Origin of the sequence: Pseudomonas sp. 5P_3.1_Bac2 (assembly GCF_025465995.1) — a bacterium.
Classification (GTDB): Bacteria; Pseudomonadota; Gammaproteobacteria; order Pseudomonadales; family Pseudomonadaceae; genus Aquipseudomonas.
On record NZ_JANLNY010000006.1, the window covers coordinates 1,198,242 to 1,255,912 of the forward strand.

The following is a 57,671-nucleotide window of genomic DNA, read 5'->3' on the forward strand; positions in this document are numbered from 1 at the left end:
GAACGAGCAGACCTATAGAAATTGAAAAAGCTTGTACTATAGCCGTCACATAGGCAACAGCTTGCTCAATATGACTACGCGCAAGCTGCGCAAACAGCTGTTCAATAACCGAGTTGAGATACAGCTTTAGCAACAGACTTAAACCGATCAGCACTAATGGCAACCTTCGATAGCCACGCACTCGTAAAGCCAGCGGGACGATCACATACATGACACCCAAAACGTATGCATCGGCGCGCACTTGCAGGTTCGATTCAGCGATCACTATGGCTTCAACAGGCTGTTTAAGCAGCGTTAAAATATCTACAAAGAACAAACTTGATATTTTTACTGGCACCCAGCTCACTATGATAGCCACTAGCGCCGATAGTAAAAGCGTAGGATATTCCTGAACAAACTTAGCAGCCCCTTCGGACTTGGAGATCTGTGCAGAATGAACATCAATGATCCCATAAGCCAAGGCGGATAGCATAACGAATACGGCATCGACCAAGCCAAGGGCAGCTACATAAACCATAGATCGTTCAGACACAACCCATATATCAGAAATACTCCATATAAGCTGCATTGAACTGCTTAAGCCTACCAGGACTGCATACCCGTAGAACTCTTTGGCTGATAGCTGTGTATGATGGTTAACCGCCAAACCAATCCCCCAACGACCACAAAAAACCACCTATAATTATTATTTAAAAACCATCAAAGCATCTGAAACCCATCTAATCATTTCGCAGCCCCTTCAAGACCCAGCAGATTTAAAGCATTGATCAGTCACCCCATATAAAAATCCGTAACTCTGCGCATCACAGCCAACCTTTAAAGCCATAAATAATCTCTCCCACTACAGCCAAGTTAAATACCTGCCCAGAGTTTGCAAAGGCACTCATATGCATCGCCATTAAGTGCCTCATGATTAACCTGCCATTAAGAATGGCGCGGCAATAAACCCCGGACAGGTCAATCCTCAGTACCCCTTACCAATCTGTTTTAAAAGTCGTAACGCCCAGTCACGCCCAAGGTCCGAGGATTACCCAGCAAGCCTTCGTAACCGCCGTTGGCCGCTGTCCACAGGGTGGTGTAGTAGGTTTTATCGAAGGCGTTTTTCAGCCACAGCGACACATCCCACTGCCCTTGCTCATAGTTACCGCGCAGGCCCGTGGAGAAGTTAACCACCGCGTAGCTGGGGATTTGCCCATAGTCGGAGTCTTCCACCGTGCCCACGGCTTTGGAGCGGAAGGCGTAGCTGCCGGTGACATAGGGCTCGAAGCCGTTACTCAGGTTCCACTTGTACTCGCCGTTGAGGTTGCCGATCCATTTCGACGCGCCCACCACCTGATGTCCGCTTAAGTCGCAAGACGCCGGGGCGCCAGCAACCAAGCTCACCTCAGGCGGGCATGGTGCGTCTTTATAGGATTGGTAACGCACGTCGTTGTAGGAGCCGTTGATGTTCAAGGTCAGGCCACGCAGCGGCACGATGGAGCTGTCGAACTCGATACCGCGCGAACGCACGGAGCCGGCGTTGGTCAGGTACTGCACACGGTTGGCATCGTCATAGGCGTTGGTTTGATAACCATTGACCTGGGTCCAGAACAGGTTGGCGTTAAACTGCAAACGCTGATTCCACCAGGTGCTTTTAAAGCCCAGCTCGGCATTGTTCGCGCGTTCGGTGCCGACCAGCAGCGAGTCTGCCCCAGCCACCGGTGCCGAACCCACGGCCAAGTTAACCCCACCGGACTTCTCGCCATGGGACAAGGTCGCGTAGCCGAGCAATTCATCCGTGAAGCGATAGCTCAGGTTGAGCAGCCCCGATGGCGTGGCGCTGTATTGGTTGAGGTCACCGGAGTCATAGGCTCCCGTGCGGCCACGCCGCTGCGTCGCGGCTGGGCCGCTGACTGCCACACCGCCCACAGGGGCATTACGCCTTACCCGGGCGCTCTTCTCCTCATAGGTGCCGCGCACCCCGGCGGTAAAGTCCAAGCGCTCCGTTAAATGCCAGGTACCTTGGGCAAATAAGGCAAAACTGTCGGTGCGGATTTTGCCGTCACCAATGCTGGTGACATTGCTCAGGGCGCCTGGCGCGGTGCCGTTCCACACATCCGCTTGGGGACCGTAGTAGGTAAAGGATTTGTTGGTCAGGTCCGAGCCGAAGTAATAAGCCCCCAGCACGTAATCAAACAGCCCGCCTTTGGGGGACGCCAGACGAAACTCCTGGGACCACTGCTTATCCTCCACTGACACCCCAGAGTTATAAGCAGCAGGCACGTTGAGGCCATCGTCGTTACGCGGGGTGAAATCCCACCAACGATAAGCACTGACTGAGGTCAGGGTGAAGTCGCTGGGCAGTGTCCAGTTGGCCTCCAGCGAAGTACCACCTTGGAACACAGTGACGCGCTGATCATCGTCGAGGTTGACCTTGCGATGGCGACCATTGACCAACGTCGCGCCAGCGGCAGCGGCGCGCGTTTCATATTGATTGCGGCCATTGATGATTGGTCCGGTGTCGTAGAGCACGCGGGTGCCGGCGCTGGAATCTTCCTCGTTGTAATCACCGATCCAACGCAGGTTAAAGCTCTCATTGGGCTTGTATAGCAGCTGGCCACGGAAGCCCTGGCGCGAGCCGCCATTTAAATCATGGCCGTCGTACTCGTTTTTGATATCGCCATCACTGCGCGTGCGATAGGCCGAAAAGCGTCCGGCCAGTTCATCGGTCAAGGGGCCGGAAATGGTGCCCTTGGTTTGAAAATAACCGTCCTCGCCCACCGAGGTTTCGATGCTGCGCTCCAGATCAAAACTCGGCGCGCGGGTGCTGATATTGATCACCCCGGCCGTGGTGTTTTTCCCAAACAGCGTTCCCTGCGGGCCGCGCAGCACTTCCATCTGCTCGATATCCATCAGGTCAAACACCGCCATGCCGGGGCGACCCAGATAGACGTTATCGATATACAGCCCCACGCTGCCTTCTAAACCATCGCTGGCCGGGTTGTTACCCAGACCACGGATCGACACGCTGGACTGGCGCGCATGCATATAAGCCACGTTAACGCTGGGCACCAGCTGCTGCAGGTCCTGAATGCGATAAACGCGCTGACTTTCGAGGGTTTGGCCGCTGAGTACGCTCATCGGCGTGGGCACATCTTGCGCGCTTTCTTCACGGCGCCGGGCAGTCACGGTGACGGTTTGCAGTTTGTCCCCGGTTTGGGCCTGGGTGGTTGGATTGGCCGCTGGCGGCGGGCTGCTCTCGGCGGCATAGCTACTGCCCCAACCCGCGCTGCCAGCCAAGAGTAAGGCCAGCGGCAGGCGCTTTAAGCGCCAGGTGGGACGCTGGGAGGTACGGTTGTATGAATACATGGCGGCTCCTTTGCCTGATGCATCGACCTCACTTATTCCATACTGTTATTTATCTAGATTGATACGTATGTTTACGGAATAAGAGATTGCTTTTATAAGGAGCCCACCCGCCCCCTGGCCAATGCATTCCCTGGATATTTCTTATGCGAACCCTGCATATCGACCTGCGCCAACTCCGCCACCTCATCGCATTGGTCGAACAGCGCAGCTTTGTTGCCGCAGCCAATGCAGTAAACCTCTCGCAATCAGCTTTTAGCCGCAGTATTCAGGCTCTGGAGCACAGCGTCGGCTGCCAGCTGGTCGATCGCGCCGACAAGCAACTGGCGCCGACTAAACAAGGCTTAGTGGTGCTGGAACACGCCCGCCGTCTGGTCAGTGGCGCCCAACAGCTGTCTAACGAGATCAATCAGTTCAATGACTTGGAGTCCGGCGAGCTGCAATTTGGCTGCGGCCCAGCTCCGGCTGGCGGCTTGGTGCCACGGGCAGTGGGGAGTTTTATCGGGCGCTATCCCAAGGCCCAGGTGCAATTTCGCGTCGATGATTGGCAGAGCCTGAACAAAGCCCTGCTCAATGATCAACTGGAGTTTTTTGTGGCCGACACGCGCCAGTTTGAGGCCAATCCGGATTATCAAATTGTCCGCTTACGCCCGCAGCGCTGGTACTTCTGCTGCCGTATCGGCCATCCGCTAAGTCAGTTCAGCAGCATCAGCGCTGCGCAACTGATGAATTATCCGCTGGCGGTGACCATGCGCCCGCCCAATCTGCGCAAAATCATCGTCGAGCTCAGCGGCCGTCCCGACTTCAGCCCCAATGTGCAATGTGAAAACAGCTTTAGCTTGATCAGCGTGGTGCTGCACTCAGACGCCATCGGCATCATCTCGGCCAACAGCGACATCGTGCGCTACACGCAAAACGAGCTGGTCAAACTCAGTATCGACGGCCTCAGCGAGGAACAAGAGGAGCTGTACACCCGCTATGGCATTGTCAGCCGCGCCGGCTATCGCCTGTCGCCCCTGGCCAACGCCATGATTGAGCAAATCCAAGCCTGCGACAGCCAAGCCCAAGAGCATTACCTGCTGGAACAACTGGCCGTGTAGCTGTCGGGTAAAATGCGCACCATGCATTAATCGCATGCATTAAATGCGCTTGATGCACAGCAGCGCTTGGGGCGAAAAAGCACCTGACTTTAGCTAGGTGACTGCCATGCCCCAAACTGCCAAGCCCGTGCGCAATGTGCTGTACATCATGTGTGACCAACTGCGCCGTGATTACCTGTCGTGCTACGGCCACCCCCATTTGCACACGCCCAATATTGATCGGCTAGCGGCCGCCGGCGTGCGTTTCACTCGGGCCTACAGCCAAGGCACCATTTGTGGCCCGTCGCGGATGTCGGCCTATACCGGACGCTATGTCAGCAGCCATCAGGTGAGCTGGAACGGCGTGCCGCTGCCAGTGGATGAACTGACCTTAGGTGATTACCTGAAGCCCCATGGCATCCGCACCGCACTGGTTGGCAAAACCCACGCCACCGCCAATGAAGCCGCCCTTGAACGCCTCGCCATCGAGCCGGATAGCAGCCAAGCACAAGCGCTTAATGAAGTGGGCTTTGAGCCCTACCTGCGCCATGACGGCATCTACCCAGATACCCCGCAGTACGCGCAGAAGACCGCCGCCGCGCCCTACACCCAGTACCTGCGCCAGCTCGGTTACAGCGGCGCCAATCCCTGGCATGAATGGGCCAACTCAGGCGCCGGCGAGCACGGAGAAATTCTCAGTGGCTGGCATATGCGCCATGCCCACTTACCCACCCGTCTGCCCGAGGCCCATAGCGAAACGGTGTATACCACCGAACGGGCCTTGGACTTTATCCGCGAGCAGGGCGACGAACCCTGGTGCTTACACCTGTCCTATATCAAGCCGCACTGGCCCTATATCGCTCCGGCGCCCTACCACGCCTTATATGGCGCAGAGCAAGTGCTGCCGGCTGTGCGCCCGAGCCCAGAACAGGCCAGCGACCACCCGGTGTATCAAGCGTTTCGCCAGCACGAAGAAAGCCGCAACTTCTCCCGCGATGAAGTGCGTCTGCGGGTAATCCCGACTTATATGGGGCTGATCAAGCAGATCGACGATCAACTCGGCCGCCTGTTCGAGGCGCTCGAACAAAACGGCCGCTGGGACGACACCCTGATTGTGTTTACCAGCGACCACGGCGACTACCTCGGTGACCACTGGCTGGGGGAAAAGGAATTTTTACTGGAGCCCGCCGTAGGTGTGCCGTTGATCGTGCGTGATCCCCGCGCCGAGGCCGACAGTAGCCGTGGCACGGTGGATGAGCGCTTAGTCGAAACCATCGATGCCCTGCCCACTTTTCTCGACGCCTTGGGTTTACCCAGCGCAGCGCACCGCCTTGAGGGTCGCTCGTTAATCCCGCTGCTGCACGGCCATACTCCGGCCTGGCGCGAATACGCCATCAGCGAATACGACTACGCCTTTCAATCACCCGCGCGCGAACGGTTGGGCCAGCCCATCGACCGCTGCCGCATGACCATGGTGCGCAGTGAACACTGGAAGTACCTGCACTACGACGGCTTGCGCCCGCAGCTATTCGACCTGATCAATGACCCACAAGAGTTACATGACCTAGGCGCCGATCCGGCCTACGCCAGCGTTCGCGAGCAACATCAAAACTACCTCTTCGATTGGCATCGTCGCCTGAAACGACGCACCACCATCAGCCAAGAAGAGATCATCCAGCGCGGCGAGAACTTCCGCTATGGCGAGGTTGAGGCGCATAAGATCGTCAAGATTGGTGTGTGGTAAGCCCGTCATAAACCTTAAATCACCCCCACAAAAAAGCGGGCAACCCATTACAGGTTGCCCGCTTATCCGTGCTAGCTAAGCCTTACTTAATCAACTACGGATCAAGTGGTCAAAAGCGCTCAGCGAGGCTTTGGCGCCTTCACCGATGGCGATGACGATTTGCTTGTACGGCACAGTGGTCACGTCACCGGCAGCAAATACGCCGGGGATGTTGGTCTGGCCCTTAGCATCGACGATGATCTCACCGAAACGGCTCAGCTCAACGCTACCCTTGAGCCAATCAGTGTTCGGCAGCAGACCGATCTGGACGAAGATGCCTTCCAGCTCAACCGTGTGCAGTTGCTCGCTGGTGCGATCTTTGTAGTTCAGGCCGGTCACTTTCTGGCCATCACCGAGCACCTCAGTGGTCTGCGCGTTCTTAATCACCGTCACGTTGCTCAAGCTGTTTAGCTTGTTCTGCAACACTTGGTCAGCCCGCAGGCTGTCCGCGAACTCCAGCAAAGTCACGTGGCCAACGATACCGGCCAGGTCGATGGCCGCTTCAACACCGGAGTTACCGCCGCCGATCACCGCGACACGCTTGCCTTTGAACAGTGGGCCATCGCAGTGCGGGCAGAAGCACACACCTTTGGCTTTGTACTGCTGCTCACCCGGCACGTTCATTTCACGCCAGCGGGCACCGGTGGAGAGGATCACGGTCTTGGCCTTCAAGCTGCCGCCGCTCTCGAACTTCACTTCGTGCAGACCGCCTTCGCTGCTGGCAGGCACCAGTGCCGAGGCGCGTTGCAGGTTCATGATGTCGACTTCGTACTGCTTAACGTGCTCTTCCAAGGCGCGAGCCAGTTTCGGCCCTTCGGTCTCTTGTACCGAGATGAAGTTCTCGATCGACATGGTGTCCAGCACCTGGCCGCCAAAACGCTCAGCTGCCACGCCGGTACGGATACCTTTACGCGCGGCGTAGATCGCCGCCGCCGCACCAGCAGGGCCACCACCGATAACCAACACGTCAAAGGCTTCTTTGCCGCTCATTTTTTCGGCGTCGCGGCTGGCTGCACCGGTGTCGATCTTGGCCAGAATCTCAACGGCTTCCATGCGGCCTTGGCCGAACACTTCACCGTTGAGGTACACGCTTGGCACCGCCATGATTTGGCGACGCTCAACCTCTTCCTGGAACAGTGCACCGTCAATCGCTACGTGGCGAATGTTCGGGTTGAGCACAGCCATCAGGTTCAGTGCTTGCACAACGTCCGGGCAGTTCTGGCAAGACAGCGAGTAGTAAGTCTCGAACTTGAACTCACCTTGGATGCCTTTGATTTGCTCGATCACTTCCGGCTCGAGCTTCGATGGGTGGCCGCCTACTTGCAGCAGGGCCAGCACCAGCGAGGTGAATTCGTGACCCATGGGGATACCGGCGAAAGTCAAACCGATGTCCGCACCAGGGCGATTCAGCGAGAAGGACGGGATGCGCGCATCAGTACCGTCTTCACGCAGAGAAATCTTGTCAGTCAGGCTGACGATGTCATGCAAAAGAGCGCTCAGCTCTTGGGATTTGTCGCTGTCATCGAGGGTCGCGACGATCTCAAATGGCAGAGTGACCTTTTCCAGGTAGGCCTTCAATTGGCTTTTAAGCGTTGCGTCCAACATGATTCAGGTATCCCTTTATACAAATTTCAGGAACAAAAACGCCCGGACGGTTGGCGCCCGGGCGTCGGGCACTAAAGGGGCTGGGTTACAGCCCTAGAAGCGCGAGTCAATCGAAGCTGCGTGGCTAGCGCATGGGCGCCAGCGCACTAAGCCCGATTTAGATTTTACCGACCAGGTCCAGCGAAGGAGCCAGGGTCTTCTCGCCTTCTTTCCACTTAGCCGGGCAAACTTCGCCTGGGTGAGCAGCGGTGTACTGAGCCGCTTTCAGCTTGCGCAGAGTCTCGCCAACGTCACGAGCGATTTCGTTGGAGTGGATTTCAACGGTTTTGATCACGCCTTCCGGGTTGATGACGAAGGTGCCGCGCAGAGCCAGACCTTCTTCCGGGATGTGCACGCCAAAAGCGTTGGTCAGTTGGTGAGTTGGGTCACCGATCAGTGGGAACTGAGCCTTGCCAACAGCTGGCGAAGTTTCGTGCCACACTTTGTGGGAGAAATGGGTATCGGTAGTGACGATGTAAACCTCAGTACCGGCCTTCTGGAACTCAGCGTAGTTGTTCGCTGCGTCTTCGATTTCAGTTGGGCAGTTGAAGGTGAAAGCAGCTGGCATGAAGATCAGAACCGACCACTTACCTTGCAGGGACTGCTCAGTAACTTCGATGAACTTACCGTTGTGGAAAGCGTTAACTTTGAACGGTTGAACTTGAGTGTTGATCAGGGACATCTCTGGTTCCTTCTGAGGGTTGGAAAATTTACAGGGCCCATCTTAGCGAGAAAAAACTAAAAAGCTTATTGATTGACCACATCACATTGATTGATTTGGCCAATCGCTGTTCTTTCTTAAAGAGTGGCATCAATCAGTACGGCGACCTTGCCATTGACCCGGTTGCTCGCCAAGGCAGAAAAAGCTGATTCGGCGTCCTTGAGCGGGTAAACGCACTCTAACATAGGCTTGAGTCGTCCCTCCTCAAACAAGGGCCAAACATACTGGCGCAGTTCACTGATCAACTCCGCCTTGAACTCATCGCTGCGACTGCGCAAGGTCGAGCCTAATAACTGCACGCGCTTGCCTAAGATCTGCGCGAAATCAAGCTCAGCGGTGCGCCCGCCCATTAAGCCGATATTGAGCCAACGCCCATCCACCGCAAGCAGGGATAAGTTGAGCGCGGCATAGCCCCCGCCAACCGGGTCCAGAATCACATCAAAGGGCCCGAAATCACGTAGCGCTTGCAGCTGCTCATCATGGCGCACTGCCCCGCCCTGGGCCCCCAGACCTTCGCAGTAGGCCAGACGCTCGGGCGAACCGACACTCACCCAACAAGGACTGGCGAAAGCCTTACACAGCTGAATCGCGGCGGAGCCCACCCCACTGGCACCAGCATGCAGCAACACCTTTTCGCCCGGGCGCAAATTGCCCAGTTTGAATAGGTTGAGCCACGCCGTGGCATACACCTCAGGCAGCGCGGCGGCTTCGCTCAAACTCAAGCCCGCCGGCACCGGCAAAACGTGACGCGAGTCCACTACCGCCTCTTCGGCTATTGCGCCTCCGGCGAGCAAGGCACAGACCCGGTCACCGACCTGCCAAGAGCTGCCCGCGCCCACCTCGGTGATCACTCCCGCGCACTCCAAACCCAGAGCCTTACTGGCCCCAGGCGGAGGTGGATAGTGCCCGGAAGCCTGCAGCAAATCTGCACGGTTAATCCCAGCTGCTGCTACTTTGATCCGGACTTGGCCCACATCGCAGTGCAGGTCCGCATAATCTGACCACTCAACGTGGCCTCCAACGCCTTGCAATGCCTTCACGCTGCCTCCATAGTGCATTAGAACTGGGCCCGGCACAGACCGCCGGGCTTTTGCATTGCGCCGACGGAACCTGGCGCCCTTACTGACGGCCTAATATGCGTTATCAACTCCCCGAACGTCGAATCAGCATGAAGCGATCCTTAGTCAGCGCCACCCTCGCCCTTTCGTTTGCCCTTAGTGCCCTGCCGCTTGCAGCGAAAGTCACCCGCGACACTTCGTGGGACTACTTGCAGCCAGATCGTGAACAGGTGATCGCTAGCCTAAACATCGTGGAGTTGCTTAAACGCCATCATTACAACAAGCCACCACTCAATGATGAACGCTCGGAGAAAATCTATCAGGGTTACCTGAAGATGCTCGACCCGGCGCGTACTTACTTTACCGCCGCCGACATTGCGCGGTTTGATGCCTGGCAGGATAAGTTCGATGATTTCCTGAAGAATGGCAATCTGGAGCCGGGCTTCGATATTTACCGGGTCTACCTCGAGCGCATGCAAAACCGCGTGCAGTTCGCCTTGGACATGCTCAACAAGGGCGTCGACAAAATCGACTTCAGCGTTGATGAAGATTTAGTCATCGACCGCGAGAAAGCCCCGTGGGCCAAAGACATGGCCGAGCTGGATGACCTGTGGCGCAAACGGGTTAAAGATGAAGTGCTGCGCCTGAAAATTGCCGGCAAAGAGCCTAAGGCGATCCAGGAGCTGCTGACCAAACGTTACAAAAATCAGCTGACGCGCCTCAACCAGACCAGCAGCGAAGATGTGTTCCAGACCTACATCAACGCCTTTGCCATGTCTTACGACCCACACACCTCGTACCTGTCGCCAGATAACGCGGAGAACTTCGATATCAATATGAGCTTGTCGCTCGAAGGTATCGGTGCCGTCCTGCAAAACGACAGTGAGCACGTCAAAGTGGTGCGTTTGGTACCGGCGGGCCCGGCGGAAAAAACCAAGCAGATCTCCCCTTCCGACAAGATCATCGGCGTCGCCCAGGGCGATAAAGAAATGGTCGACGTGATCGGCTGGCGTCTGGATGAAGTGGTCAAACTGATCCGTGGTCCGAAAGGCTCGCAAGTGCGCCTGGAAGTCATTCCAGCGACCAACGCGCCGAATGATCAAACCAGCAAAATCGTCACCATCACCCGCGAAGCGGTGAAGCTTGAAGAGCAGGCGGCGAAGAAGTCGATCCTTAACCTCAAGCGTGAAGGCCGCGACTACAAGCTGGGTGTGATTGAGATTCCGGCCTTCTACCTGGACTTCAAGGCCTACCGTGCCGGCGATCCAGACTACAAGAGCACCACCCGCGACGTAAAACGCCTGCTGGCGGAGCTGGATAAAGAGAAAGTCGACGGCGTGGTCATCGACCTGCGCAACAACGGCGGTGGCTCGCTGCAAGAAGCCACCGAACTGACTGGCCTGTTTATCGGCCAAGGTCCAACCGTGCTGGTGCGTAACAGCGACGGCCGCGTTGATGTGTTGGCGGATGAAGAAACCACCGGCTTCTACAAAGCGCCGCTGGCTATTCTGGTCAATCGCCTGTCGGCCTCGGCTTCGGAGATTTTTGCCGGCGCCATGCAGGACTACCACCGCGCGTTGATCTTAGGTGGCCAGACCTTCGGTAAAGGCACCGTGCAGACCATCCAGCCACTGAACCACGGCGAGCTGAAGCTGACCCTGGCCAAGTTCTACCGGGTTTCCGGGCAGAGCACCCAGCACCAAGGAGTGATTCCGGACATCCAGTACCCGGATGTGATGAACAACAAAGACATCGGCGAAAGCGCCCTGCCCGAGGCTCTGCCATGGGACAGCATCAAACCGGCGATCCAACCGAAAAGCGATCCGTTCCAGCCTTACCTGGCCCAGCTCAGCAAGCAGTTTGAGCAGCGCACCGCTAACGATCCGGACTTCACCTTTGCCCGTGAGCGTCTGCAACTGGCCAATAAGCTGATGGCGCAAACCACCGTCAGCCTTAACGAAACCAAACGCCGCGCCGAGCAAGCCGATATCGAAGCGCAGCAACTGGCGATTGAAAACAGCAAGCGCAAAGCCAAAGGTGAAAGCCTGCTGAACAAGATCAAGGAAGAAGACGAGGACGCCGTACCGGCTGAACCGGAAAAAACCAAGCCAGAAGATGATGCCTACCTGGCTGAAAGCGGTCGTATTCTGCTCGACTACTTAGGCCTGACCACACAGTTGGCCAAGCACTAAATAGCGCTGAGGCAACACCCAAGGGGCTGGTTAATACCAGCCCCTTTTTTTATCTCAGTACGGTGGTTTTAGAGCAATGGGCAAAAACGCTGCAAGCGCAAAGAAAAGCCGTAGTAGAGCGCCTGGACAATTCTCAAGCCGGTTCTCACCCACTTATCTGAATTAACTGTCCGACATTCGCAACTAAGGAACTCCAGCACTAGGCTCGATTCTACCCCTAACTACAAATCACCCCGACGAGGGTGGCTGACGAGGAGAGAAGCATGAGCGACAAGCCTAAGTTGACGACAGTAGCCGGCGCCCCAGTCCCAGATAATCAGGACTCGCTGACCGCTGGCAAACGCGGCCCGATGTTGCTACAGGATGTGTGGTTTCTGGAGAAGCTGGCCCACTTCGACCGCGAAGTGATCCCGGAGCGACGCATGCACGCCAAGGGCTCAGGCGCCTTCGGTGAATTCACCGTGACCCATGACATCAGCCGCTACACCAAGGCCAAGCTGTTCGATAAGGTCGGCAAGAAAACCCCGATGTTCGTACGCTTCTCCACCGTTGCCGGCGAGCGTGGCGCCGCGGATGCCGAGCGCGATATCCGCGGCTTCTCCATGCGTTTCTACACCGAGCAAGGCAACTGGGACTTGGTGGGTAACAACACCCCGGTGTTCTTCTTCCGCGACCCGCTGAAATTCCCTGATCTTAACCACGCGGTTAAACGCGATCCGAAAACCAACCTGCGCAGCCCCAACAATAACTGGGACTTCTGGACCAGCCTGCCCGAGGCGCTGCACCAAGTCACCATCGTCATGAGCGACCGTGGCATCCCTGATGGTTATCGCCACATGCACGGCTTTGGCTCGCACACCTTCAGTTTTATCAGTGCCGACAATAAGCGCTCGTGGGTCAAGTTCCACTTCAAGACTCAGCAAGGCATCAAGAACCTGAGCAACGAAGAAGCCGCCAAGATCATCGCCCATGACCGCGAAAGCTCCCAGCGCGATCTGTTTGAAGCGATTGAACGTGGCGATCATCCGAAATGGACCCTGTACATCCAGGTTATGCCGGAAGAAGACGCCGAGAAGGTGCCCTACCACCCCTTCGACCTCACCAAGGTCTGGCCAAAAGGCGACTACCCGCTGATCGAAGTCGGTGAGTTCGTGCTTAACCGCAACCCGGAAAACTACTTCCAAGACGTTGAGCAAGTGGCCTTCACCCCGGCCAACGTAGTGCCGGGCATCAGCTTCTCACCGGACCGCATGCTCCAAGGCCGACTGTTCAGCTACGGCGATGCGGCGCGCTATCGCTTGGGCGTCAACCACCATCAAATCCCGGTCAACCAGCCGCGCTGTCCGGTGCACAGCTACCACCGCGATGGCGCCATGCGTGTCGATGGCAACCATGGCGGGCTCCTGCACTACGAGCCCAACAGCTATGGCGAGTGGCAAGAGCAGCCGGACTTCAAAGAGCCGCCACTGAAGATCGACCCGCTGGCCGATCGCTTTAACTTCCGCGAAGACGACGCTGACTACTACAGCCAGCCCGGTGCCCTGTTCCGCTTGATGACGCCAGCGCAGCAACAAGTGCTGTTCGATAACACCGCCGGCGAAGTGGGCGGTGCTGAAGAAGCGATTCAGCTGCGGCATATCGTCAACTGCTACAAGGCCGATCCGGCCTACGGCAAAGGCGTGGCCAAAGCCCTGGGCATTGATTGGGCCAAGGTGAAGGTGCAGTAAGTCCCACGCATTCACCAGGCTGCGTGCACATCGTGCGCAGCCTGTTTGAATCGCAGCCAATCCCTCCAATTAGCCGCGCAGCTCACGCTTGCTGTCGCGTTGCCCGCATACGACTGCTATGTCCGAATTGACGCGCCTTACCCGCCTGCAAGAGCTCTACAAATACCCCGAGCACTTGCGCCTGCAAGTCGATCAGGCGCCAGCCGTACCGGGGGTGTATCTGTTGTATGGGGCGCAGAGCAAGATGCCGCTGTATATCGGCAAAAGCGTGAATATCCGCAGCCGTTTACTCTCCCACTTGCGTACCGTCGAGGAGGCCCGCCTACTGCGCCAAACCGAACATATCGAATACATCCCCACGGCCGGTGAAATCGGCGCACTGCTGTTGGAATCCAAGCTGATCAAGCAGCGCCAACCGCTATTCAATAAACGCCTGCGCAAAAGCCGTAGGCTGTGCTCGCTACGTCTGCAGGACGGCCGTGTGCAGATCGTCAGCACCACCCATCTAACGGGCGATGAAACCCTCTATGGTTTGTTCAGAAACCAAGTCAGCGCCCACTCAGCCGTGCTGCAACTGGCCGATGAGCATGGCCTGTGCATGGCCGTCATGGGCCTGGAGAAATACACCGGCCAAGGCTGCTTTCGCGCCCAGATCAAAAAGTGTCGTGGCGCCTGTCGCGGCACTGAGAGCCATGCTGAGCATCAGGCGCGCTTACTGGCCGCGCTGCAAGACTGGCAGCTGTATCACTGGCCCTACCCCGGCGCCATTGCCCTGCATGAAGCGCGAGACGGACTGGAGCAGTTCCATGTGCTCAACCAGTGGCATTACCTCGGCTCCTACCCTGACCTAGCGCAGGCCCAGGCGGCGGCCAAACAACCGGCACAGGCTTTTGACGGCGACAGTTACAAGATCCTTCTGCGGCCCATTCTCAGCCCACAAACCCCGGTAATCGCCCTCAGTTAGTCGCCACTGGGTCAGTGTCAGCCAATGCTCTGGCTGGCGCCTTGAGCACTTAGGTCAAGCAAAACTGATCATTCGTGCAATTGCCGCCTGCCTTATAGGTTCTTAGGCTCCAAGCACCTCTGCGCGCACCACTTACCAGCAGCGGCGCGCTTTATAACAACAAGAACAAGGAATAGGCGGATGTCGACAAAAGTGCTGTTCGTGACGGGCGCCGGCAGTGGCATGGGCTTGCTCAGCGCCAAGCGGGCGTTGGCCGAGGGTTGGGCCGTAGCGGCCATGGATATCAATGCCAGCGGCTTGGATCAATTAGGCAACGACAGCCCGCGCCTGCTTAAGCTGGTGGTCGATATCACCAATGCCGAGGCCGTAGCCGCCGCAGTGGCCCATTGCGAGCAAGAGTTGGGGCCAATCAGCCGCCTGAGCAATGCCGCGGCGATCATGCCCTTAGGCCGCCTCATCGAACAGCCGCAGGCATTGATCAACAAGATCATGGCGATCAACTACGGCGGGTTCGTCAATGTCACTAAGGCGGTGCTGCCTTTGATGATTGCCCGCGGCCAAGGCGAAGTGATCAGCTTCGCCTCCCTCGCAGGGCACTGGCCGGTGCTGTATATGGGCGCTTATAACGCCTCCAAATTTGCCGTAAGCGCCTTTACCGAAGTGCTCTATCAGGAAACCCGCAACACCGGCGTGCGGGTGGTCTGCGTCTGTCCGCCGATGGTGGCGACGCCGCTGCTGGAGCAAGCCAAGGCCACGGTATGGCCGAAAATTTTCAACGTATTGCCGGCGATCAGCGCGGAATCCGTGCTGGATAAAATTGAGCAGGTGCTGCGCGGTAAAGCCCTGTGGGTGTTCCCAGGGCCAGTCACCGCCCTGGCCTGGCGCCTGCGCCGTTGGCTGCCGCGAACCATCTGGTGGGCGGTACGCAAAATCGAGGGCCAATAGCACTCGCTCGTGGGCTTAAGCGCTTTGCAATAACTGGCTCAGCACCGCCCGCAGCTTGCCCGGCTTGACCGGTTTATTCAGCAGCGGCATGCCCAGTTGCGCCAGTTGCCGGCGACATTCATCGCTGCGATCCGCGCTGATAATCACCGTCGCAATGGGCTGGGCAAAGTGCTGCCGCAGTTGCTCTACCAAAGTGCAGCCGATGAGCCCTTGGTCCAGGTGGTAGTCGGCCAGAATCAGCTCGGGAGCCTGCCCGTCCAGCGCCTGTAACGCCGCCGTGTAATCACTGGCGGTCAACACCGTGCAGCCCCACTGTTCAAGCAACGCCGACATGCTGTGCAGGATGCTCAGCTCGTTATCAATCACCAGCAAGCGCCGCCCCGGCAACGGGTCACCGAGACTCAGCGGAGCGGCCTTGGGTTGCGCGGTTAAGGGCGCGCGTACCGTCTTGGCCAAAGGGACGCGGATGCTAAACGTCGAGCCCCGGCCCGGCTGTGAGCGGACCTTGATCGTGTAGCCCAGAATGCCGGCGATACGCTCGACAATGGCCAGGCCCAAACCGACGCCTTTACGCTCAGCGGCGCGCTCAACATTGAGCTGGTTAAACTCAAGAAAGATCGCCTGCAACTGATCCTGGGCAATGCCGCAGCCGCTGTCGCACACCTGCAAGTCAATAAAATTGCCACGCCTGCGCGCGCCCAAGAGGATGCCGCCCTGCTGGGTGTAACGACAGGCATTGCTTAAAAAGTTACGCAAAATCCGCGTCAGCAGGCGCAGGTCGGTGCTGATAGCAACATCCGGGCCGCGCACTCTTAAGCGCAGCCCGGCAGCCGCCGCTAAAGGCTCGAACTCCGAGGCCAGTGGCTCAAACAGCTCGGCCAAACTGTAGGTGTCGATATCGGCCTTAATCGCCGCTTGATCCAAGCGCGAGATGTCGAGCAGATCGGCGAGTAAGTCCTCGGCGCCCTCCAAGGCCTGATGACTGCGCTCCACCAGATTTTGCTCACTGGCCGGCAGACTGCGTTCACGCAAGGTGGAGATCAGCAAACGCGCGGCATTGAGCGGCTGCAATAAGTCGTGGCTGGCTGCCGCGAGGTACTTATCCTTGCTCAGATTGGCCGCTTGGGCGGTGTCGCGGGCTTCACGCAGAGCCTGTTCGATGCGCTCGCGCTCGGCGATCTGTAAACGCAGGTTGTGGTTGGCCTGCTCCAGTTCGGCGGTGCGGGCGCTAACACGCTGTTCCAGCTCATCATTGAGCTGCTGCATGCGCAGCTCGGCCTGCTTGCGCGCCGTGATGTCGGCGACAAAACCTTCAAACAAGCCGGCCTCATCGGGCTTGAGCAGCAAGTTCATCAGCACCTCGATCACGCTGCCGTCCCGGCGGCGCAATTGGGTTTCGTATGCCAGCAAAGCGCCAGTGCTGTTGAGCTCGGCCTCGATATGCAGCAGCTCGGCGGCACCACCGATAAACAAATACTTAGCCAGCCCGCTGAGCGACCACAGCACCTGCTGCGGATCGTCATAGCCGAGCATGCGCGCCAAGGCGGGGTTGGCGGACAATAAACCGTGCTGCATGTTGGCCTGGAAGATGCCATGCACGGCGTGCTCAAACAGCCATTTATAGCGGTTGCGCTCGGTCTCCAGCTCCTGCAAACGCTCCTGTAACTGCGGGTAGTGGCTCTTACGGGCGGATTGACTGCCGAGGCCCAACAGCCCGGCCAACGCCTCGTTGTGCTTAGGCGAGGGATCAGAGTGCCTCGGCATACACCACCTCAACGTCACGCTGACTGGACTGCCTGGGGTTAGTCAAAATGCATGGATCTTCCATGGCGTGGCGCGACAAAAACGGAATGTCGCTGGCGCCCACGCCATGCAGTTTGAGGGTCTCGGTAAAGCCCACGGCGCGCTTGAACTGCACCAGATACTCGACCAGGCGCTGGCGCACCTGCTGGTGGTTCAGACCGCGGGTATCCAGCCCCAGGGTTTGCGCCACCAGACGAAAGCGCTCCGGCGCAGCGCTGTAGTTAAACGCCACCACGTGCTCAACCAACGCCGCGTTACACATGCCATGGGGCAGATCGAGAAAGCCGCCAAGGCTATGGGACATGGCATGCACTGCGCCGAGAATGGCGTTAGAGAACGCCAGGCCAGCCTGCATGCTGCCCAGCATGATCTTCTCGCGCAGGGCGATATCGCTGGGGTTGGCGATCATCTGCACCAGGTTGCCATTGATCAGGCGCATGGCCTCCAGGGCGTGGGTATCGGTCAACGGCCCGCTGCCGGTGGAAACGAACGCCTCAATGGCATGCACTAAGGCATCGATGCCGGTACAGGCGGACAGAAATGGGTCCATGCTCAGGGTGGTTTCCGGGTCGATCAGCGATACATCCGGCACCACGGCCTTGCTGACGATGGAGAACTTCATCCGCTCTTGCTGGTTGGAGATGATCACAAACTGCGAGACGTCGGCCGAAGTACCCGCCGTAGTGGGGATTAGAATCAGCGGCGGGCTCGGCACGCGGATGGTATCGACCCCTTCAAATTCCAAAATGCTCCGCCCATGGGCGACTGCGATACCGATGCCCTTGGCACAATCCATAGGGCTGCCGCCACCGATGGCGACGATGCCATGGCAGTTATGGCTGCGGTAGAGTTCGGCGCCCAGCATCACCTCTTCCACCCGTGGGTTGGGGGAAACTTGGGTGTACAGGCAATAGTCGATGTGCTGCGCTTGCAGACTGGCTTCGATGTCGGCCACCCAGCCGGCCGCCACCACTCCCGGGTCGGAAACCAACAACACTTTGCGCGCGGCAAAGTTGCTGACGTAGTTGGCGACGTTATGTCGGCAGCCGGCGCCAAAGATAATTTCAGGCGATACGAATTTACGTAGCTGGCTGATCGCGTGGCTCATACTTCGGCCTATTTCTTGTTGTTATCTGTAATGGCTCGCCAGCCTACTCAATTTGTAACTTTATGCAATTGGCTGTTGGTCCTGCCCCTCGCAGTTGCCGCTTAAAGGTAGCGTTGATAAAAGGCCAGCTCACGGTCTAGGGCATCGGCCAGATTCTCCGCCTGGCGAAAACCATGGCGCTCCTCGGCATAGGTGATTGACTCCACCTCCACCCCCTGCTGCTGCAACGCACTGACCATTTGCGCGGTTTGCTCAGGCAGGACCACGGCGTCCAAGCCGCCTTGAAAGAAGATTACCGGCGCGCGAATCGCCGCAGCGTGCCGCAGAGGCGTACGCGCGGCATAGCGCTGCGGATGCTGCAGCGGATCACCGATTAACCAGTCCAGGTAATCGGCTTCAAATTTATGGGTGGTGGCGCGCAAGCGCAGCGGATCACTCACCCCATAGAGACTGGCACCGGCACGAAACACCCGGCTAAAGGCCAAGGCGCACAGGGCGGTATACCCCCCAGCACTGGCGCCGCGAATAAACGCCCGCTGCGGATCAATCAAATCACGCGCGGCCAGATGGTCAACCAGCGCCTCGGCATCCGCCACCTCCGCCTCGCCCCAGGTGCCGTGCAAACTTAAGCGATAGGCGCGGCCAAACCCGCTGCTGCCACGATAATTGAGATCCGCCACGGCAAAGCCGCGCTGGGTCCAGAACTGGATGCGCGGGTCGAAGGCTGGGTAACAGGCTGAGGTCGGGCCGCCATGCAAAAACACCAACAGTGGCGGGCGCTGCAAGGGCTGCGCAGAGCAGCGGCTGTTGTGCGGTGGATAGAAAAAACCATGGCACAACTGGCCGTCAGCAGTGGGATAGTTCAAAGGCTCGGGCGGCGAAACCTCAGTCGCTGGCAAAGCACAAGGCGTGCTGGCCAAGACCCGCAGCGCGCCGCTGCTGCGCTCTATCGCCAAGATGTTGCTGGGGCGCAGCGGGCTGGCGGCAATGACATAGAAATACTGCTCATCCATGGCCAGTTGGCGAAAGCGGCTGTATTCACTGGCTAAGCGACGTTGTCCGCCGGCCAATTCATGGCTGTCCAGCAGCCAGCCGTAACCACTGTTGAAGCCACTGAGCAGCATGCCTTGGGCAAACACCTGATAACTGCGCGCGCCCATTTGCCAGGGTGCCCCGGCATGGTCGCAAGGTTTGGCTGGCAGTGGCTGGAGCAAGCCACTGCCAGCCTGGGTTTCACGCCAGGGCTGCCAAAAGCCATGGACATCGCTCATGACCAACAAACGCTGCTGGGGGTCGAATAGCGGCTGTTGCAACGCCTGATCCATGGCCTGCCCCGCCACTGTCTGTGGCGCCGACCAAGTTCCATCGGACAAGCGCTGGGCCACACACAGACGCGTCGCGAGCCAAGGCTGATATGGCCGATCCCACTCGATCCAGGCCAGCCGCTGGCCATCGCCACTGAGGGTCGGCGCGCTGTAAAAGTCGGCGCCCTGCGCCACCACCTGGCGTGGCTCACCAGCGCAACTTAAGGACACCAAACGATGCACGACGGCTTGATCGCCGTGCTCTTCTTCGACAGCCAGCACGGCATGCAGCAGGCGGTCGTAATTGAGGTCGCCGTAACGGCAGTGCAACAGCCGGCTGATGGGCTGCGGCTCGCCCCCCAAGACTTGCCAGTAGACTTGCTGATCGGCTTCGTTGACCCAAGCCAAACCGAGATCGGACAGGCAGAAAGCGCCGCCGCCGTACTCGTAAACCCGACTGCGCACTGAGACTAAATCGGGGCTCAGACACTGGCGCTGCTGCGGCGTCCAGCGCCATAGCCTGGTGCGGCCATCGGCGGGATCAAACTCCGACCAGACCAAGCCGCCCAGCCCGGCGCGCAGTTCGGCAAAGTCACGCCCTGCTGCGGCAGCCGCCAAGCTGCTCCAATCACTCGGCCAGTGGCCATAAGGCTGTGCAGGCATCGTGCGACTCCCTCAAGGGCGACAAGGTTAGGCTTTACAAATCAGCTTAGAGGCCTGTTCGTTGCGCATGCGCAGGCTCGCCAGACTGCCAGGGGCCTCTTCGGCCTGCTGCCTGGCAGCCAATATAAGTCCATGATGGGGCGATTTACTACAGACCGGGTCCGCATTGCTGGCGTCGCCGGTCAACATATAGGCTTGACAGCGACAGCCGCCGAAATCGCGCTCCTTCTCGTCGCAGGAGCGACATGGCTCGGGCATCCAGTCGTAGCCACGAAAGCGGTTAAAACCAAACGACTCACGCCAGATGTGAGCAATGCTGTGTTCGCGCACATTAGGGAACTGCACCGGCAACTGCCGCGCGCTGTGGCACGGCAAAGCAGTGCCATCGGGGGTGATGTCGAGGAATAGATTGCCCCAGCCGTTCATACAGGCCTTGGGCCGTTCCTCGTAATAGTCCGGGGTGACGAAAATCAGCTTGCACGGATGCTTCTGCGCCGCCAGCTTGTCGCGCCACTGGTTAGTGATGCGCTCGGCCCGCGCAAGTTGCGCTTTGGTCGGCAACAGACCGGCGCGATTGAGCTCAGCCCAGCCGTAGAACTGGCAGGTGGCCAGCTCAACAAAATCCGCCTCCAACTCCAGACACAGCTCGATGATGCGCTCGATATGGTCGATGTTGTGCCGATGGGTGACGAAGTTCAGCACCATCGGATAGCCATGCTTCTTCACCGCCCGGGCCATGGCCAGCTTGTGGGCGAAGGCCTTCTTGGAACCGGCGAGGAGATTATTCACCTCCTCGTCCGCGGCCTGAAAACTGATCTGGATATGGTCCAGCCCGGCCTCGCTAAAGCTGGCGATACGCTGCTCGGTCAAGCCAATGCCGGAGGTGATCAGGTTGGTGTAATAGCCCATGTCCCGCGCCGCTTTGATCAGCTCGGCCAGGTCCTGTCGCACCAGCGGCTCGCCACCGGAAAAGCCCAGCTGCGCGGCGCCCAACTCGCGGGCCTGGCGGAACACCTCGATCCACTCAGCGGTGCTCAGCTCTTGACCGTGCTGGGAAAAATCCAGCGGGTTGGAGCAATACGGGCACTGCAACGGGCAGCGATAGGTCAGCTCGGCCAGCAACCACATCGGCGGCCCTGGCGGAGTTGCGGCTTTATTGCAGCTCGATCCAGAACTGAGCACTGGCGACCTCCATAAAGGCGAGGATGTCTTCATCGATGCCCGGCACGCCGGGGAAACGCGCGCTCAAGCTGGCGATGATCTGCGCCACATTGCTCTGCCCGTCGACCTGTTTGAGGATCTCCCCGGCGCTGTCGTTGAGCTTGATCATGCCCTCGGGATAGAGCAGCACGTGACAGTTCTGCACCGGCTCCCACTGCATACGAAAGCCCCGGCGCAGCTTGGGCACTTGCTGCAACATGGCCCCAGTCATGGGGCGATCCCCCGGTGCCAGACGCGCTCGCTGGTGACGCTGTGGTACGGCGCACGATTCAGCTCATAGGCCATGCTCATGGCATCTAACATGCTCCACAGCACGTCGAGCTTAAATTGCAGAATCTCCAGCATGCGCTGCTGCGCCGCGTAAGTGTTGTAGTGCGCCAAGGTGATCCGCAGGCCGTGCTCGACATCACGCCGCGCCTGGGTCAGGCGCGAGCGGAAGTAGGCGTAGCCATCCGCCTCAATCCAGGGGTAATGGGCCGGCCAACTGTCCAGCCGCGACTGGTGAATCTGCGGGGCGAACAGTTCCGTCAGCGAGCTGCTGGCCGCCTCCTGCCAACTGGCGCGACGGGCGAAATTGACATAAGCGTCCACAGCAAATCGCACGCCGGGCAGCACCAGCTCTTGGGAGAGGATCTGCTCGCGCTGAAGCCCCACCGCCTCGCCTAAACGCAGCCAGGCCTCAATACCGCCCTCATCGCCCTGCTTGCCGTCGTGATCGAGGATGCGTTGCAGCCACTCGCGGCGGGTGTCGCGATCCGGGCAGTTGGCCATGATCGCCGCGTCTTTAAGCGGGATATTCAGCTGATAGTAAAAGCGGTTGGCCACCCAGCCCTGGATCTGTTCGCGGCTGCAGGTGCCGGCATACATGGCTTGATGGAACGGGTGATGGATGTGGTAGTAAGCCCCTTTCGCCCGTAGGGCTTGCTCAAACTCAGCGGGGCTCATGGCCGTCTGACCCATGGCGACTCCTGATTTTTATAATTCGATAGCCATGCCGTCCCACGCCACCTCAATGCCTTGCGCATTCAGCTGCGCGCGCTCAGGCGAGTCGATGTCGAGGATCGGGTTGGTGTTGTTGATATGGATAAGGATCTTCTGCGCCGCGGGCACCTGGGCTAATACCTCAAGCATGCCGCCGGGGCCGCTTTGCGGCAGGTGACCCATGCTGCTGCCGAGCTTGTCGCCGACTTCGCTGACGATCATTTCGTCATCGCGCCACAGGGTGCCGTCCACCAGCAAACAGTCGGCGCGGCGCATCCAAGCCAGAAGTTGCTCATCCACTTGGCCGAGGCCTGGGGCGTAAAACAGCTTGCCGCCCGTGCGCCGGTCTTCAATAAACAAACCGATGTTGTCGCCCGGATGGGGGTTACCCCGGTGCGGCGAGTACGGCGGCGCGCTGCTGAGCAGCGGGATCGCCGTGATGCTTAGGTGTGGGCAAGCCGGGATGCTAAAGGGCTCGGCATTCAGGCCGATCAGGTGGTGCTCGAGGCCACCGTGCCAGTGGCTCAGCATATTGAACAGCGGAAAACCGCTGCTCAGGTCCTGGTGGACCATTTCCGTGCACCACACCTGATGCGGACAGCCTTCGCGCAGGGTCAGCAGGCCTGTGGTGTGGTCGATCTGGCTGTCGAGCAGGACGATTGCGGCAATGGCCGTATCGCGCAGCCGCCGTGCCGGATTGAGCGCGGGGAAGGATTCGATCTGGCTGCGGATATCCGGCGAGGCGTTGCACAGAATCCAGTCCACACCGTTATCGCTGATGGCAATCGACGACTGCGTGCGCGATTGCGCCCGCACACTGCCATCGCGCACTCCGGCGCAGTTACGGCAGTTGCAATTCCACTGGGGGAAACCACCACCGGCGGCCGAACCGAGAATGTGGATGTACATGGCAGAAATCCAAATGAGGATGCCCCGGCGAGCCGGGGCAAAGATCGATCAACGATTGGCGAAATACATCGTCACTTCGAAGCCAATACGCAGGTCGGTAAACGCGGGTTTAGTCCACATGGCGCGGTCCTCTTTTTATCGACGCCGGCGAATTCCGGCTGCCTCATTAAGCGCCCTGCGCCTGCATGGCCAAATGGTACTTTGGAAGTAGATTTGCCTTTCATTGGTAGCAAGCAGTTGAAGGCAAAGGAGTTTTTTAGACGATAAAAAGGCAGTATCAGACCGCTTATTGGTGCGTTACGCCGCTACGCGGCTTACACACCCTACCTAGCGTCGGCCTCCCTCGCGTAGGGTGCAATCGCCGCACAGGCGCTTGCACCGAGGGCACTTTTGCGCAGGCAATAAAAAACGCGGCCGAAGCCGCGCTGCTTTGCTGAAGGGTCACCAGCACAACCGCCCAAGGGCAATTTGCAGAAAGGAGGCTGGCGTATTGGAGCGAATACGCCAGCTGGCACAATGCTGTACTTAGAAGAAACCCAGCGGGTTGATGTCGTAGCTGATCAGCAGGTTTTTGGTTTGCTGATAGTGGTCGAGCATCATCTTGTGAGTTTCGCGGCCCACGCCGGACTTCTTGTAACCACCGAATGCGGCGTGCGCCGGGTACAGGTGGTAGCAGTTGGTCCATACGCGACCGGCTTTGATGCCACGGCCCACGCGGTAGGCGCGGTTGATGTCGCGGGTCCACACGCCAGCGCCCAGACCGAACTCGGTGTCGTTGGCAATCGCCAGGGCTTCGGCTTCGTCTTTAAAGGTGGCCACGCTGACCACCGGACCGAAGATTTCCTCCTGGAAGATACGCATTTTGTTGTGGCCCTTGAGCAGGGTCGGCTGGATGTAATAACCAGTCGCCAAGCCACCTTCGAGCTTCTCGACGCCACCACCGGTAAGCAGTTCGGCGCCTTCTTGCTGAGCGATCTCGAAGTACGAGAGGATCTTGTCGAACTGCTGCTGGCTGGCCTGAGCGCCGACCATGGTGTCGGTGTCCAGCGGGTCGCCGCGCTTGATCTGTTTGATCTTCTTCATGACTTCATTCATGAAGGGCTCATAGATCGACTCCTGCACCAGCGCACGGGATGGACAGGTGCAAATCTCGCCCTGGTTAAAGAAGGCCAGCACCAGACCTTCAGCGGCCTTCTCGATAAACTCAGGCTCGGCGCGCATGATGTCTTCGAAGAAGATGTTCGGCGACTTGCCGCCCAGCTCCACGGTCGACGGAATGATGTTTTCAGCCGCGCACTTCATGATGTGCGAGCCCACCGGCGTCGAGCCGGTGAAAGCGATTTTGGCGATGCGCTTGCTGGTGGCCAGGGCTTCACCGGCTTCGCGGCCAAAACCTTGCACCACGTTGAGTACGCCCTTAGGCAGCAGGTCGCCGATCAGCTCCATCAGCACACTGATGCCCAGCGGGGTTTGCTCGGCAGGCTTGAGCACGATGGCGTTACCGGCGGCCAGCGCCGGCGCCAGCTTCCAGGCGCCCATCAGCAGCGGGAAGTTCCACGGGATGATCTGCCCCACTACGCCCAATGGCTCATGGAAGTGATAGGCCGCGGTAGTGTCGTTGATTTCAGCGGCGCTGCCTTCTTGGGCGCGCAGGCAACCGGCGAAGTAGCGGAAGTGATCGGCGGCCAGGGGGATGTCGGCATTCAGGGTTTCACGCACGGGCTTGCCGTTGTCCCAGGTTTCCGTCACAGCCAGCAGCTCAAGGTTTTGCTCGATACGGTCAGCGATTTTCAGCAGGATCAGCGAACGCTCTTGGACCGAGGTACGCCCCCAGGCATCGGCAGCGGCGTGAGCAGCGTCCAGCGCCAGGTCGATGTCTTCACGACTGGAACGGGGAAACTCACCAATTACCGAGCCGTCCACCGGGCTGGTGTTGGTGAAATAGCTGCCGTTTACCGGCGCGACAAACTCACCGTTGATGTAGTTGCCGTAGCGTGGCTTGAGGGTCAGCAGTGCACCTGCGGTACCGGGTTTGGCGTAAAGCATGGGAAAAAACCTCTCTGGTGGCGGAGCCTGCTCCAGTGACGGGAGCAGGTCATGACTGGATCTTAGAAAGGCACCAAAGGCGCAGGTATGCGCCCATGGCACAAAACCTCTCGTCATTTGGTAGTAGAGCCGCAAGCCTTGATTGCCCGGCTATCTACGCAGCATCAGGGCAGTTCAAGGCGGTATTCGCGGCCATCACCGTCAACCCAGTGTAGACGCAGTGGACGCTGCGCGAGGGGCAGTAACAGCCGCCAATACGGGTTGACTGACAGTCCATCAAAAGGTTCGACCTGCATCAATACGGCTTTAGCCGTAGACAGCGTGAAGCTTTGCGGCAGATGACGGGGGATCAATCCACCGTCTTGATCAGGACGCAACCCCGTCTGCATCGGGTGCTGCAGCAAGGTGCGCAGCTCCAGTTCCGCCTCACCGGCAAGCCAGCCTTGAATCTGCCCGGTGTTGCGTGGTTCAGCTCGCGGCTGCGGGTCCAGACAGCTGCTGCCGAGCACCTCCACCGCTTGTGCGGCCAACCACAATTTGCCGTTGGCATCGCGGGCCAACAGCAGCAGTTTTTGCGTGCGGGATAAGCGCACTCGGGTGCTTAAGCGCAGCGGCTCGGCCCAACTGTTGAGCTGGATATCGGCAATCCGTGGCTCATCCTCAGCGCTGCGCAAAAGCCTCAGCGACACTGGTGCAGTGGCGCCCTGCAGGCTGATGTCGATGGGCACAAAGGCGCCGTCTTCGACCCAGGCTGGCGCCGCCATTGTTAAGCCCGCAGGTTGCGGCGCGCGGCCCGCTAACCACGGCTCGAGCCATGGCGCCGCCTGGCCCCAGTCGCTGCCTGCACTAAGCATGGGCACGCCAGATAAGGCCAGGGCCAATAGCCAGATGCCGATGCAGCGCCGCCGCACTCGGCAGTTGCTTAGCTGGCCGTGCATCATCCCCAGGCATCCGCCGTGATGCTGTGGTACCAAGCCTCAGCCATGACGGCTTCTTTGGCCCGTAACTGCGCGTTGCCATCCAACGGGCTCAGGCTCAGGCTGCCCGCCACCTCGGCCAAACGCTGGTGTTGCAGCTCATAGTTGGCCGCAATCGATACCGCGCGCCCTGGTGCCAAGGCGCTGTAACAGGTATTACGCAACGGCGCGGCGGCGGGCGCGCTGCCAGCCAGATCCGCCAACAGCGCCGCCACCGCCACCTTGGCCTGGGCATTGGCGCTATAGGCGGATTTGGGCATCGGCGCGGCGATGCAGCAATCGCCAATGGCATAAACCTTGGGATGGACTTGGCTCTGAAAACTCGCGGCGTGAATCGGCACCCAGCCACTGCGATCCACCAACCCAGCCTGCCGTGCGATGTCCGCCGCTTGCTGGGGCGGGATCAGGTTGACCACGTTGCCCTGATGACGCTGACCAAACTCACAGATCAACGTACGCCTTCGCGCATCCACCTCCACCACGCGCCCGCCCTCGGCGCGGCTGAGCCATTCGATACGTTGCGCATGCAACTGCTGCCAGCTCTGCTGAAACAGCGCCTGCTTGGAGAAGCTGTCTTTGCTGTCGAGGATCAGCAGCTTGCTGCGCGGTTTATGCAGGCTCAGATAGTGGGCAATCAAACTGGCCCGCTCATAGGGCCCCGGCGGGCAGCGATAGGGGTTATCGGGCACGCTGATCAGCACCACGCCGCCGTCATCCATGGCCTGCAATTGCCGGTGCAACAACGCGGTTTGCGCACCGGCCTGCCAAGCGTGGGGCAGCAACTGCGCGGCGGCTTGATCGTAGCCAGGCAGAGCCTGCCAGTTCATGCTGATGCCGCAGGCCAACAGCAAGCGGTCGTAAGGCAACACCTCGCCGTTACTCAGCAGCAGGCGGTTTTTAGCTAAATCGATATGCGCGGCGCTTTGGCGGATATGCCGAATACCGGCGTGCTGCAAGCGCTGGTAACTTTGGCGAAGGCTGTTAAGCGGCTGCAACCCCGCGAGCACATGGTTGCTAAACGGACAGGTATAAAACTGCGTTTTCGGCTCGACCAGCAGCACCTCAAGCTCGGGGGCTTGGCGCTTGAGATAACGGGCAGCAGTCGCACCGGCAAAACCGCCACCGACCACCACCACTCGCGCCCGGCCAATATTGGCTTGCACTGTGCTCGGCAACAGCCATGGCAGCAGACTGAGGCCGGTTAATAGATGACGACGCGTGAGGTTTGGCATGCTGGATTCCCCCAACTGGTGTGGGCAGCACGCTGAAGCAAGAACAGACCTAGCAGTATTGGTCTTTAGACCTAATGACTTAGCACCAAAGACGGACCTGCAGGCTGCAAGCGCCTGCGCGGCGCTTACACCCTGCCTAACGCAGGCGCGGTTAACCCCCAGGGGGTGTTGGCTGCGCAGCGCTGGAACTCATCACGGCCGAAGTACAACCCATCAAGCCGCGAAACCACCATCCACGGTCAATGCCGCACCGGTGACCATGTTGGCTTCGGCGCTGGCCAGCCAGGCAACCATGGCCGCGACTTCTTCGTCTTTCACATGGCGTTTGATCGCCATAAAACTGTGCATGAAGTCTTTGCGCGGGCCATTGGCTGGGTTCATATCGGTGTCAGTCGGGCCAGGCTGAACCACGTTGACGGTGATGCCACGCTCGCCAAAGTCACGCGCCAAGCCTTTAACCATGCCTTGCAGCGCCGACTTACTGGCCGCGTAGGCAGAGGCATTGCCCATGGGGATGCGATCGGCGTTGGTCGAGCCAATCAGCACGATGCGGCCATTGTCCGGCATGTTTTTCGCGGCGCTGACCGCAGCGTGATAAGACGCATTGATGTTGACCTGGAACAGGTAGTCGATCTCCACCGGGCTGATTTCCAACGGGTTGCCCGTGCGCAGCACGCCGGCGTTGGCCACCAAAACGTCGATGGCGCCAAGCGACTCAATGGTGGAGATCAATGCGGTGCGGTCGGCGCTGTCCAAATGCAGCGCTTTGCTGCCGGTTTGTGCAGCCAGTTTTTCCGCCGATTCGCGGGAGTTGACATAGGTAAAGGTGACGTGGGCGCCCTGTGCCGCGAAGCGCCTAACAATAGCCGCACCAATGCCACGGCTGCCACCAAGAACTAAGACTTTGCTGGGTTTGTTAGTGGATGAACTCATGGTTGTATCTCCAAGGGATAAGAGCTTGATCTCAAGCGTTTTAGCGACGTTAAAGCACTGACTTGGCAGCACGGGTAAGCACGTGCTGCGTCATAAATCTGTAAAGGTTGACCTGAATTGTCGGACCTTACGACCATTTATGTACTGATCGATACATATGAAGCCAGAGCCGGCAAAATCGGTCAAACGCTTTGGGGATGAACGGTCAGTAAATCGCGGATAACCCCCTGAAAACCCTCAAGCTAGAGCGCCCGTACGGGTTTGTCTCGCGCTGTTTGATCAGGCTAAATCGCCTCCAGAGTGCTCACCGAGACTGCCGCGCTTGAGCAGCAAGAAGAGCGGCCCTCACCCGCCTTGCGCTTAGCTCAGTCCATACAAAGCAGGCGCCAGAAACGCCAATGGCCGGCAAATGCCGGCCATTGGGTTAACGCTGACGCCTCAGCTCATTACTTTTGCCCGACCAGCTCTTTGGGCAGTTTGAAGGTCCAGAGCATGCCGCCTTGGTTGTAGTCCTTGACCCGCTTGGCCACTTCGCCGCCCCACAGCGGCACGGCGCCACCCCAACCGGACAGCACGGAAACGTATTGTTCGCCGTCCATTTCCCAGGTTACAGGCGAGCCCAGTACGCCGGAGCCAGTCTGGAATTCCCAGACTTTCTCGCCGGTTTTGGCGTTAAAGGCCTGCAAAAAGCCTTCTGGCGTGCCGGTAAACACCAGGTTGCCCTTGGTGGTCAGCACCCCGCCCCACAGCGGCGCGTAGTTGGTGTGGCGCCACACTTCTTTGCCGGTTTTCGGGTCGATGGCGCGCAGCACGCCGATGTACTCCTCGTTCAGCGGTTTGATGGTGAAGCCGGCACCGAGGTAAGCCGCGCCTTTTTTGTAGGCGATGTCTTCGTTCCAGATGTCCATGCCCCACTCGTTGGACGGTACATAGAACAGACCGGTGTCCTGACTGTAAGCCATTGGCATCCAGTTTTTCGCACCGAGGAATGCCGGCGCCGAGAACACGCTCTTGCCCTTCTCTTGAGCGCTTGGTGAGCCAGGACGGTTGCTGTCGTCGTAGATCGGCCGGCCATTCTTATCCAAGCCTTTAGCCCAGGTGATCTTATCCACGAAGGGGAAGCCGCGAATGAACTTGCCGTTGGTGCGATCCAAAACGTAGAAGAAACCGTTACGGTCAGCCGAGGCCGCGGCCTTGATGGTTTTGCCGCCCTCTTGGTAGTTGAACGAGATCAGCTCGTTGACGCCGTCGAAGTCCCAGCCGTCATGTGGCGTGGTCTGGAAGTGCCACTTGATGCTGCCGTCTTCCGGGTTCAGCGCCAGGCGCGAGGACGAGAACAGGTTGTCGCCAGGACGCAGGTGCGAGTTCCACGGCGCCGGGTTACCCGTGCCGAAGAACAGCAGGTTGGTTTCTGCGTCATAGTAGCCGCCGAGCCAAGGCGCCGCGCCACCGGTCTTCCACAGGTCGCCCGGCCAGGTTTTACCGGCTTCGCCACCGCTGATGCCATTTTCCACGGCCTTGCCATCTTTGTAGACGTAGCCCATGTGGCCTTCCACAGTCGGGCGGCTCCACAGCAGATCGCCGTTTTTCGGATCATAGGCTTCGATTTTACCGACCACGCCGAACTCACCACCGGATACCCCAGTGATCAGGCGACCATTGACCACCAACGGTGCCGCGGTGATCGAGTAACCGGCTTTGTGATCGGCGACGTTTTTGCGCCACACCACTTTGCCGGTGTCTTTGTTCAGTGCCACCAGTTTGGCATCGAGGGTGCCGAAGATCACCAGATCGCCATACAGGGCCACACCACGGTTAATCACGTCGCAGCAAGGACGGATATCGTCCGGCAGACGCGCATCGTATTGCCACAGCTCACGGCCGGTGCGCGCATCCACCGCGAATACCCGAGAGTAAGAGGCGGTCACGTACATCACGCCATCTTTGACCAGCGGCTGGGCTTGTTGACCGCGTTGCTTTTCCCCACCGAAAGACAGGGCCCAAACCGGGCGCAGCTGCTTGATGTTGTCGGTATTGAGTGTGGCCAGCGGGCTGTAACGCTGCCCCTCAAGGCCCAGACCGTTGGTGACGATCTGGTCAGTGGTCTTGCCATCGTTGAGGATTTCTTGGTCAGTCACAGCCAGGCTCGGCGCGGTGTGCGCAAGCATGGCCAGACATAAGGCACTGAGCATCAAGGGCTGACGAAAAGCGGAGTGTTTCATGCGGCTACCTCTGCGGGTTCATTGTTAGCGCCGGGAAATTTTCCCGATCTGGCACAGATTCTTCGGTGCCGGGGGCTGCGCAACAATTGATCGCAGTGCCGATTTAGCTACTTCCTTGGTAGCAATACTGCCCTGCAGGCCACGGCTGCCGTGCGCGTTGAGACGCTTGGCGGAGCCTCACCGCGAATCTTGCCGAGAGTCATAGCCCTGTTATTTTTGCCCGTTAGGTTGGCCCTAGCGTTATTTCCCACGACAGGAGTCCCAGCCCATGACCGATCTAACCCGGCGCAAAATCCTGCAAGCAGCCGCCATTGGCTCAGCCTTTAGCCTGCTCCCGCCGTCCATTCGCAAAGCCCTCGCAATCCCTGCCGCGTACCGTACCGGCACGATCCAAGACGTTGAACATGTGGTGATCCTGATGCAGGAGAACCGCGCCTTCGATCATTACTTCGGCACCCTGCCCGGCGTGCGCGGCTTCAGTGATCGCTTCACGATTCCCCTGCCCGGCGCCCGTTCAGTGTGGCAACAGCAAGGGAGCAATCGCACAGTGCTGCCCTATCACCTCGACAGCACGCGCGGTAACGCCCAGCGTGTCAATGGCACGCCGCACACCTGGCTGGACGAGCACCGGGCGTGGGACGACGGCCGTATGAGTCAGTGGCCGACCCACAAAACCACCACCTCGATGGGCTATTACCGCGAGCAGGAACTGCCCTTCCAATTTGCCCTGGCCAACACCTTCACCCTGTGCGACGCCTACCATTGCTCGATCCACGCCGGCACCTCCGCCAACCGCCTGTTCCATTGGACCGGCAGTAACGGCGCCTCGGCGGCTAACGTCGCTCTGGTGGTCAATGAATGGGATGCACCCGGCCCGGCCTCGGTCGGTTTCCAATGGAAGACTTACCCCGAACGCCTGCAAGAGCACGGCGTCAGCTGGAAGGTTTATCAGTATCTGCCGGATAACTTTGGCGATAATCCCTTAGCCGGTTTTCGCCAGTATCGCGAGGCCAGTATCAAGGTCGGTAACCCGGCGCAGCCAGCGGCGAACTTCACCAAATTTGTGCCCTATCGGCCTGAACATGAGGCCATCGCGCCGCTCTACAAAGGCAACGGCAACACCCTGCCGGCGGCCAATAGCAACGACCTGCAAGGCATGGTCGATGGCCTGCGCGCCGACATTAGCGCCGGCCAGTTGCCGCAGGTGAGCTGGATCGTCGCGCCGGCCGCCTACTCTGAACACCCTGGGCCTTCCAGCCCGGTCCAAGGCGGCTGGTTCACCCAGGCAATTCTCGAAGCGCTGACGGAAAACCCGCAGGTGTGGAGCAAAACCGTATTTATCGTCAATTATGACGAGAACGATGGTTTCTTCGACCATATCCCCTCGCCTTCACCGCCTTCGCCACGCACCGATGGCAGCTTTGCCGGGCAGTCCACCGTGGCCTTTGCCGATGAGTTATTTAACCACCCTGCACCGCCAGGGAGCCGCTTACAGCCAGCGCCGGATAACCGCGTGTATGGCCCCGGCCCACGGGTGCCCATGCTGATTCTGTCGCCGTGGAGCCGTGGCGGCTGGGTCAACTCGCAAGTGTTTGATCACACCTCGGTGCTGCAATTTCTGGAGCGCCGTTTCGGCGTGCAAGAGCCTAATATCAGCGCCTGGCGCCGCGCCGTGTGTGGCGATCTGACTTCCGCCTTTAACTTCGCCAATCCCAACGATGAACCGTTGCCCAAACTGCACAGCATCAGCAAACAAAGCGCCGACAGCCTGCGCCAGCAACAACAGGCCCTGCCCCAAGTGCCGCTGCCCTCGGCCAGTAGCCAGCAACTGCCCTGGCAACCGCGCATGGCCCGGCCGTCGCGGGCACTGCCGTATCAGACGCATGTCGAACACAGCCTGCATCCGGCGCAGCAACAAGTCAGCTTGACCCTGCTCAACACCGGCGAACAAGGCGTGGTGTTGCACGTCTACAACATGCTCAAGCTGGATGACGTGCCCCGCCGCTACACCATCGAAGCCGGCAAGGCGCTCAGCGACAGCTGGAGCAGCAATGCCGACTACCACCTGTGGCTGCTCGGCCCCAATGGCTTCCATCGCGAACTGCGCGGCAACCTTATGCAGCCGCAAGCGCTGGTGCGTATCACCCCAGCCGATGAGCATCTCCAGATCGAGCTGTTCAACCCCAGCGGCCAGGCCCTGGCCCTGACCATCGAACGCTGCCCCTACACCGAGCAAGGCCCCTGGCTAATCAACCTGCCAGCCCACGGCAAGCATGTGCAGACCTTTGACAGACGCAGCAGTGGCGGCTGGTATGACTTCACCCTGCGTGATCAACAACAGTGGCTGTATCGCCTGGCCGGGCGACTGGAAAGCGGCCGGCACAGCATCAGCGATCCGTTGATGGGCAAGGCTTAGCGCGCTGCTCGGGCAAGGTCTGGCTTATCGCGCAGACCTTGCCGCAGCGAGCCCAGACTATTCCTCACCGATACCTACTCCAGTGCGGCGACTTAAGTGCTAGGTCGCCGCCCTTAAAAGAGCATTCGCAGCACCGCTGACCAAGGTTACAACCCAGGCTCTGCCAATCAGGAGCCACACCATGGGTCGAATCATAATAGTCAGCTGCCTCTTGCTCGCCTGCCTGCTGAACAGCAGTTATGCCGCCACGATCAAGATCGGCCTCAACTACCCCCGCGTCGGCAACTACAAAGACGAAGGTCTGGAACTGCGCCGTGGCGCGTTATTAGCCGTGGATGAGATCAACCAAAGTGGTGGCGTACTGGGTCAACCGCTGGAGCTGTTAAGCCGCAACAGCAGCGCCAAAGCCAGCAAGGCCGCCAACAATGTTAAGCAGTTTGCCGAGCAAGGCGCACGCATGGTGTTTGGCGGCGCCACCAGCGAGGAAGCCATCGCCGCTGGCCGACAAGCCCGTGAACAAGGCCTGCTGTATTTCGCCACCTTGGGCTACGCCAACGAAGTGACCGCCCAGGAAGGCCATCGCTATCTGTTTCGTGAATCCAACAGTGCTTACATGAGCGCCAAGGTGCTCGGCGAATACCTTGCCTGGCACCTGCCGCGCCAGCGCTTTCACTACATCATCGTCGACGATGCCTGGGGCCGCAGCATGGAAACCGCCCTGCGGCAAACCACCAGCACCAGCGACCGCGCCCGCCATGGCCGCAGCGCCTTGCCGGCCGGTGTGGTCAGCAGCGCCCAATACCGAGCGGCACTTGATAAGGCAGCACGTAGCAAAGCTGACGTGCTGGTGCTGATTTTGCTCGGGGAAAACCTGCAACGCAGCATGCAGCTGGTGCATCAGATCGGTTTGAAAAAACACATGCAGGTAATCGTGCCCAACCTCACCAAAAGCGTCATCCAACAAGCCGGACCGTTGGTCATGGAGGGCGTAATCGGCACCGAGGCCTGGACCTGGAACCTGCCCGCCGAACTGCAAAGCGCCAGCGGCCAAGCCTTTGTCGAGCGCTATATCCAAGCCCATCAGGAATACCCCGGCAGCACCAGCGCCTCCGCCTACGCCATCGTCAAGCAGTGGGCCGACGCCGTGCAGCGCAGCCAAAGCCTCGACAGCGAACGCCTGATCACTGCGCTTGAAGAGCACAGCTACAGCCTGCTCAAGGACACACAACAGTGGCGCGCCTTCGACCACCAAAACGTGCAAAGCATTTACGCCGTGCGTGTGCGCAAACGCAACGAGATCATGCAAGACCGCTTTAAGCAGCACTACTTCGAAATCATCCACCGCATGGACGGTGAACAGGCCGCCCCTAGCGAGGATGACTGGCAGCAAGAGCGCGGCGAGCAGTTGCAGTTGTTGTAAAGCAGCGGCGGCCCAAGCAGCCAAAGATAAACGCTGCTTGAGCCGCCCATTACATGCCTGCAACCGATCAAACGAGTGGCCGCGACACGGACCTTATTGGCCCTAAAGCTTGCGCAAGCAGTCGGTATGACAGTAACTCCGCGCCCGCACTCGCAGCACGGATAACCCGGACAGCCTTAAGAGCGGGCCTTATTACTGATCAACCCGCTCCAGCCGCGCCGCTTCGTAACGGGGATACAGATGACTGACGCTGCGAATCAGCTCATAGCGAGTCAAGTTAATCGCGGCAAAACGCTCGGGGATCGGTGCGCGGATCAGCTCATTCATCTCCGCGCCCTGCTCTGCGCCATTTAGCAGCAATTGGTCGAGCCAACTCAGGTAATCGCGCATTTGCGCAAAGGGCTTAGCGTCCTTAGCCACCGGGCCGTGGCCGGGGACCAGTTGCTGCCATGGCAGGCTTTGCAGTTGATCAAGGTCCGCCAGCCAGATATCCAAGCCCGGCGTGTTGGGGGTGGTCAGGGCGCGCTGATAAAACAGGATGTCGCCGGCAAACAGCACGCCGCTGGTTTTATCCAGAATGGCCAGGTCCGCGCCGGTATGGCCGCGCAGGGCCAGCAGTTGCAAGGGCCGGCCGGCGATGCTGAGTTCACCGGCCTGGATTGCCTCAGTAGGCAACAGCACCTCAGTGCCGCGCATCCAGTCGCCGACCAAGCGGTACATGTTTTCCGCCATGCCATCGCCCTGCTCGGCCAACAGCTCGGTGGTGCTTTTAAGGGCGGCGATGGGCACGTCACTAAAGGCCTGATTGCCCAGTACATGGTCGGGATGATGATGGGTCAGCAGCACCTTAACGATGGGCTGGGGGGTGACGCGGCCAATGGCTTGGCGCAGGGCTTCACCATAGTGTTTGGACGGCCCGCTATCGATCACCACCACACCCTGGCCGGTGACGATAAAACCGACATTGACGATGGCGCCGCCGTTGTCCTGCGAGAAGTTATCGGTGCTGCCCTCGACCAGCCACACATCTGGCGCAATTTGCCGGGGCTGCAACTGATACTGCAACTCGGCATTGGCCCCGGCACATAAGCACAGCAGCAGTAAGCCCATCCAGCGCATGCTGATTTCCTCGTCGCAGGTTCTACGGCTGGCCAGGACGCAGGCCGCGTACTGGCCATTCAGGCGGTGATGCTTAAGGCGTCAGGACGATATCGCTGATCTGGATGGTCGGCTGGCTGTCGGTGAAGTTCGGCAAGTCCGCCATGATTCGCTCCGCGTGGGGGGCGAAAGCCTGTTGGAACGCCTCAACACTGGCGAAGTACAGATGGCCCATGGTCACGTACGCAGGCGTGCTGCCAGGAGTCGCTCCCGTTAAACCGGACTCCACGGCAATGCCTTGCAGGGCCTCACCCAAGCATTCACGGACAATGGCCATATGCCGCTCGCAGTAATACTGCAGATCAAGGCGCACGCCGGGTTGATAGGGGTACAGCACACTGACCTTGATCATCGCAAACCTCACATTGTCAATTGAGCGCGAGCCGTACAGCCTCGCGATAAATAGTTAAGTGCCTGAATACACCGGCTTCAGCACAGCATAAGCAGCGCCGATGGCCGCGCACAGTGCGCAGGCACTGGCTCTTGGACTACAGCTGGGCTTTAAATTCATTGCCATTGTTATCCCGCAGCCACAGCTCGGCAGGCGTGGCATCGCGCATATCCAGGCTGATGGTGGGGTTCTCGCTGACTGCCGGGAATAGCTCCATAACGGCCAACCGCTGGCCTTGTAAATCGCGCAGCTCAGCTTGGTTGAGAAAGAACTCCGGGATGCCGCCGACCAAACCGTTATCCATGGGATGGGCCACCTGCAAGCGCAGGCGATTGCCATCGGCCAGGGTAAAGCGCTTACCCAGCACTTCGCCTAAGTGCTCCTCCCAACCGGCTTGGGCCCTGACCACGCTGGGCGCGGTACAACCGCCACCAGCCGCTTCAATGTATGTCGAGCCGATATGCCACAGGCCGTCGCGGGTTTGCACGGCAGCGCGGATCGGTGTGGCTTGCTCGATGCGGATACGAATGGCCAAGCGCGGCAGCACCTGCTCACCGGGGCGAAAATCAACGATCTGCGGGATGGGGTTAAGCTCGGCCCAGGCCAGGATACGCACCACCTCATCGCTGAGCGCTGTGGCGTCGATCTGAATTGGCACCTGCCGGGCATCCTCCGCAAAAGGCGGCGCGCTGAGCTTAACCTGCTCATCAAACACAAACGCCTCGCCGCCGAGCAGGCGCTGGTGATAGTAATCCCACATCACCGAAGTCACCGGGTCGGTTGAGGTGGCCTTGCTGTCGCAGGCAAAGGCCAACAACGCCAGTAGCAGAAATGAACGCCAATCCAGCTCCATCGCAACACTCCTCGCGTGATGTCCGCCTTGCCCAGGTTATTGGCTCTCTTGGTAGAGCTCTGGCAACTCGTAGTTCAAACCATAGCGGGCGAAGATCTTCTTCAGCTCACCGCTCAAGATCAGTTGCTCGAGCTGCTCCTCGAGGGCATAGGCCAGTTGCCGGTTGCTTTCATGCACCGCCATGCCGATATCCCACACCTGGCGCCCCATGTTCGGGTACGCGTTTTCCGCCAGTGCCAAGTGTTGGTCGTGAGCTTGGCCGTACAGCCACTGCACTTCACCGCGCAAGGCCATTACGGCATCTACTTGCGCGGCCTGCATCGCCGCAAAGGCCAGTTCAGGGGTGCTGTAATGGTGGGTTTGCTGGCTGAGGGAGCCTTCAAATACAGAAGACAGATAAAAAGACGGTACGCTTTCCACCTCAACCCCAATCGGATGGCTACGGAACACCGCCACGCTGGGCACCGCCTTGAGTCGGCGCTTGTCATAGGCCACCTGCCAACGCTCGCGCTGATAAGGGCCAAACATCACCACCCGCTCGTTAATCAGCTCGCCCAGCTCATTGCGCTTGTAGGAAAACTCACGGTCATACGGCACGCGCAGCATCACGTCGGCCAACTGTTTGGGGCGCAGGTAATGGCCCTTCCAAATGTAGTCGCGCAGGTCGTCATCGAGCTTCTCGCCCGGTGGCGCCCAAATCACTTCAAGCTTTACCGCCAAGGCCTTAGCCAAGGCCTGGGCGATATCGTAATCAGTGCCGCGAGGCTGGCCATCTTGCGTAAAGCTATACGGCGGGAAGTCTTTATACAGGGCGACCTTGAGCACACCCGATTGGATAATCGTGTCGTAATCACGCACCTGAGCTTGCGCGGGTAAACCCAGCAGGCTCAGGGCATGTAACAGCACAACCAGCACCAGCAAATGGCGGCGCATGGCGACTTACTCCTCGATGGCGACGCTCTCAAGGTAGGAACGCACAGCCCAAAGCGCCTCTTGGCTCAGGTAGTCAGCCATTTTCGGCATGTACACCCGGCCATCACGCACGGCGCCATTGATCACTCGCTCTTTGAACCACTCATCACCCATCGCGCCTTTTTCCAGTAGGCGCAGATCAGGCGCGATACCACCGGATTTCGCTTCCAGACCATGGCACGCGGCGCAGTTTTGGTTATAGGCCGAGGAGCCGATCTCGATGGCGCGCGGGTTACCACGATAGGGGTTCTCTTCGCGCCACTCCTCTCCCAGCGGCTCTAGGCCCTCTGTTTTCACCGCCTGCGGAACTACGTCGCCATGCGCCCAGACGCTGGCGCTAAAGGCCATAGCCAGTAGGGCAAAAACATTCTTCTTATGTACTTTCATGTTTAGGGCCTCATCACCTTAATGCACGCAAAAACAGCTCACGCAGAGCTTGTCTGCGAGCATCTTAGGAACTGGCCCTGCCTCACCGAATTCTGCTTTGGTCGTTCGTTTCTACTCCCTTGGTAGTAGGGCTTAGGACCGCTGCAGCAACAGCTTTAGCAGCAAGGCTAATTCATAGGTGCTTTGGGAATTGTTCCCGGCAAGTGCGGGAGTTTTTCCGTATCAGCCGCCAGCCGCTGGTTTCACTATCCATCCGCCAGGTCGCCGTCGCGGCTGCACCGGCACACTCTTCACCACGATGGGAAACCACAACCATGACAACAAGATCGTTACCCAGCACGCCGCGCCCCGTGGCACGTGCCATTCACAGCCTGCTATTGCTTGGCAGCCTAAGCCTGAGCGGCCATGCGCTAGCCGCCAATGTCACTTGGGATGACATCGCCAACGACCACCTGAGCACCAACAACGTGCTGCAATACGGCCTGGGCACCAACGCTCAACGCTTCAGCCCGCTGGCCCAGGTTAATGCTGACAACGTGTTTAAGCTGACCCCGGCCTGGTCTTACTCATTCGGTGATGAGAAGCAACGTGGCCAGGAATCCCAGGCCATGGTCCACGAGGGTGTGGTCTATGTGACGGGCTCCTATTCGCGGGTGTTCGCCATCGACGCGAAGACCGGTAAACGGCTGTGGACTTACAGCCATCGCCTGCCCGATAACATTCGTCCGTGCTGCGACGTGGTCAACCGTGGCGTGGCCATCTATGGCGACAAGATCTACTTCGGCACCCTCGACGCCCGTGTGGTTGCGCTGAACAAAGACACCGGCAAAGTGGTATGGAACAAGAAGTTTGGTGATCACGCCGTGGGTTACACCATGACCGGCGCACCGACCATTGTGAAAGATCAAAAGAGTGGCAAGATTTTGCTGATCCACGGCAGCTCCGGTGACGAGTTTGGCGTAGTCGGCCGTCTGTTTGCCCGCGACACCGAAACCGGTGAAGAAGTGTGGATGCGGCCATTCGTGGAAGGCCATATGGGCCGCCTCAACGGCAAAGACAGTACCCCCACCGGCGATGTCAAAGCGCCGAGCTGGCCGGATGATCCCAATAGCCCTACCGGCAAGAAACAGGCCTGGAGCCAAGGCGGCGGTGCCCCGTGGCAGAGCGCCAGCTTTGATGCCGAAACCAACACCATCATCGTCGGCGCCGGCAACCCTGCACCGTGGAACGGCTGGGCGCGTACCGCCGATGGCGGTGATCCGAAGGACTACGACAGCCTCTACACCTCTGGCCAAGTCGGCGTAGACGCCACCACTGGCGAAGTGAAGTGGTTCTATCAGCACACGCCGAACGATGCCTGGGACTTCTCCGGCAACAACGAGCTGGTGCTGTTTGACTACAAAAACAAGGATGGCAAAACCGTTAAGGCCACCGCCCACGCCGACCGCAACGGCTTCTTCTATGTGGTTGACCGCAACAACGGCAAACTGCAAAACGCCTTCCCCTTCGTCGACAAAATCACCTGGGCCAGCCATATCGACCTGAAAACCGGGCGCCCGGTGGAGAACGAAGGCCAACGTCCGCCTAAGCCAGAGCCGGGCCAAAGCCGTGGCAAAACCGTTGAGGTGTCGCCACCATTCTTAGGCGGCAAGAACTGGAACCCGATGGCGTACAGCCAAGACACCGGTCTGTTCTACGTGCCAGCCAACCACTGGAAGGAAGACTACTGGGCCGAGGAAGCCAACTACAAAGCCGGCTCCGCTTACCTGGGCATGGGTTTCCGTATCAAGCGTCTGTATGACGACCATGTGGGCATCCTGCGTGCCATGAACCCCACCACCGGCAAAGTGGTATGGGAGCACAAGGAACGACTGCCACTCTGGGCTGGCGTCTTGGCCACCAAGGGTAACTTGGTGTTTACCGGCACCGGCGATGGTTACTTCAAAGCCTTCGACGCGAAAACCGGCAAGGAGCTGTGGAAGTTCCAGACCGGTACTGGCGTGATCTCCCCACCCATCACATGGGAGCAAGATGGCGAGCAGTACATCGGCGTCACCGCCGGCTACGGCGGCGCGGTGCCGCTGTGGGGTGGCGACATGGCCGAGCTGACCAAGCCGGTCGCCCAAGGCGGCTCGTTCTGGGCATTCAAGCTGCCAAGCTGGGACAAAAACTAAGCCGTCCCGCACACCCAAGCCCTGGCTACGTGCCAGGGCTTGGCCCCCGACGCTCCCTTATGAGGCCTTGCCATGCTGATTCGAGCCCTACTTCTACCACTCACCGTGCTGCTCTGCGTTCAACCTGCTTGGGCGCAAGACGAAGACAGCGATGTGCTGATCATCAACGGCTGCCGCTTAGAACCCGGCAGCCAATGCCCTAAAGCCAACCTGCGCGAACAAGACCTCAGTGGTTTAGATCTGCGCCGGATCAACCTCAGTGGCGCCGATTTAACCGGCGCGAACCTGCGCCATAGCAATCTCGACCTGGCCAATTTGGAACAAGCTCAACTGCACGCCGCCAACCTCACCCGCGCCAGCTTGCAGCAAGCGAACCTGCGCGCCGCTGACCTGAGCCAGAGCAACCTGCAAGCGATCAACGCCTGGGGCATGTTTGCCCAAACCGCCAATTTCAACGGTGCCAACCTGCACGGCGCTAACCTCGATTTCGCCCGGATCAGCGCCGCCAAAATGCAAGGCGTCAACCTGCAAGCGGCCAACCTGGAAATGACCTACCTGAACAAAGCCGATCTCGCCAACGCCAACCTCAGCGACGCCTATATGCTGGAAGTCAAACTCGGTGGCGCCAACCTGGCCAACAGCAACCTAACGGGCACCCTCACCCGCTTCGGCAGCTTCCAAGACGCCAATATGCAAGGCTGCATCGCCTGTCCCAAAGGCTGGGACTGAACCTCAACACGAAGAGCTATGGGGCACGCGCTGCTGACCAGCAACGCAGGCAAGAGTTTGCCGCCCCGCCGTAGCCCAGAGGGTGGTCAACACAAAGCCTGGCCACCCTTTACTGCGCACCACGGTGAAGCGGATATGTGGATGGATAAAGCGCCAGCTACGCACCCCGATCCACCCTATGCCTGAATGGCAGAGGCCTCTCAAGCCACAGCCCACGTGTCTTTAGCAGGTCGTGATTAAGCGTCACTAATGGGTCAATGCAGGTTCATAACCAGTCGCTAAGTTAAGCCACGCCCAGCTCAGCAAAATCCAAACGCCTGGAGGCGGACTCAACCTGAAGCTGGATCAGTTGCTGCAACTCCAACTGGTCACGCCACTTGTGGTCCTTGTGCAGCATCACGATGGTTTCGGGGTGCGGCGCAAATGCTGTCTCGACATGCACCACCACCAAATGCGGTATATCCAGCGCCGGATTGTGCCAAGGCTTAAAGCAGCAACAAATGTGCACCGCTGTATCACCATAGACTTCAGGGCCGCGGCGCAGCGTTTGGCTTTCCAACCGGCTGCCCAGCTCAACATGGGGCAGTTGCTGCACGACCTGAACGTTGCCCAAGAGCGCTTCGACCAGTTGTGTTAACGCTTGGCGATGACCGTAAAGCAGTTGCACCGCTTGCGGATGGGAGTGCCCGCGGGTAACCCACTCGCGCATTTTTTGCGTGATGTTAAGGCCATAGTTCAGCGCATTACGCAGCGTATTGCGGGCCTGAGCCTCGCTGTCCGTAGGGTTTGCCATGGGCAGCAGGGCTAAGCGCTGCTTGAGCTCTTCTAGATCATCAGCTTTGTTTTCCCGCTGATATGACGCCATCCAGGCCCCCTCACGCAGCGGATGGGCGAAGTTATTGCTGAGCAGCCAAATTTTATCCAGCGTATCAATCGCTAACTGGCTCAATCCGGCTTTAGCTTGCCCCGCCCGCCGGTAGGATAAAAAGCGCCGTCCCCCCCAGCCGCCCGCCATCAGTGCCAGCAACAAAGCAACGAGGCTAAATGCGCGCGGCGCAGTATCTGCTGTGAGCTGACAGCAAGCACGCAGATCAACCCACCGCTCAGCATCCCCAAGCCCCCAAACGCCGGTCAAAACCAGGAGCAAAAGCCCACTAGCAAGCCCAAACCATACCCAGCCCTTGCGTGAAAACCCTCGCCCCAGCATAACCACGGTCCCACACACCTAAAGGGCGCTGAGAATGCCGACCTAGAGCCGCTACGTCCAGCGTTATGCAGATAAATCCATGGTTGCGTAGATAGATATCGAACAGACCTACACCAGGGAAAGTCGCTGGTTGCACAAAAGACTCCAGCGGGTGAGTGGATAAGTGCCTATTTCTCAAAATCCGCCTTGGTTGTCTTCCAAGAAAACCCAGCGTCCACGCTGCATAACAGGCAAAGCTAACCCCCTCCACCCAGCCCACTCCCCGCGCCCTGCGCCCATCCCGTCGCTTTAGCGTGGCGCCGATGATGGATTGGATGATTAAATTTATAAGATGCTGAAAAATAATAAATTTAATAAAAAATTAATCCGTTTGTAGCCTTTATTTAGTTTTGATCTGCTTGGGACAGGCCGTAGGGTTTGCTGGTTGGGCTTTGTTGAGGGCTGCCGGGGCTGTGGGGATGGCTGAGTCGGCTGGGTTGGAGTCGTTTGATCTTCGGCAAAGCAAAGCAAAGCAAAGCAAAGCAAAGCAAAGCAAAGCAAAGCAAAGCAAAGCAAAGCAAAGCAAAGCAAAGCAAAGCAAAGCAAAGCAAAGCAAAGCAGGATCATGCGCCAATGTTCCTGTGATCCTGTGATCCTGTGATCCTGTGATCCTGTGATCCTGTGATCCTGTGATCCTGTGATCCTGTGATCCTGTGATCCTGTGATCCTGTGATCCTGTGATCCTGTGATCCTGTGATCCTGTGTTCCTGTGTTCCTGTGTTCCTGTGTTCCTGTGTTCCTGTGTTCCTGTGTTCCTGTGTTCCAGGGTTCCAGGGTTCCTGGGTTCCTGGGAGCATGCGGTCATGTGGCCACCATTGATTGTGCGCCGTCCTTCCATTCTTCCGTCCTTGCTATCCCTCCATATCCCAATCCCCAATAGCCTCTAAGCCTCTAAGCCTTTAGCTCTGTGCGTCTGTGTGCCTGTGTGCCTGTGATCCAGCAATTTTTAGCTGTTTAGCGATAAAGATCGGCGCGGTGTGAGGCAGTTCAGGAGCGGCAGGCTCGGGGGTTCTGCTTGGTTTTTAGGTTGAGGGGTGGTTTTGGGGTAATTTCGGTAAGTTTGTCTTTATTGGGATATTTATCTATTAAATTCAATACCTTATAAATTTATATAAAAGGTAATTTGATGGTTTGTGGCTTACTGTTTTCCGGGACTTATCTGCTCGTTAAAACTTCCTTTAAATTCAGTTAGTTAACCTTTTAATAGCGTTCAGTTACCCGGGCTTACTGGCTTAGGTATGCGCGCAAGGCCGCTAAAATTGGGGCTTGGGCTTGGATGGGCGGACGGCCTTACCTGCCTTACCTGTTTTTTTACCCTGGGGTTGTTTGACCGCTAATCGCTGGCCTTGGGGCTGTCGGGTGTGGATGGAGGTGGTGGGTGTTGCAGGGACTGCGCTGAAAACCGCTTCGCAGCGCCCGGACAGCGGGTGCTATCAGCGCTGATTCGCAATTCGGTGCCCCGCTGACTCGCAACTCACAACTCACAACTCACAACTCACTGACTCGTAATTCGCTAACTCAGCGCGCTAGTGTTCAGGGTGCGTTGATGCGGGCCTATAGCCGTGCAGTGCGCGTGAAAGCTCGCCCGTCTTACTCATTAGTCTCACTCCCCCGTAAGCCAAGCCGGCGACGCAGCGATCGGTCTCATCCGGCCCGCTGAAGGCGACTCGCATTGCCCGGCCCAAGCGTCGCGGCCTGTTCTGCCTGCACGGGTTCTAGGCCCTCACCCTCGCCGTTTGCCGCCCCTCCAAAACCTCTCAGGCACGCGCCTCAGGCGTTTGCAGTGCGCTCTGCTGGCCGTTTGCCCTGGGTTTCTGGCCGCCGCGCGGCGGTTGTCGTTGGCCGGCGCACAAGGGGGTGGCGTTGCCGGCGTGGCGTGGGCTTCCGAACATGCCTTGAACTGCGCCGCGTGGCCAAGGCTGTTGGCCTGACTTTGCGGCTTGAGCCAAGCCACTGCCCGCGCCGCGTTGCGCGGGCTCTGAGGCCTCCCGCCGCCGCCCCGCTGTGCCCCAGCCAGCCCCCTGCCGCCCTGTCCGGGCGCTGCGTTAGATGGATCGCCCTATGTCCGCATCAAGCCTTACGCGCCGCTTCTGGCTCTTGCTTAAGCGCCTCGCCCGCGCTGCAGCAGCCCCAGCATTCAGGGCCCGCGTGGCTGTGTTTTCTCGCGCCCGCTGCTTTGGGCGTTTCTCTCTGCCTCAGGAGTCATTGTCATGAGCACTGTTCAGGCCCATCAGGGCGATACCGTCGACAGCCTGTGCTGGCGGCATTACGGGCGTACGGCCGGGGTGGTGGAGGCGGTGTTGCTGGCCAACCCGGGCCTGGCCGATTTCGGCGTGATCGTGCCCCACGGCACTCAGGTACAGATGCCGCAGGCGGTGACGCCGGCGCAACAGCGCCAGGTGGTGAATTTATGGGACTGACTCCGCGCCACGCGGTAGCCGTGCAGGTGCGGCTATGACTGAACCGACTTCCAGCTCCGTGGTGTTGACCGCTGCCGCCGGTGTCGGCCTCAGCACGCTGTTGCCGCACTTAGATGGCAATGCGCTGTTTGGCGCGGTGATCGGTGCCGCGTTAATCGCTCTCAAACCCAGCGACTTAAAGAGCTGGCAGCGCTTGTTGGGGCTGCTGGTGTCGGTGGGTGTGGGCTATATCAGCGCCGAAGAAATCGTCGCGCAAACGCCGATCACCCAGAGCGGCCCCGGCGCCTTTGTCGGCGCCATCGTGGTGGTGCCGATCGCGCTGAAGGTGTTGGCGCTGATCGAGCACCTGGAGCTCGCCGATCTGCAACTGCTGCTACCGGGTTGGCTGCGCAAAGGCAAAGGAGACTGACCATGCTGCTGTGGCCCCAACTGATCGCCATGCTCACCGCCAGCGCTTATATCGCCTCAGGCCTGCGCTTGTTGTGTTTTAAGCGCAACGGCGCGCGCGTGCGCCACGGCATCTCGCTGCTGGCCAGTGTGCTGATTGGTGCGCTGTTCTGCGCGGGCTTGGAGATCCTCCTCTACAAGCCCGCCGTCAGTCCCTGGCAGTGCGCCGTGGCGGTGCTCATCTGTGGGGTGATTTACCGCAGCCACGGCAATCTCGCCAGCGTGCTGAGGTCCTCGCCATGAGCGCGCTTAAACGCGGTGACAGCGGCGCTGCCGTCAGCCATTTGCAGAGCCAACTCCAGCACGCGGTGGCGCCTAATCTGAGCGTCGACGGCCAATTTGGCGCCAGCACCGAGCAGGCCCTGCGCACCTATCAACAGCGCGCCGGCTTAACTGTGGACGGCATGGCCGGCGCGCAAACCGCCGCCGCGCTCGATGCCTTTAGCAGCCGCCCGCCGCTCAGTGGCAGCGCCTGGCAAGCGGCGGCCCAGCGCTTAAACGTCGAGCTGGCGGCGCTTAAAGCGGTGGCCGAAGTCGAGAGCCTCGGCAGCGGTTTTTTGCTTAACGGCCTGCCGAAGATTTTATTCGAGCGGCATGTGATGTATCAGCGTCTGAGCCTGCCGCGCAGCCCCACTGAGGATGCCCAGGTATTGCACGGCAAAGCCGAGCGCTTGGCGGCGGACTATCCGCAACTGGTCAATCGCCAGAGCGGCGGTTATCAGGGCGGTCTGGCCGAGCATCAGCGTCTGGCACTGGCCCGGCAGTTGGATGCGCGCTGCGCCAACGAGGCCACCAGTTGGGGCGCGTTTCAGATCATGGGCTATCACTGGCAGCGCTTGGGCTATGCCAGCGTCAACGCTTTCGTCGAGGCCATGGCGGCCGACAGCGAGCAGCAACTGGCGGCCTTTATCCGCTTTATCGAAACCGATGCGCCGCTGCACAGCGCCCTGCGCGAGCAGGACTGGCCGCAGTTTGCCCGGCGCTACAACGGCCCGGCCTACGCCCGCAATCAATACGACAGCAAGCTGGCCAGCGCCTACCAACGTCTGCGCAGCAATCCGGTGAACGTATGAGCCGGGGGCATCAACACGGGCCTGGCCCGGCCGAGCGCCGGCCTCGCCCTTTGCGCGTCGTAGCAAAAGCCGCCCGCCGGCAACGTGCAAGTACAGCAGCTCAGTGCCTAGCCAGCGTTCAAGCGCAACCCGGTGAACCTATGCGGTTGGGCCGCCAAGGCGGGCCTGGCCCGGCCGAGCGCCGGCCCCTCCCTTTGCGCGTCGTAGCAAAAGCCGCCCGCCGGCAACGTGCAAGTACAGCAGCTCAGTGCCTAGCCAGCGTTCCAGCGCAACCCGATGAACCTATGCGGTTGGGGCGCCAAGACGGGACTGACCCGGCCGAGCGCCGGCCTCGCCCTTTGCGCGCCGTAGCAAAAGCCGCCCGCCGGCAACGTGCAAGTGCAGCAGCTCAGTGCCTAGCCAGCGTTCAAGCGCAACCCGGTGAACCTATGCGGTTGGGCCGCCAAGACGGGCCTGGCGCTGTGCTGCTGGGCGTAAGCCTCGCCCCCAGCAAGCGCTATCAAACCTTGCAGGCCAGCCGCGTCCAGACGCCGCTGGGCCCGCAGCCACTGAGCAGTGCCCAACAGCCCCAAAACAATCCGGTGAACCTATGAGCCTGTGGCGCCAAGCGGGGCTCGGCGCCGTGCTGTTGCTGGTCGCCAGCCTCGCCCTGTGGGGGCAGTACCAACAGCAGCAAGCCAGTCAGGCGCAAGTTGAGCTGACGCAGCAGCAGCTGCGCGCCAGCCAGCAGCGCAGTGCCGAGCAAGCCCGCGATCTCGAACTGCTTAACCAGCAACTCGAACGCGAACGCGCCGCGCAGGTGCAACTGCGCAGCCAACAGAATCAATTACGCGCCAGCTTAAGCCAGCGCCAACAACAGCTTGAGGAGCTCACCCGTGCCAATGCCGAACTACAACGCTGGGCTGCTCAGCCTTTGCCTGATGCTGCTAAGCGCCTGCGTCAGCGCCCCGCCCTCAGTGGCGCCGAGGCTTATGCAAAGTGGCTATCCGCCGGTGATCCCGTGCCAGCTGCCGAGCAGCCAGCCGCGCACTAATGGCGAGCTGTTAAGCAGCCTCGATGCGCTGGAGCTGGCCTGGGCCGAATGCGCCGCACAAGTCGATCAACTCTACCAACTGCAGCAACAGGAAGCGCCGCGATGAACAAACCTGACGCCTTACGCCAGCATTTGCTGGCGGCCATCCCCGAGCTTGAACAAAATCCACAGCGCCTCGCCCTTAGCCTGGAGCAAGGGCAATTGCGCAGCACCGCCGCCGGCGGTTTGTCGTTTGAATACAGCTATGTGCTGAACTTGAACGTCAGCGATTTCAGCGCTTCGCTGGATGCACTGGTGGTGCCGCTGTTGGCGTGGCTGCGGGTCAATCAACATGAGCTGCTGGCTAACCAAAGCCAAGCGGCTAATGCCATCCGTTTCAGCAGTGATAACGCCAATGCCCAAGGCGGGAGTCTGAGTATCAGCCTGGCCTTGAGCGAACGCGTACTGGTGACGGAAAACGCCGACGGCAGCCTCAGTGTCAGTCATCCGGATGAGCCGCAGTTGGCGCCGTTCTATCCGCCAGGCCCATGGCAACTGAGCGTGCACGACATGCCCCTGGCCAGTTGGCACAGCACCTATCGCAGCGGCGGCGACGTGGCCAGCCCCCATCCCATTCGTACCAAGCCAGCTGCGTCATAGCACCGTTGGTGCAAGCGCCTGTGCGGCGATTGCACCTTACGTCCCTATTGCTATGTCCCTATCGCGGCGGCGACGTGGCCAGCCCCCATCCCATTCGTACCAAGCCAGCTGCGTCATAGCACCGTTGGTGCAAGCGCCTGTGCGGCGATTGCACCTTACGTCCCTATCGCTATGTCCCTATCGCGGCGGTGATGTGGCCGTCCTCAGCCCATTCGCACCAAGCCATCCGAGTCATAGCAGCGCTGGTGCAAGCGCCTGTGCGGCGATTGCACCGTACGTCTCCACCGTAGGGTGCATGAAATGCACCAAGCCCATCCGTAGGGTGGCCAACGCGAAGCTTGGCCACCGTTCACGCCGTGCCTCGGAACGGCCATGGGCGATGGACAAAGCGCCCGCTACGCGCGCCGAGCCTCACCCGGCGCCAATTTTTGTGGCGGGCGGGGATTGCTGCCGATTATTGCGCCAAGCCCACCCTTTGCCTGCTGCCGATTATTGCCCCGGGCTTGCCCCCTGGGTTCTTGGCGCGCTGCCGGCGGCCGGTGTCAGTCGGCTGTAGCAAAGCGGCTGACAAGTGACCCACGGTGCGGCTACGCGAGCCGCTACGGCAGCATCTGCGCCATGAATAACGCCGACCTGCTGCGCCGTCTCGAAAATCTTATCCGCCCCGGCACCATCGCCGAGGTCGACCTGCGTGCTGCCCGCTGTCGCGTCCGCAGCGGCGGTTTGCTCAGTGCCTGGCTGCCGTGGCTGGCCGAACGCGCCGGCAGCACCCGGCAGTGGAATCCGCCCAGCGTCGGCGAACAATGCCTGTTGCTCAGCCCCAGCGGCAGCCCGGAATACGGCTTTGTCCTGCTCGGTTTATTCAGTGCCGCCAATCCGGCGCCGGCGAACAGCGCCAGCCTCACTCGTCAGCTGTTCGCTGACGGCGCGCAGATTGACTACGACCACCAAAGCCATCGTCTCAGCGCGATTTTGCCCGCCGGCGGCAGCGCCAGCGTGCAAGCCCCGGGCGGCATCACCCTGACCGGCAACGTCACCATCAACGGCCAGCTCAACGTCAGCCAAGACGTCCTCGCTGGCGCCCAGGCCATCAGCCTTACTAAGCACCTGCACGGCGGCATCATGCCCGGTGCCGGGCTCACCGGAGTTCCCAACCCATGATCGGCATGAGCAAAGTGACCGGCCAACGACTCAGCGACAACGCCCACCTGGTGCAGTCGATCGCCGACATTCTCACCACGCCATTAGGCAGCCGCGTGATGCGTCGCGAGTACGGCAGCCAGCTGCCCGACTTGCTCGACTGGCCACTGAACAACACCACCCGCCTGCAAGCCTACGCCGCCACCGCCAGCGCCCTGATGCGTTGGGAGCCGCGTCTGCACCTAAGCCGCGTGCAGTTGTCGTTGGGCGAGCAAGCCGGCCAAGCGCTGCTGGAAGTCGAAGGCAGCCTGATCGACAGCAATGAGCTGCTCAGCCTGCGCGTGCCGCTGCAAATGGGAGCCGCCGCATGAGCCAGTTCACCGCAATCAACCTGGCTTTGGTAGCCGCCCCGGATGTGGTGGAAAACCTCGATTACGAAGTGATCTACCAGCAGATGCTCGACGACCTGCTACAGCGCATGCCCGAGCTGGATGCCCTGCTGGAATCGGAACCGGCGCTAAAAATTCTGCAAGTGGCGGCTTACCGCGAACTGATCCTGCGCCAGCGCATCAACGACGCAGCCCACGCGGTGATGCTGCCCTACGCGCGCGGTAAGGATTTGGAAAATTTAGGCGCGCTGTTCGGCGTCACCCGCTTATTGGTGACGCCGGCGGACCCCAGCGCCGTGCCGCCAAAGCCGGCGGTGTATGAAGGCGATGAAGAGCTGCGCTATCGCATCCAACTGTCCCTTGAAGGCCTGAGCACCGCCGGCCCCGAAGGCGCTTACATCTTCCACGCGATGAGCGCCGACGGCGAGGTGCTGGACGCCAGCGCGGTGAGTGACAAGCCCGGCGAAGTGCAAATTACCGTCCTGGCGCGCACTAACCCCGGCACACCCAGCAACGCCCTGCTCAGCCTTGTTAACGCCGCGGTCAACGCTGAAGACGTGCGCCCGCTGACCGATTTGGTCAGCGTTAAAGCGGCGAAAATTGTCGAGTACAAGATCGAGGCCGTGCTGTATTTCTTCGCCGGTCCCGATCGCGGCGTGATCATGCAAAACGCCCAGAACTCCGCCAAAACCTACGCCCAAACGCAGCACCGGCTGGGCCTGGACGTCACCCTCTCGGGCCTGTACGCCGCCCTGCATCAACCGGGCGTACAGCGCGTAGAGCTGATCAGCCCCAAACAGAATCTGGTCCTCGACCGGCAAAGTGCCTCCTACTGCAGCGCCATCAACCTGAGCTACGGGGGCCTGGATGAGTAACTCACCCAGCTTGCTGCCGAGCAACTCCACGCCGCTGGAACGCACCCTCGAGCAAGCCACCGCGCGCCTCGGCGAGTTGCCCGTGCCGCTGCGCGAGCTATGGAACCCCGACACCTGCCCTGAAGAGTTGCTGCCATGGCTAGCCTGGTCACTGTCGCTGGACAGCTGGCAGCCGTACTGGCCGCTAGCGGTTAAACGGGCGCGGATTAAAGCGGCAGTGGACATCCAGCGGCACAAGGGCACGGCCCAATCGGTGCGCGACGCCGTCGCCTCGTTCGGCAGCGCCCTGGCCCTGCGCGAATGGTGGCAGACCACGCCGCGCGGCACGCCACACACCTTTGAAGTGGTGCTGACCTTGGGCAGCGGTGTGCCCAACACCCAGGAATATCAGCTCGACATCATCAAAGAAATCGAAGCGACCAAACCGGTGCGCTCGCATTTCACCCTCACCGTGGGCCAAACGGCCCTTACCGGACTGGGCCTGCAAGGCGCTGCACGGCCGGTGAGTTACCTCCGACTGCAACTCAATGAGGCGCCCTGATGCCACTGAATATCACCATCACTGACGCCGGCCGCGCCGAGATTATCAACGCGCAGAACACCGGCACCAACAGCGTTGTCATCAGCCAGATCGGCTTTGGCACCGGCCAGTATCAACCGAGCAAACAGCAGACGGCGCTGAAAACCCCAGGTAAACGCCTGAGCACCATTGCCGGCCAGGCCGTGGCCGCCGACACCATCCATGTGATGGTCAAGGACGAAAGCAACGACGCCTACAACGTCGGCGAGTTTGGCCTGTTTAGCGCCAGCGGCACCCTGATCGCGGTGTATTCGCAAGTGGCCAGCGCCGATTGGATCATGCAGAAATCCGCCGCCAGCACCCTGCTGCTGGCCACCGACATCATTCTGGAAAGCCTCAACGCCACCAGCATCAAGTTTGGCGACGTGATCTTTGTCAATCCGCCCGCCAGCACCACCGTGCAAGGGGTGGTGGAACTGGCCACGGCCGCGGAAACCCAAGCCGGCACCGACAGCACTCGCGTCGTAACCCCAGCCGGTTTAACCAGCCTGACCGCCAGCACCAGCCGCGCCGGTTTAGTGCAGCTGGACAACAGCCTCAGCAGCACCAGCGACAGCAAAGCGCTGACAGCAGCCCAAGGCAGAGCGCTCAACGAGCTTAAACAAGATGCCCACGTCAACCTGCAAGCCCTGAGCAAGCTCGCTGGCGCGGCCGACCGCTTGCCCTACTTCACCGGCGCCGGAGCGCTGAGCCTCAACGCCCTGACCCCCTATGCGCGCAGCCTGCTCGATGATGGCGATGCGGCCGCGGCGCGTAGCACCTTAGGCGCCGCGCCGCTGGCCACTCCGGCATTCAGTGGTACGCCCACAGCCCCCACCGCCGCGCCAAGCAGCAACAGCACACAACTGGCCACCACCGCCTTTGTGCAAACAGCGGCGAATACGCGCCAGCCGCTAGACGGCACCCTAACCGCCCTGGCCGGCGTCAACACCAGCGCTAACCAGCTGATCTACAGCACCGGCGCCGATCAGTTTGCCGTCAGCGCCCTAACCCCTTATGCCCGCACGTTGCTCGATGATGGCGATGCAGCTACCGCGCTTAACACCCTCGGTGCGGCGCCAATAGATAGCCCGTTATTTGTAGGTTTTGCGAGAACCACCGGAACCATGCATGTGGCCGCAGCAGGTGGGGGCTTAGAAGTCGGGCGGGCCGATGGCACAAGCCAAGCAACCTATATTGACCTGCACTCAGGGGCTACTGCTGTGGACTACGATGTCCGCCTCATGGCCACTGGCGGTAACGGCAGCGCCGGCGGAGGCGACTTAACCATCACTGCAGCCACCGTAGGCTTTACCGCAACCCCTTATGCCCCCACCGTTCCTCCTGGCACCAACAGCACCCGACTGGCCACTACCGCCTTTGTGCAAACAGCGGTGAATGCACGCCAGCCGCTGGACAACACCTTGAGTGCCCTCGCCGGCCTTAATACCGGAGCTAACCAACTTATTTACAGCACGGCGCCCGATCAGTTTGCCGTCAGCGCCCTGACCCCTTTCGCCCGCACTCTGCTCGATGACGGCGATGCTGCGACGGCACGTAACACTTTGGGGGCAGCGCCGGTAGTCAGCGCATATTTAACGGGTTTACCTGCAACTAGCGGAACGCTGCATGTGGCCACGCAGGGTGGTGGTATAGAAATCGGCCGGCTTGATGGCGTCGAGCAAGTGTCGTACATCGACTTTCACAGCGGCGCCATCGCCACCGACTACGACGTGCGCTTACTCGCCAGTAGTGGTAACGGCAGCAGCGGCGAAGGCCATTTAGCCATCCTAGCCGCCTACGTAGCGTTTAGCACTATCCCTGTCGCGCCAACTGCTGCGCCAAGCGCCAATAACACCCAATTGGCCAACACCGCCTTTGTTAAAACCGCGATCGCTAACCTTGGTTTACGCGCCCTAGGCTCGATGGCCACCAATGGCTGGCACAAGTGCCAGGACACCGGACTGATCCGGCAATGGGGGATCACCGCGCCACTGCCCCTAGATACCGCGGCCACCATCACCTTCCCGCTGACCTTCCCCAATCGAGTGCTGGGCGGCAACTTTTGCCAACAAGCACCAGGGTTTTACACCTCGGCAGGTAACCAGGTGATCACCGCCATACGCAACGCAGGCATGGATATTTTTCAGGGCGACGACACGACCGGTCCGGTCTTTTGGGAAGCATGGGGTTACTAAGATGAGCGATAACTATTTTATTCACCGGCAAAACTTGAATTTTTATTGCAGCGCGGTCCATGGCGATGACCTGCCACCGGCGGATCAGTTGCAGGCCCTCAGCGCCGAGCAATACCAGCTCTTCAGCCAAGTGGCCGGCGCTGCCGTGGCAGGCAAAACCCTAGGCCAGGATGCCGACGGCAATGTGCAGGTTATTGATCGCCCGGCGCCTAGCGCTGACGAACTGCGCCTGCGCTTAGAACGACTTATCGACTATGCCGCCGACAAATTGCGGCGCCAGCTCACCGGCGATCCGCTACGCGCCGTGGAGTACGAGCAAGCCCGTGTGGAGGCCGAGCAATTCGTGGCCGCCGCCTATCAAGGTGACGTGCCCAGCATGGTTGCCGCCTGGGCGATCGCGCCGCGCACCGCGCAAGAAGCCGCCGATGAAATTCTGCGCAAAGCGGCCAACTACCGCAGTGTGTTCGAGCAACTGCGCACCCTGCGCTTGGCCGCCAAAGAGCAGATTCGCCAATACATCAAAGAGGCTCAACTCGACCAAGCGCAGGCCTTTACCGATGAGGCGGTGAAGAACCTTGAGCAGTTACCGACGCAGCTTGATCTGGACTTTTAGAGCACCTCAGCGCTCAGCAACCCGCCGTTGCCTGAGCGCGCAAACGCCTGTAGCACCGCGCGCTACAGCCGCAAACACTCGCACCCCATGGGCGTGCCCGGCACGCTCAGCACTCACTGAACCCTAGGCCCAACCCCGCAGGAGCTTCACCATGCCAGCCGATTATCATCACGGCGTCCGCGTTATCGAAATCAATGAAGGCAGCCGCCCTATTCGCACCGTCGCCACCGCCGTGGTCGGTTTGGTCGCGACAGCCGCCGATGCCGATGCCAGCGTCTTCCCGCTGAACAAACCGGTACTGCTTACCGACGTCCTGACGGCCAGCGGCAAGGCCGGCACCAGCGGCACCTTGGCCAAAGCCTTGGCCGCGATCGCCGACCAAGCCAGCCCGGTCACCGTCGTGGTGCGCGTTGAAGAAGGCAAAGATGCCACCGAGACCACCACCAACGTCATTGGCGGCGTCACCGCGACCGGTCAGTACACCGGCCTCAAAGCCCTGCTGGCCGCCGAGGCACAACTGGGCGTCAAACCTCGCATCATCGGCGCGCCGGGTCTCGACACACCGGCCGTAACCGCTGAACTGGTGGCTATCGCCCAGCAGCTGCGCGGTTTTGCCTACGCCAGCGCGTGGGAAAGTGCCAACGTCAGCGAAGCGATCCTGTACCGCAAAGGTTTTGGCGCCCGTGAGCTGATGCTGATCTGGCCGGACTTTATCAGCTGGGACAACCTCACCAACAAGGACGCCCCGGCCAGCGCCGTAGCCCGTGCCCTGGGCCTGCGCGCCAAGCTCGACGAACAAGTCGGCTGGCACAAGACCCTGTCCAACGTCCCGGTCAATGGTGTCACCGGCCTGAGCAAAGACGTGTTCTTTGACCTGCAGAGCCCAGAGACCGACGCCGGCCTGCTCAACGGCAGCGAAGTGACCACCTTGATCCGCCGCGAAGGCCTGCGTTTCTGGGGCTCGCGCACCACCTCCAGCGACCCGCTGTTTGCCTTCGAGAACTACACCCGTACCGCTCAAGTGCTGGCCGACACCATGGCCGAAGCGCACCTGTGGGCGATCGACAAGCCGATGCACCCAAGCCTGGTGCGCGACATCGTCGAAGGCATCAACGCCAAGTTCCGCGAGTTTATCCGCCAGGGTTATCTGCTCGGTGGTGAGTGCTGGTACGACGAAGCCGCCAACGACAAGGACACCCTCAAGGCCGGCAAGCTGTACCTGGACTACGACTACACCCCTGTACCGCCACTGGAAAACCTGCTGCTGCGCCAGCGCATCACCGATCGTTTCCTGGTTGATTTCGCCGCCCGCGTTAACGCCTAAACCCATTGATACGCGCAGCTAAGGCTGCGCTAGGAGAGCCCATCATGGCCCTGCCCAAAAAGCTTAAACACATGAACCTGTTTAACGACGGCAACAGCTACTTAGGCGTTGCCCAAAGCGTCACCTTGCCGGTGCTGTCACGCAAGCTCGAAGCGTGGCGCGGCGCGGGTATGGAAGGCCCGATCAAAGTCGACCTCGGTCACAGCGACGACGGCCTGCAACTGGAATGGACCTTAGGCGGTTGGGATCTGCTGGCCGTGCGCCAGTTTGCCGCGATCCAGGTGGATGCTGTGCAACTGCGTTTCGCCGGCTCCGTACAGCGTGACGACACCGGCGCGGTCAGCGCGGTGGAAATCGTCGCCCGTGGCCGTCATGAAGAAATCGACTTTGGCGATGCCCAGCCAGGCGAAGACACCGAGCACAAAATCACCACCGCCCTGAGCTACTACAAACTCAGCGTGGATGGTCAGGTGCTGATCGAAATCGACCTGCTCAACTTCGTCTATATCGTCGACGGCAATGACCGCCTCGCCGAACACCGCAAAGCCATTGGCCTGTAACCCTCGCCCGCTAAGGAGTTCCCCATGGCCAAGGCCGAAACCGTTGTTAACCCCAATGAAGTCGTCATCCAGCTCGACACGCCCCTGGTGCGTGGTGAGCAACGGGTCGACAGCCTGAGCCTGCGCAAACCCTTAAGCGGGGAATTGCGCGGCGTCAGCCTGATCGAGCTGGTGCAGATGGATGTGCTGGCGCTGCGCAAAGTGTTGCCACGCATCAGCTCGCCGATTCTCAGCGAGCCTGAGGTCAACAACATGGACCCAGCCGATCTGCTGGCCTGCGGTGTGGCTATCGCTGGTTTTTTGTTGCAGAAGTCGGCGAAGGACCCTGCCCTCGCTGTGTAGAAGACGCCATGGCCGATCTGGCCATGGTGTTTCATTGGTCGCCTGCCGACATGAACACCCTCACCCTTAACGATCTGATGCAATGGCAGGAGCGGGCCAGAACACGCTGGGAGCATGCGCATGGCCATTGACACCCAACTGCAGTCGTTGCGTCAGGCCATCGACCGCACCCTGGCCCCGCTGCGTGGGGTTAGCCGCAGCAGCGATGCCTTAATCCGCAGCCATGGCGACATTATCCGCAGTAATGCGGCACTGATCCGCAGCCATGGCAACGTTAACCAAAACCTGCAAGCGCTGCGCAAGCAACTGACGGCTGTGCCCGGTAAGCCAGGCGCGGCCGCCGGCGTGGCCTCACGCAGCCTGCCCACGGTGGATGCCGCCGCGGTGCGGCAACCGCTGCTGGCGATCATCCAGCGCACCGCGAGCGCGCAAACCGCGACCAATCAACTCAAGGCTGCACAACTCAATAGCCAAGGCCAGCTGGGCGCTGATTTTCCAGCGCTCAACCAACTGGCCACGCGCCTGGGCGAGCAGTTACCGGGTAATACGGCGGACTATCAGGGCCTGCTGCGCAGCCTGCAGCAACAAGGGCTGAGTAGCCAAGCCATCCTCGGCGGCAGCGCTGAGGCGGTGGCCTATATGGCCGTGCAGTCCGATCAACCCTTAGCGCAGGCGGCGGCCAACGCCGTGCAACTGCAGCGCGCCACCGGCAGTCGCGACAACGAGTTGTTGCCGCTGTTGGATAACGCCCAGCGCGCCGCCAACTTAGGGCTTTCGGGCGATGAACAATTACGCAGCTTTCAACAGCTGCGTCCGCTCTTGGCCAGCTTGCCGCAACAAGGCGTGCAGGCAGCCACCAGCTTCACCCCGCTGCTGCTGATGCTCAAGCAAATCGGCAGCTCGGGCGAGGCTGCCGGGCAAGTGCTCGGCACCCTGCTACAAGGCGCCCAAGACCCTGGGCGCGTGCAAGCCGCGCAACAGCAACTGCAAGGGATGAATGCGGGCTTCAGCCTCAACTTCAGCAATGCCCAGGGCGATTTTGCCGGCGTTGAGACACTGCTCGCGCAGTTGCAACAGCTCCAGGGTTTAACCGGCGAGCAGCGCGGCAGCGTGTTGCAGACCCTGTTCGGCGATGACAGCGGCGACTTACAAGGCATCCAGCAGATGCTTGAACAAGGCCTCGGCGGCTACCAGGCGATCAGCGCCAGCCTCGCCCAGCAGGCCGACTTACAAAGCCGGGTCAACCTGCAACTGGACAGCCTGGCCAACGTCATGCAAACCGCCCAGGAACGCTGGGACACCACCGCTGCGGACATCGGCACCACCGTGGAGCCGCAGCTGAAGAGTCTGCTGCGCGATTTAACTGACCTCGCCAGCGCCGTCAGCGCCTGGGTCAAAGAACATCCGCAGCTCACCGCCCTGCTGGTTAAAAGTGTCGCCGCCCTGGCGCTGCTGG

Annotated in this window: 52 protein-coding genes and 1 pseudogene (2 of these 53 cut by a window edge); 29 read left to right on the forward strand and 24 right to left on the reverse strand. The window is 59.9% G+C overall.

The genetic code is table 11. The features are described 5' to 3' along the window. Both NTD81_RS09645 and NTD81_RS09650 read right to left on the reverse strand, forming a co-directional pair. Positions 1-568, reverse strand: partial view of an MATE family efflux transporter gene (locus NTD81_RS09645; RefSeq protein ID WP_262181953.1) — the start only. 707 nt of this gene lie to the left of the window's left edge; only the first 568 of its 1,275 coding nucleotides appear in the window; its start codon is at positions 566-568; the stop codon falls past the left edge of the window. 419 nt (positions 569-987) lie between these two features. After that, complete coding sequence (locus tag NTD81_RS09650) at positions 988-3,348, reverse strand: TonB-dependent receptor (RefSeq protein ID WP_262181955.1); 2,361 nt, start codon at positions 3,346-3,348, stop codon at positions 988-990. Between the two features lie 152 nt (positions 3,349-3,500). On the opposite strand from NTD81_RS09650, the gene NTD81_RS09655 reads away from it, so the two are divergent. Both NTD81_RS09655 and NTD81_RS09660 read left to right on the forward strand, forming a co-directional pair. Then, on the forward strand, positions 3,501-4,445 hold the full coding sequence (locus NTD81_RS09655) for a LysR family transcriptional regulator (RefSeq protein ID WP_262182086.1): 945 nt from the start codon (positions 3,501-3,503) through the stop codon (positions 4,443-4,445). A 106-nt stretch (positions 4,446-4,551) separates the two neighbouring features. Further along, positions 4,552-6,168: an alkaline phosphatase family protein gene (locus NTD81_RS09660; protein ID WP_262181957.1), complete on the forward strand. Its 1,617-nt coding sequence runs from the start codon at positions 4,552-4,554 to the stop codon at positions 6,166-6,168. Between the two features lie 90 nt (positions 6,169-6,258). Here the strand turns inward: NTD81_RS09660 and ahpF are convergent, their stop codons facing one another. The 3 genes from ahpF to NTD81_RS09675 form a co-directional block, all read right to left on the reverse strand. Continuing rightward, positions 6,259-7,812 carry an alkyl hydroperoxide reductase subunit F gene (gene ahpF / locus NTD81_RS09665; protein ID WP_262181958.1) on the reverse strand — a complete coding sequence of 518 codons (1,554 nt, stop codon included), beginning with the start codon at positions 7,810-7,812 and terminating at the stop codon, positions 6,259-6,261. Between the two features lie 157 nt (positions 7,813-7,969). Beyond that, complete coding sequence (ahpC, locus tag NTD81_RS09670; protein ID WP_262181959.1) at positions 7,970-8,533, reverse strand: alkyl hydroperoxide reductase subunit C; 564 nt, start codon at positions 8,531-8,533, stop codon at positions 7,970-7,972. Positions 8,534-8,649: 116 nt separating this feature from the next. Next, the gene (locus NTD81_RS09675) at positions 8,650-9,612 is read right to left on the reverse strand and encodes an NAD(P)H-quinone oxidoreductase (RefSeq protein WP_262181961.1); all 963 of its coding nucleotides are present in this window, start codon (positions 9,610-9,612) and stop codon (positions 8,650-8,652) included. A 128-nt stretch (positions 9,613-9,740) separates the two neighbouring features. On the opposite strand from NTD81_RS09675, the gene NTD81_RS09680 reads away from it, so the two are divergent. The 4 genes from NTD81_RS09680 (at position 9,741) to NTD81_RS09695 (ending at position 15,458) form a co-directional block, all read left to right on the forward strand. Continuing rightward, positions 9,741-11,822: a carboxy terminal-processing peptidase gene (locus tag NTD81_RS09680; protein ID WP_410017127.1), complete on the forward strand. Its 2,082-nt coding sequence runs from the start codon at positions 9,741-9,743 to the stop codon at positions 11,820-11,822. A 263-nt stretch (positions 11,823-12,085) separates the two neighbouring features. After that, entirely contained in the window at positions 12,086-13,549 is a 1,464-nt protein-coding gene (locus tag NTD81_RS09685) for a catalase (protein WP_262181964.1), read from the forward strand. Between the two features lie 118 nt (positions 13,550-13,667). Then, positions 13,668-14,513 (forward strand): excinuclease Cho, encoded by an 846-nt coding sequence (cho, locus tag NTD81_RS09690; protein WP_262181965.1) that lies wholly within the window; start codon positions 13,668-13,670, stop codon positions 14,511-14,513. Positions 14,514-14,693: 180 nt separating this feature from the next. Continuing rightward, positions 14,694-15,458: an SDR family NAD(P)-dependent oxidoreductase gene (locus NTD81_RS09695; protein ID WP_262181966.1), complete on the forward strand. Its 765-nt coding sequence runs from the start codon at positions 14,694-14,696 to the stop codon at positions 15,456-15,458. 15 nt (positions 15,459-15,473) lie between these two features. Here the strand turns inward: NTD81_RS09695 and NTD81_RS09700 are convergent, their stop codons facing one another. From NTD81_RS09700 to NTD81_RS09760, 13 genes are all read right to left on the reverse strand, one after another. Next, positions 15,474-17,222: a NahK/ErcS family hybrid sensor histidine kinase/response regulator gene (locus tag NTD81_RS09700; protein ID WP_262181968.1), complete on the reverse strand. Its 1,749-nt coding sequence runs from the start codon at positions 17,220-17,222 to the stop codon at positions 15,474-15,476. Next, positions 17,206-18,369 (reverse strand): alcohol dehydrogenase-like regulatory protein ErcA, encoded by a 1,164-nt coding sequence (gene ercA, locus NTD81_RS09705; protein WP_262181969.1) that lies wholly within the window; start codon positions 18,367-18,369, stop codon positions 17,206-17,208. Before ercA ends, NTD81_RS09700 begins: the two co-directional genes overlap by 17 nt. A gap of 101 nt (positions 18,370-18,470) precedes the next feature. Next, on the reverse strand, positions 18,471-20,336 hold the full coding sequence (locus tag NTD81_RS09710; protein WP_262181970.1) for an alpha/beta hydrolase family protein: 1,866 nt from the start codon (positions 20,334-20,336) through the stop codon (positions 18,471-18,473). Positions 20,337-20,363: 27 nt separating this feature from the next. Then, positions 20,364-21,518 (reverse strand): pyrroloquinoline quinone biosynthesis protein PqqE, encoded by a 1,155-nt coding sequence (gene pqqE / locus NTD81_RS09715; protein WP_262181972.1) that lies wholly within the window; start codon positions 21,516-21,518, stop codon positions 20,364-20,366. Beyond that, positions 21,490-21,768, reverse strand: a complete 279-nt coding sequence (gene pqqD, locus NTD81_RS09720) for a pyrroloquinoline quinone biosynthesis peptide chaperone PqqD (protein WP_262181975.1) — start codon at positions 21,766-21,768, stop codon at positions 21,490-21,492. The genes pqqE and pqqD overlap by 29 nt, the downstream gene beginning before the upstream one ends. Next, positions 21,765-22,517 carry a pyrroloquinoline-quinone synthase PqqC gene (pqqC, locus tag NTD81_RS09725; RefSeq protein WP_262181976.1) on the reverse strand — a complete coding sequence of 251 codons (753 nt, stop codon included), beginning with the start codon at positions 22,515-22,517 and terminating at the stop codon, positions 21,765-21,767. Before pqqC ends, pqqD begins: the two co-directional genes overlap by 4 nt. 15 nt (positions 22,518-22,532) lie before the next feature. Continuing rightward, complete coding sequence (gene pqqB, locus NTD81_RS09730) at positions 22,533-23,447, reverse strand: pyrroloquinoline quinone biosynthesis protein PqqB (RefSeq protein WP_262181978.1); 915 nt, start codon at positions 23,445-23,447, stop codon at positions 22,533-22,535. A 48-nt stretch (positions 23,448-23,495) separates the two neighbouring features. Beyond that, complete coding sequence (gene pqqA / locus NTD81_RS09735; protein WP_003253598.1) at positions 23,496-23,567, reverse strand: pyrroloquinoline quinone precursor peptide PqqA; 72 nt, start codon at positions 23,565-23,567, stop codon at positions 23,496-23,498. Between the two features lie 405 nt (positions 23,568-23,972). Continuing rightward, complete coding sequence (locus NTD81_RS09740; RefSeq protein WP_262181981.1) at positions 23,973-25,493, reverse strand: aldehyde dehydrogenase family protein; 1,521 nt, start codon at positions 25,491-25,493, stop codon at positions 23,973-23,975. 164 nt (positions 25,494-25,657) lie between these two features. Further along, positions 25,658-26,434 carry a thiosulfate oxidation carrier protein SoxY gene (locus NTD81_RS09745; protein WP_262181982.1) on the reverse strand — a complete coding sequence of 259 codons (777 nt, stop codon included), beginning with the start codon at positions 26,432-26,434 and terminating at the stop codon, positions 25,658-25,660. Further along, positions 26,431-27,702 (reverse strand): NAD(P)/FAD-dependent oxidoreductase, encoded by a 1,272-nt coding sequence (locus NTD81_RS09750; RefSeq protein ID WP_262181984.1) that lies wholly within the window; start codon positions 27,700-27,702, stop codon positions 26,431-26,433. Before NTD81_RS09750 ends, NTD81_RS09745 begins: the two co-directional genes overlap by 4 nt. 213 nt (positions 27,703-27,915) lie before the next feature. Further along, entirely contained in the window at positions 27,916-28,635 is a 720-nt protein-coding gene (gene bdcA, locus NTD81_RS09755; RefSeq protein ID WP_262181985.1) for an SDR family oxidoreductase, read from the reverse strand. Between the two features lie 446 nt (positions 28,636-29,081). After that, a complete protein-coding gene (locus tag NTD81_RS09760; protein WP_262181986.1) occupies positions 29,082-30,857 on the reverse strand; it encodes a methanol/ethanol family PQQ-dependent dehydrogenase in 1,776 nt (591 codons plus the stop codon). A 268-nt stretch (positions 30,858-31,125) separates the two neighbouring features. Here NTD81_RS09760 and NTD81_RS09765 point away from each other — a divergent pair, with 268 nt between their 5' ends. Next, on the forward strand, positions 31,126-33,273 hold the full coding sequence (locus tag NTD81_RS09765) for a phosphocholine-specific phospholipase C (RefSeq protein ID WP_262181987.1): 2,148 nt from the start codon (positions 31,126-31,128) through the stop codon (positions 33,271-33,273). 181 nt (positions 33,274-33,454) lie between these two features. Then, positions 33,455-34,693, forward strand: coding sequence for an ABC transporter substrate-binding protein (locus NTD81_RS09770; protein ID WP_262181989.1), 1,239 nt, complete (start codon positions 33,455-33,457; stop codon positions 34,691-34,693). A 192-nt stretch (positions 34,694-34,885) separates the two neighbouring features. Here the strand turns inward: NTD81_RS09770 and NTD81_RS09775 are convergent, their stop codons facing one another. From NTD81_RS09775 to pedF, 5 genes are all read right to left on the reverse strand, one after another. Then, positions 34,886-35,812, reverse strand: coding sequence for a quinoprotein relay system zinc metallohydrolase 1 (locus NTD81_RS09775; RefSeq protein WP_262181991.1), 927 nt, complete (start codon positions 35,810-35,812; stop codon positions 34,886-34,888). Between the two features lie 73 nt (positions 35,813-35,885). Further along, positions 35,886-36,203: an EthD family reductase gene (locus NTD81_RS09780; RefSeq protein WP_262181993.1), complete on the reverse strand. Its 318-nt coding sequence runs from the start codon at positions 36,201-36,203 to the stop codon at positions 35,886-35,888. Positions 36,204-36,339: 136 nt separating this feature from the next. Then, positions 36,340-37,089 carry a quinoprotein dehydrogenase-associated SoxYZ-like carrier gene (locus NTD81_RS09785; RefSeq protein WP_262182088.1) on the reverse strand — a complete coding sequence of 250 codons (750 nt, stop codon included), beginning with the start codon at positions 37,087-37,089 and terminating at the stop codon, positions 36,340-36,342. A 42-nt stretch (positions 37,090-37,131) separates the two neighbouring features. Beyond that, positions 37,132-38,028, reverse strand: a complete 897-nt coding sequence (locus NTD81_RS09790; RefSeq protein ID WP_262181994.1) for a substrate-binding periplasmic protein — start codon at positions 38,026-38,028, stop codon at positions 37,132-37,134. A 6-nt stretch (positions 38,029-38,034) separates the two neighbouring features. Further along, positions 38,035-38,454 (reverse strand): cytochrome c-550 PedF, encoded by a 420-nt coding sequence (gene pedF, locus NTD81_RS09795; RefSeq protein ID WP_262181996.1) that lies wholly within the window; start codon positions 38,452-38,454, stop codon positions 38,035-38,037. 314 nt (positions 38,455-38,768) lie between these two features. On the opposite strand from pedF, the gene exaA reads away from it, so the two are divergent. Then, positions 38,769-40,628, forward strand: coding sequence for a quinoprotein ethanol dehydrogenase (gene exaA / locus NTD81_RS09800; RefSeq protein WP_262181997.1), 1,860 nt, complete (start codon positions 38,769-38,771; stop codon positions 40,626-40,628). Between the two features lie 72 nt (positions 40,629-40,700). Beyond that, a complete protein-coding gene (locus tag NTD81_RS09805; protein WP_262181999.1) occupies positions 40,701-41,357 on the forward strand; it encodes a pentapeptide repeat-containing protein in 657 nt (218 codons plus the stop codon). 283 nt (positions 41,358-41,640) lie between these two features. On the opposite strand, the gene NTD81_RS09810 is transcribed toward NTD81_RS09805, so the two are convergent. Further along, positions 41,641-42,306 (reverse strand): hypothetical protein, encoded by a 666-nt coding sequence (locus NTD81_RS09810; protein WP_262182002.1) that lies wholly within the window; start codon positions 42,304-42,306, stop codon positions 41,641-41,643. 744 nt (positions 42,307-43,050) lie between these two features. On the opposite strand from NTD81_RS09810, the gene NTD81_RS09815 reads away from it, so the two are divergent. The 19 genes and pseudogenes from NTD81_RS09815 to NTD81_RS09905 all read left to right on the forward strand — a co-directional run. Further along, positions 43,051-43,188, forward strand: coding sequence for a hypothetical protein (locus NTD81_RS09815; protein ID WP_262182003.1), 138 nt, complete (start codon positions 43,051-43,053; stop codon positions 43,186-43,188). Between the two features lie 1,625 nt (positions 43,189-44,813). Further along, positions 44,814-45,023, forward strand: coding sequence for a tail protein X (locus NTD81_RS09820; RefSeq protein WP_262182004.1), 210 nt, complete (start codon positions 44,814-44,816; stop codon positions 45,021-45,023). A gap of 34 nt (positions 45,024-45,057) precedes the next feature. Beyond that, entirely contained in the window at positions 45,058-45,432 is a 375-nt protein-coding gene (locus tag NTD81_RS09825) for a phage holin family protein (protein ID WP_262182005.1), read from the forward strand. Positions 45,433-45,434: 2 nt separating this feature from the next. Further along, positions 45,435-45,713: a phage holin family protein gene (locus tag NTD81_RS09830; RefSeq protein WP_262182007.1), complete on the forward strand. Its 279-nt coding sequence runs from the start codon at positions 45,435-45,437 to the stop codon at positions 45,711-45,713. Further along, positions 45,710-46,543, forward strand: coding sequence for an N-acetylmuramidase family protein (locus tag NTD81_RS09835; RefSeq protein WP_262182009.1), 834 nt, complete (start codon positions 45,710-45,712; stop codon positions 46,541-46,543). Before NTD81_RS09830 ends, NTD81_RS09835 begins: the two co-directional genes overlap by 4 nt. Before the next feature lie 589 nt (positions 46,544-47,132). Then, positions 47,133-47,543 (forward strand): annotated as a pseudogene (lysB, locus tag NTD81_RS09840) (Rz-like lysis system protein LysB); the annotation flags it as partial. Then, complete coding sequence (gene lysC / locus NTD81_RS09845; protein ID WP_410017128.1) at positions 47,464-47,682, forward strand: Rz1-like lysis system protein LysC; 219 nt, start codon at positions 47,464-47,466, stop codon at positions 47,680-47,682. The pseudogene lysB and the gene lysC, both read left to right, overlap by 80 nt. Continuing rightward, positions 47,679-48,215, forward strand: a complete 537-nt coding sequence (locus NTD81_RS09850) for a phage tail protein (RefSeq protein WP_262182011.1) — start codon at positions 47,679-47,681, stop codon at positions 48,213-48,215. The genes lysC and NTD81_RS09850 overlap by 4 nt, the downstream gene beginning before the upstream one ends. 618 nt (positions 48,216-48,833) lie before the next feature. Further along, positions 48,834-49,376, forward strand: a complete 543-nt coding sequence (locus tag NTD81_RS09855) for a phage baseplate assembly protein V (RefSeq protein WP_262182012.1) — start codon at positions 48,834-48,836, stop codon at positions 49,374-49,376. After that, positions 49,373-49,726: a GPW/gp25 family protein gene (locus NTD81_RS09860; protein WP_262182014.1), complete on the forward strand. Its 354-nt coding sequence runs from the start codon at positions 49,373-49,375 to the stop codon at positions 49,724-49,726. The genes NTD81_RS09855 and NTD81_RS09860 overlap by 4 nt, the downstream gene beginning before the upstream one ends. Then, the gene (locus tag NTD81_RS09865; RefSeq protein ID WP_262182015.1) at positions 49,723-50,619 is read left to right on the forward strand and encodes a baseplate J/gp47 family protein; all 897 of its coding nucleotides are present in this window, start codon (positions 49,723-49,725) and stop codon (positions 50,617-50,619) included. The genes NTD81_RS09860 and NTD81_RS09865 overlap by 4 nt, the downstream gene beginning before the upstream one ends. Beyond that, positions 50,612-51,160 (forward strand): phage tail protein I, encoded by a 549-nt coding sequence (locus tag NTD81_RS09870; protein ID WP_262182017.1) that lies wholly within the window; start codon positions 50,612-50,614, stop codon positions 51,158-51,160. The genes NTD81_RS09865 and NTD81_RS09870 overlap by 8 nt, the downstream gene beginning before the upstream one ends. Continuing rightward, on the forward strand, positions 51,160-53,376 hold the full coding sequence (locus NTD81_RS09875) for a phage tail protein (protein ID WP_262182020.1): 2,217 nt from the start codon (positions 51,160-51,162) through the stop codon (positions 53,374-53,376). Before NTD81_RS09870 ends, NTD81_RS09875 begins: the two co-directional genes overlap by 1 nt. 1 nt (position 53,377) lies before the next feature. Then, the gene (locus NTD81_RS09880) at positions 53,378-53,989 is read left to right on the forward strand and encodes a phage tail protein (protein WP_262182021.1); all 612 of its coding nucleotides are present in this window, start codon (positions 53,378-53,380) and stop codon (positions 53,987-53,989) included. A 151-nt stretch (positions 53,990-54,140) separates the two neighbouring features. Continuing rightward, positions 54,141-55,313: a phage tail sheath protein gene (locus NTD81_RS09885; protein WP_262182022.1), complete on the forward strand. Its 1,173-nt coding sequence runs from the start codon at positions 54,141-54,143 to the stop codon at positions 55,311-55,313. Positions 55,314-55,357: 44 nt separating this feature from the next. Further along, positions 55,358-55,873 carry a phage major tail tube protein gene (locus tag NTD81_RS09890; RefSeq protein WP_262182024.1) on the forward strand — a complete coding sequence of 172 codons (516 nt, stop codon included), beginning with the start codon at positions 55,358-55,360 and terminating at the stop codon, positions 55,871-55,873. Positions 55,874-55,897: 24 nt separating this feature from the next. After that, entirely contained in the window at positions 55,898-56,215 is a 318-nt protein-coding gene (locus NTD81_RS09895; RefSeq protein WP_262182025.1) for a phage tail assembly protein, read from the forward strand. An 8-nt stretch (positions 56,216-56,223) separates the two neighbouring features. Continuing rightward, positions 56,224-56,346 carry a GpE family phage tail protein gene (locus NTD81_RS09900; protein ID WP_262182027.1) on the forward strand — a complete coding sequence of 41 codons (123 nt, stop codon included), beginning with the start codon at positions 56,224-56,226 and terminating at the stop codon, positions 56,344-56,346. Beyond that, positions 56,336-57,671, forward strand: the 5' portion of a protein-coding gene (locus NTD81_RS09905; RefSeq protein ID WP_262182030.1) for a phage tail tape measure protein. It continues 1,061 nt past the right edge of the window; only the first 1,336 of its 2,397 coding nucleotides appear in the window; it begins with the start codon at positions 56,336-56,338; its stop codon lies off the right edge, out of view. The genes NTD81_RS09900 and NTD81_RS09905 overlap by 11 nt, the downstream gene beginning before the upstream one ends.

Bases quoted from the DNA above. Each gene is read 5' to 3' on its own strand.
- NTD81_RS09660 (WP_262181957.1), top strand. From the start codon at position 4,552: ATGCCCCAAACTGCCAAGCCCGTGCGCAATGTGCTGTACATCATGTGT.
- NTD81_RS09850 (WP_262182011.1), top strand. From the start codon at position 47,679: ATGAACAAACCTGACGCCTTACGCCAGCATTTGCTGGCGGCCATCCCC.
- ercA (WP_262181969.1), bottom strand. From the start codon at position 18,369: ATGAGCCACGCGATCAGCCAGCTACGTAAATTCGTATCGCCTGAAATT.
- NTD81_RS09885 (WP_262182022.1), top strand. From the start codon at position 54,141: ATGCCAGCCGATTATCATCACGGCGTCCGCGTTATCGAAATCAATGAA.
- pqqC (WP_262181976.1), bottom strand. From the start codon at position 22,517: ATGGGTCAGACGGCCATGAGCCCCGCTGAGTTTGAGCAAGCCCTACGG.
- NTD81_RS09820 (WP_262182004.1), top strand. From the start codon at position 44,814: ATGAGCACTGTTCAGGCCCATCAGGGCGATACCGTCGACAGCCTGTGC.
- cho (WP_262181965.1), top strand. From the start codon at position 13,668: ATGTCCGAATTGACGCGCCTTACCCGCCTGCAAGAGCTCTACAAATAC.
- pedF (WP_262181996.1), bottom strand. From the start codon at position 38,454: ATGAAAGTACATAAGAAGAATGTTTTTGCCCTACTGGCTATGGCCTTT.
- NTD81_RS09825 (WP_262182005.1), top strand. From the start codon at position 45,058: ATGACTGAACCGACTTCCAGCTCCGTGGTGTTGACCGCTGCCGCCGGT.
- NTD81_RS09765 (WP_262181987.1), top strand. From the start codon at position 31,126: ATGACCGATCTAACCCGGCGCAAAATCCTGCAAGCAGCCGCCATTGGC.
- NTD81_RS09695 (WP_262181966.1), top strand. From the start codon at position 14,694: ATGTCGACAAAAGTGCTGTTCGTGACGGGCGCCGGCAGTGGCATGGGC.
- NTD81_RS09790 (WP_262181994.1), bottom strand. From the start codon at position 38,028: ATGCGCCGCCATTTGCTGGTGCTGGTTGTGCTGTTACATGCCCTGAGC.
- NTD81_RS09895 (WP_262182025.1), top strand. From the start codon at position 55,898: ATGGCCAAGGCCGAAACCGTTGTTAACCCCAATGAAGTCGTCATCCAG.
- bdcA (WP_262181985.1), bottom strand. From the start codon at position 28,635: ATGAGTTCATCCACTAACAAACCCAGCAAAGTCTTAGTTCTTGGTGGC.
- NTD81_RS09700 (WP_262181968.1), bottom strand. From the start codon at position 17,222: ATGCCGAGGCACTCTGATCCCTCGCCTAAGCACAACGAGGCGTTGGCC.
- NTD81_RS09805 (WP_262181999.1), top strand. From the start codon at position 40,701: ATGCTGATTCGAGCCCTACTTCTACCACTCACCGTGCTGCTCTGCGTT.
- NTD81_RS09680 (WP_410017127.1), top strand. From the start codon at position 9,741: ATGAAGCGATCCTTAGTCAGCGCCACCCTCGCCCTTTCGTTTGCCCTT.
- exaA (WP_262181997.1), top strand. From the start codon at position 38,769: ATGACAACAAGATCGTTACCCAGCACGCCGCGCCCCGTGGCACGTGCC.
- pqqD (WP_262181975.1), bottom strand. From the start codon at position 21,768: ATGACTGGGGCCATGTTGCAGCAAGTGCCCAAGCTGCGCCGGGGCTTT.
- NTD81_RS09750 (WP_262181984.1), bottom strand. From the start codon at position 27,702: ATGCCAAACCTCACGCGTCGTCATCTATTAACCGGCCTCAGTCTGCTG.
- NTD81_RS09710 (WP_262181970.1), bottom strand. From the start codon at position 20,336: ATGCCTGCACAGCCTTATGGCCACTGGCCGAGTGATTGGAGCAGCTTG.
- NTD81_RS09745 (WP_262181982.1), bottom strand. From the start codon at position 26,434: ATGATGCACGGCCAGCTAAGCAACTGCCGAGTGCGGCGGCGCTGCATC.
- NTD81_RS09860 (WP_262182014.1), top strand. From the start codon at position 49,373: ATGATCGGCATGAGCAAAGTGACCGGCCAACGACTCAGCGACAACGCC.
- NTD81_RS09890 (WP_262182024.1), top strand. From the start codon at position 55,358: ATGGCCCTGCCCAAAAAGCTTAAACACATGAACCTGTTTAACGACGGC.
- NTD81_RS09900 (WP_262182027.1), top strand. From the start codon at position 56,224: ATGGCCGATCTGGCCATGGTGTTTCATTGGTCGCCTGCCGACATGAAC.
- NTD81_RS09880 (WP_262182021.1), top strand. From the start codon at position 53,378: ATGAGCGATAACTATTTTATTCACCGGCAAAACTTGAATTTTTATTGC.
- NTD81_RS09865 (WP_262182015.1), top strand. From the start codon at position 49,723: ATGAGCCAGTTCACCGCAATCAACCTGGCTTTGGTAGCCGCCCCGGAT.
- NTD81_RS09770 (WP_262181989.1), top strand. From the start codon at position 33,455: ATGGGTCGAATCATAATAGTCAGCTGCCTCTTGCTCGCCTGCCTGCTG.
- NTD81_RS09830 (WP_262182007.1), top strand. From the start codon at position 45,435: ATGCTGCTGTGGCCCCAACTGATCGCCATGCTCACCGCCAGCGCTTAT.
- NTD81_RS09875 (WP_262182020.1), top strand. From the start codon at position 51,160: ATGCCACTGAATATCACCATCACTGACGCCGGCCGCGCCGAGATTATC.
- ahpC (WP_262181959.1), bottom strand. From the start codon at position 8,533: ATGTCCCTGATCAACACTCAAGTTCAACCGTTCAAAGTTAACGCTTTC.
- NTD81_RS09775 (WP_262181991.1), bottom strand. From the start codon at position 35,812: ATGCGCTGGATGGGCTTACTGCTGCTGTGCTTATGTGCCGGGGCCAAT.
- NTD81_RS09835 (WP_262182009.1), top strand. From the start codon at position 45,710: ATGAGCGCGCTTAAACGCGGTGACAGCGGCGCTGCCGTCAGCCATTTG.
- NTD81_RS09855 (WP_262182012.1), top strand. From the start codon at position 48,834: ATGAATAACGCCGACCTGCTGCGCCGTCTCGAAAATCTTATCCGCCCC.
- lysC (WP_410017128.1), top strand. From the start codon at position 47,464: ATGCTGCTAAGCGCCTGCGTCAGCGCCCCGCCCTCAGTGGCGCCGAGG.
- NTD81_RS09870 (WP_262182017.1), top strand. From the start codon at position 50,612: ATGAGTAACTCACCCAGCTTGCTGCCGAGCAACTCCACGCCGCTGGAA.
- NTD81_RS09780 (WP_262181993.1), bottom strand. From the start codon at position 36,203: ATGATCAAGGTCAGTGTGCTGTACCCCTATCAACCCGGCGTGCGCCTT.
- NTD81_RS09650 (WP_262181955.1), bottom strand. From the start codon at position 3,348: ATGTATTCATACAACCGTACCTCCCAGCGTCCCACCTGGCGCTTAAAG.
- pqqB (WP_262181978.1), bottom strand. From the start codon at position 23,447: ATGTACATCCACATTCTCGGTTCGGCCGCCGGTGGTGGTTTCCCCCAG.
- NTD81_RS09685 (WP_262181964.1), top strand. From the start codon at position 12,086: ATGAGCGACAAGCCTAAGTTGACGACAGTAGCCGGCGCCCCAGTCCCA.
- NTD81_RS09740 (WP_262181981.1), bottom strand. From the start codon at position 25,493: ATGCTTTACGCCAAACCCGGTACCGCAGGTGCACTGCTGACCCTCAAG.
- ahpF (WP_262181958.1), bottom strand. From the start codon at position 7,812: ATGTTGGACGCAACGCTTAAAAGCCAATTGAAGGCCTACCTGGAAAAG.
- NTD81_RS09760 (WP_262181986.1), bottom strand. From the start codon at position 30,857: ATGAAACACTCCGCTTTTCGTCAGCCCTTGATGCTCAGTGCCTTATGT.